Here is a 53,835-nt window from a genome sequence, read left to right as displayed (position 1 = left end):
ACGATCGTCGAGAGATCGTCGAGATACTGGTAGTTGAGATCGAACCCGATATGGCTGCCCGCACCCAGGAAATTGCTCGTCGTGCGGTACGAAATTTCCGCCAGGATACCCTTGTAGCGTAGCTGGCTGGAGTTGAAGTAGGTCGTCCCGACATTGCTCAACTGACCATAGTTCGTGTTGGTCCCCGGCGTGCCCGTGAAATCGCGCGATACCAACGCGCAGAACGGATTGCTGGGGTAGTTCGCGGCATCATAGCAAGCGGCGACGACCTGCGAGTTGGAGAACTGGCTGATCGCGTTGTTCAACTTGATATGGACGTAATCGATCGTCGCGCTGAAGCCCCGAAGGAAGCGCGGCGTGATGACCGCGCCAACGGTGAAGTTGTCGGATTTTTCGTTCTGCAGCGTGGGGTTGCCGATGACGAAGGTCGGGAACGAGCGCGCGTTCGATTGCGACGTCAGGTTGGTGGGTACGCCCGCCGCCAAACAATTGGCGGCGCGCGTTGCGGGCGCCGGGCCCGAGTTGCGCAGGCTCTTGTCGCACACGTCGGTCGCGAAGCCGTAGGCGCTCGAGCTCGGGTTGAACGCCTCAGTGATCGACGGCGCACGAACCGCCCGCGTGTACGCCGCGCGGAACGTGATATCCTTGATCGGCGCGAAACGGCCCTGGAAGGTGTAGGTCGGGTCGTTGCCGGCCTGCGAATTCCAGATGTACCGGCCGGCCGCCTGCAGCGACAATTCGTAGATGAACGGGATATTGTTCTTGGCCGAAATCAGGTTGGCGTCGAGTTCCCCGAACACTTCGTTGGTGTGGTATTTGCCGAACACCGGCCGGATCGGCACGGATCGTCCATAGAACAAGTCGTTCGGATCACCGTCGCCATCGAAATCGACGCCGGGATATTGGTCGGTCGTTGCCCCTTGATAAAAGGCGCCGGGGGTGAACCTGGAATCCTCCGCGCGGTGCTCATAGCCCAACGCGAACGAGAAATCGCCGCCGGGCAACCGGAACAATGGGCCCGATACCGACGCCACGGCATCATACTGGTTGTTGATATTTTCGGGCGTCGCGATCGTCGTGATGTACGCCTTGGCGGCATCCGACACCTGGTTGCCGAACGGATTGATCGGCGCGCAGGTCGCACTTTGCGTCGCGATCGGCGAGTTGGTGTAGCCGGCGAGACAGGGCACGCCGTTCGGATTGGCGCCGGTCACTTCGCCGATCGCATTGAGGAAATTCTGTTCGTTGAGTTCCGGGTTGCGGCTGGTAACTTTCGAGCGGCCGTAATTGAAATACGCTTCGAAGCGCCAATCGCCCGCCGGCACGACGTTCATCTTGCCATCGACGCCGCCGACGAAGCGCAGGATCTCCGACTTGCCGGTCGAAACGCCCGACGACAGATCGACATTCGCGCGCCCGAGATAGAAATAATCCTGCGGTCCGGCACCCAAATTCTGGTCGCTGAATGGTTGGCTATTGATCGAACTGATGATCGTCGCCCGCGCCGCCGGGCTGAGGAACGGGTTGTTGACCGACAGGATCAGGTTGCCGTCGCGCAACCCGCCGCCGCCGAATAGCGCGGAGTTGTAGACCGGCTGGTTGGCGAGGTTGCGACCCTGGCTGACGCTGTACCAGCCTTCGCCAAACAGCCGGATCTTGCTGGTAATTTCGAACGATGCCTCGATATTGGCGCTATAGCGCTTCACGTCGGTCAGCAGGTTCTCGACGTCGCGCAGGGTGAAGCCGTTGCCGCCCGAACTGAAGATGTTCGAGCCGTCGGCCGTGGCGCCGACGACCGTCCCAAAATCGATCGGGATCAGGTTGCCGAACTGATCGAACTTCAATTGCTGGCCGGCGCCGTTAACGACGCCCACGTTTAGGGTCGGATCACCGATATAGGCGGCTGACTGTGCGCCGGGTGCCGTATTGATGAAGTCGTAGACGAGCGGGATGCCGTACGGCGAAATCGACGGAATGCGCTCGTCGCGATAGATGACCTGTGGCCCCGATCCCGACGGCGCGACATCGAAGCGATCGTCGCTCGACGTTGCCTTGCGGTCGTTGAAGAACAACCCCTTGGACTGATTGTATTCCCCGGAAATCGTGATGTTGCCGCGGCCCCCGGCGAAGTTCTTGCCGGCAAGAAAGCGGAAGCGATAATCGGGCGCGTCGCCGCGCCGCGAGATGCCCGATTGCGCATCGAGGTCGATGCCCTCGTAATTGCGCTTGAGGATGATGTTGATGGTGCCGGCGATCGCGTCCGAGCCATAAATCGGCGCGCCGATCGCGGCAACGGTCTCGACCCGGTCGATCAATTTGGTCGGGATGACGTTCAGATCGACCTGGTTGCCACCCGATCCGGTCGGGCCGAAGATCGACGACGTGTTGCCACCGACAAAGCGCCGGCCGTTGACCAGCGTCAGCGTACGTTGCGACCCCAGCCCGAGGAAATCGACGAAGCTTTGCCCCGCGCCGAAGCCCGACTGGTTGAATCCGACCGGCGACGCGCCCGGGACGCCGAATGACGGTAGTTCGTTCAGTGCCTGCGCCACCGTCTGATAGCCGCGCGCGTCAAGATCCTGCGAGGTAATCGTCTGCAACGGCGAGGCGGTTTCATCGCCGCGGCGGCGCGCGATGCGCGATCCGGTGATGACGATGTCGCCGTCATCGCTGCTGGCTTGGGGTGCATTTGCAGGAGGTGCGGCGTCCGGCGCCGTTTGTGCGCTGGCGCTATTGGCGGTCATCGCCATGACGATCGCGATCGAAGAAACGGCCAGATTCATGGCGCGCGCACGGGAGAGGTTCATTACAGGCCCCTTTTGCCTAGCGGACCGTCCCCACGGTCCCAATATCGCCCCTCCGCGATGACGACACTAAGACACCAAAACTGACCCAATTCAATGGCATCGCCTGCAAAATCCCAAACCGTTGCAATCGGGCAACAAAAAGCCGCGCCCGGATTCCCGGACGCGGCCAATTGCAACGGCGCTGATCGTACGATCAGTAGCGATAATGGTCCGGCTTGAACGGCCCTTCGACCGGCACGCCGATATAATCGGCCTGCTTCTGGCTGAGCTTGGTCAGCTTCACGCCGAGCTTCTCCAGGTGCAACTCGGCGACCTTCTCGTCGAGGTGTTTCGGCAGCACGTACACGTCGTTCTTGTACTGTTCGGACTTGGTCCACAGCTCGATCTGCGCCAGCGTCTGGTTGGTGAAGCTGGCCGACATCACGAACGACGGGTGGCCGGTCGCATTACCCAGGTTGACCAGGCGGCCCTTCGACAGGACGATGATCTGCTTGCCGTCGGGGAATTCGACCAGATCGACCTGCGGCTTCACTTCGGTCCACTTGTAGTTCGACAGCGCCGAAATCTGGATTTCGCTGTCGAAGTGGCCGATGTTGCAGACGATGGCCATGTTCTTCATGCCCTTCATGTGCTCGGCGGTGAGCACGTCGGCGTTACCCGTCGCGGTGCAGAAGATGTCGGCGCGAGTCACCGCTTCCTCCATCGTCACGACCTCGTAGCCCTCCATCGCCGCCTGCAGCGCGCAGATCGGGTCGATTTCGGTCACCAGCACGCGCGCGCCGCCGTTACGCAGCGACGCGGCCGATCCCTTGCCGACGTCGCCGAACCCGGCGACGCAAGCGACCTTGCCGGCGAGCATCACGTCGGTGCCGCGGCGGATCGCGTCGACCAAAGATTCCTTGCAGCCGTAGAGGTTGTCGAACTTCGACTTGGTCACGCTGTCGTTGACGTTGATCGCCGGGAACGGCAGCTCGCCCTTCTTCGCGATCGCATACAGGCGGTGGACGCCGGTGGTGGTCTCTTCCGACACGCCCTTGATCGTCTTGACCGTCTCGGTGAGGTAGCCTGGGCGCTTGGCGATGAACGCCTTGAGCGCGCGCTGCATCTCGACCTCTTCGTCATTTTCCGGGTCGGGCATCGTGTGGCCGGCTTCGAGCTTGGCGCCCCACAGCGCGAACATCGTCGCGTCGCCGCCATCGTCGAGGATCAGGTTGCAGGTCTCGTCACCCCAATCGAAGATCGAGCCGACATAGTCCCAATATTCGGCCAGGCTCTCGCCCTTGATCGCGAACACCGGCACGCCCGACGCGGCGATCGCGGCGGCGGCATGGTCCTGGGTCGAGTAGATGTTGCAGGTAGCCCAACGCACCTTCGCGCCGAGCGCGGTCAGTGTTTCGATCAGCACCGCGGTCTGGATCGTCATGTGCAGCGAGCCGGTGATGCGCGCGCCCTTGAGCGGCTGGGCGCTCCCGAATTCGGAACGCAGCGCCATCAGGCCGGGCATTTCGGTCTCGGCGATGTTGATCTCGGCACGGCCGAAATCGGCGAGGGAAATGTCCTTCACGACATAATCGGTCGTACGGTCAAGCACGGTGGCCACGTCAAAATTCTCCGAAAATGGATTGATGCCGCGCGCCCTACAGGCTGGGGCGCTCGATTGCAATAACGATATAAAGATTTCTTTATATGTCTCGGACGAGCACGCTTGCCGTCAAGTTCAACCGGTGCCGGAACCCGAGTTCCTCATACAGCGTGATCGCCCCCCGATTTGCCGCGAGCGCGTGAAGGAACGGCATCTCCCCGGCGGCCAGCATCCGTCTGGCGACCGCGCGGATCAGCGTGGCGGCATGACCCCGCCCGCGATGCTCCGGATGCGTGCAGACACCGCTCACCTCGGTCATTCCCGGCATCCGCATCCGCTCGCCCGCCATCGCGACGAGAGCGCCGCCGCGCTTGACGCCGATGAACCGCCCGAGCCGGTTGGTGTGTAGCATGTACGGGCCTGGGCGAGTCAGCGTAGCAAGATCGAACATCGCCGGCGCGTCGTCCTCGGTCAACTCCACCCAATCGTCATTGTGAAAGCCGGGCGTGAGGGTATCGCACACCATCTGCACGATCGGCTCCGGTGTCTGCGCCAGCCGTGTGCCGGGCGGCAGTGGTGGCACATCACGCTCGATCAGGAGCAGACCGCCATCGTCCGGCACCAGCGTGGCGAGGACCGCCAGACTTTCGGGCGCTTCATCGGCGACGGCGCCGAACATGCCGTAGTCGGGGCGCAACCGCCACGCCCGCGCGTCGCCTTCCGCCAGCCGAGACCAGCCTGTCCTCAGCGCGGTCCAGACGGGGCGGTCGAGATTATGTGGCATTCCGCCCTGCTAGAAAGTTTGGCGGTTTTCTCCAAGGCCGATGATCTACCGACGGCTAGGCTCTCGACAAAGAGTTCAGGGGGAAATGAGATGAAGCTTCAATTGACAGTCATCGGTGTCGCGGCAATGCTAGGCGGGTGCGGATCGGGGGTTGGTGTGCCCGATCAATTCGCCGGCAGCTGGGGCGCCGATTGCAGCGCGCCCTTCGTGAAATTCGATGGCGACAGCGTTCATGTCTTCCCCGACAATATGGATTACACGATCAAATCGGCGACGCTGACCGGTAACGAACTCAAGGTCGCGTACGATACGAAGGATCGCGGCACCGTCACCGATACGTACGAAAGCCAGGGCGCGACCTTGCGGCTGACCAAGACCGAGGCGGCGGGTGGCGAAGCGACCTGGGACAAGGCGCCGATGTCGAAATGCCCGTGACGCCCGACCGCTCCGAGGCCCAAGGCGCCGTCGCCGGTGTGATTGCAGTGGTCGCGAGCGTGCCGATGCTCGGCATCGCGCTCGTGATCGCACTGGTTCTGCAACGAACCGTCGTCGCCAAAGTGCTGCATCAGGACGTCGAATTCAGCGATATGCAATCCGGCAGCACCGGCATCCTCGCCAATATCGTGCTGTCGGTGCTGGTCGGCTGGTTCGCGGCCTTCCTCGCGGGTCTTGTCGCCCTGAAGCTAGTCAAGGCGGCGGCCGTGCGCGGGTTTGTCATCGTATCGGGCGTCGGCTTCGTGGCGATCGCGTTGGGCATCTTCCGCTGGCTGGCACCGCGCGCCCACGGCCATACTTTCTCGCTCGGTTTACTGGTCGCGTTCGGCTGGATCGCCGCAATGCTGGGAGCCTATATCGCCGCGATGGTTCGCGACGAGCCGGATCTCGCGCCCTAAGCCGTCCCGGTTTCCGGCGCGAGCAGGCGCGGGTCGATGCCGGCGCCGGCGAACCCTGCCGACCAGCGTTCGTCGGCGGGCGTGTCGTAAATCAGGCCAGCGTCGGCGGTAACATTGAACCAGCCGTGGCGCAGCATCTCGCCGTCGAGTTGACCCGCTTCCCATCCAGCATAGCCGAGCGCGACGATCCAACGCGACGGCCCCTGCCCTTCGGCGATCGCACGCAGTATGTCGATGGTGCCCGACAGCGACCAGCGGCCGGCGACGTCGATCGTGTCCTGCCCGCCCCAATCGTTCGAGTGGATCACGAAGCCACGCTGCGGCTCGACCGGCCCGCCGAAATGGACCGGCGCGTCGGGCGCGACGCCATGGCCGATCTCGAACTGATCGAGCACGTCGTGCAGGCCAAGCCCCTCGATCCGCGCGCCGATGCCGATGCCGATCGCGCCCTCCTCATCGTGCCCGCACATCGCGATCACTGCCTGCTCGAAACGTGGGTCGCCGATCCCCGGCATCGCGAGGAGAAATTGTCCGACCAGAAAACGCGCCGACTCCATGACTTGGCTTGTAAGCGCCGCATGCCCGGTTCGTCACCGCTTGAAATTCGCCGCCGACGTGCCAATTGCGGCGGTGAGGCGCGCGCCTGCGCCTGGGAGAAGATTCATGACCGTTTCCGTCGGCGACAAGCTGCCCTCGACCACCATCGTCAAGGCGACCGACAACGGGCCCGAAGCGGTCAGCTCCGACGCGTTCTTCGCCGGACGCAAGGTCGCGCTGGTCGCCGTGCCGGGTGCGTTCACGCCGACCTGTTCGGCGCGGCACCTTCCCGGCTTTCTCGACAAGGCCGAAGATTTGAAGGCCAAGGGCATCGACGAAGTCGCCTTCACCTCGGTCAACGACGCGTTCGTGATGAACGCATGGGCCAAAGCCAACGAATCCGACGGGAAGGTCACGATGCTGGCCGACGGCAATGGCGAGTTCGCCAAGGCGGTCGGGCTGACGATGGACGGCAGCAAGTTCGGGCTGGGCGAGCGCAGTCAGCGTTATTCGATGATCGTCGACGATGGCGTGGTGACGGAGCTCAACGTCGAAGCACCCGGCGAGTTCAAGGTGAGCTCGGCCGAGCATTTGCTCGAACAGCTCTAAATCGTCGCGTAACCGAAACAAAAATTCCGGCCACTGGAACGCATGGCATGATCCTCGCGTTCTCGTGGCCGTAATCGTTTCACTATCGGAGATTTGACATGGCCGCTGCGAAAAAGCCGACCGCCCCCGCCCGCGCCAAGGCAAAGCCCGCCGCGAGCAAGCACTGGATCGACGCCGACAAGTTGCTCGCCCGCGCGCAAAAGGAAGCCGGCGCGCTGCTTGAGCGTGCCCAAAAGGAAGGGGGCAAACTTCTCGACAGGGCGCAGAAGGAGGCGTCGGCGCTGTTGACCAAAGCGCAGAACGCGGTCAGCGACGGCGCCAGCAAGGCGGTCAAGGCTGCAAAAGACAATCCAAAGGTTGCTGCCGGAATCGCGGCGGGCGCGGCGGCGACGATCGCCGGCGGCGCCTACGCTGCAACCAGGTTGAAATCAGGCAAGAAAGCTGCCGCGAAGCCAAAGGCAGCGACGGTCGCCCGCAAACCCGCCGCGCGTAAGCCGGCGGCGCGCAAGCCCAACAGCGCCAAGGCAACGCCCAAGAAGCCGTAACGCCCCTGACTTGCCAGCGTCATCCGACTGCTTTAGCCGCAGCGGATGACGCAGGCTTCCGATATCGTCGCCGAACTCAATCGGCTTTACACCGCATCGGTCGGCCGCCTCCAGCAGGCACTGACCGCTTATTTGAGCACCGGCGAAACCCCCGATCCTTCCGCGCGAACCGACGGTTCGTTCGCTTATCCCGAAATCCGCCTGACCTATGCCGGCGATAACGGACGCCCGGCGCCGCTGCGCTCGTTCGGGCGGCTGAGCGAGCCGGGCGATTACCGGATTAGCGTGACCAAGCCGGCAATCTTCGCCGATTACCTGACCGATCAGCTCACCTTGCTGATGGAGGATTACGACGTCACGGTCACGGCGGTGCCCGGACGCCAGGAAATCCCCTTCCCCTATGTGCTCGATCCCGGCCACGCGCTGAGCCTCGACGAAGTGTCTGCACTCGAACTGGCGCGCTGGTTTCCCGCGACCGAGCTCGCGCATATCGGCGACGAGATCGCCGACGGGCTGCCGACCCCCAACGAAGCGCGCCCGCTGGCGCTGTTCGACGGCCTGCGCACCGATTTCAGCCTGGCGCGGCTGCGGCATTACACCGGCACCCCGCCCGAGCACGTCCAGCGCTACGTGCTGTTCACCAACTATCACCGTTATGTCGACGAATTCGTCCGCTGGGCGTTCGACCAGCTCAGTCCCGACAAGGACGGCAACCCGAGCCGCTTCACAGCCTTGTCCGGCGCGGGCGGCGTACTGTTGCGCGCGGGCGACGATATCGAGGCGGCGCTGGCCGATACCGGCGCGTGGCGGCGGCACCAGATGCCGGCCTATCATTTAATGGCGGACGACCATACTGGCATCACGCTGGTCAATATCGGCGTAGGGCCGTCCAACGCCAAGACGATCTGCGATCACCTCGCCGTGCTGCGCCCCGAAGCGTGGCTGATGATCGGGCACTGCGGTGGCTTGCGCCCCAGCCAGCGCATCGGCGACTATGTTCTTGCGCACGCCTATCTGCGCGACGACCATGTCCTCGACGACGTGCTGCCCCCCGAAATCCCTGTCCCGGCGATCGCCGAAGTCCAGGTCGCGATGGCGCGCGCCGCGGAAATCATCAGCGGGCAATCGGGCGAGGATCTCAAGCGGCGACTGCGTACCGGCACGATCGTCACCACCGACGACCGCAATTGGGAGCTGCGCTACACTCAATCGGCGCTGCGCTTCTCGCTTAGCCGCGCGGTCGGGATCGACATGGAATCGGCAACGATCGCCGCGCAGGGCTATCGCTTCCGCGTGCCCTATGGAACGTTGCTGTGCGTGTCGGACAAGCCGCTCCACGGCGAGCTCAAGCTGCCTGGCCAGGCCAACCGCTTCTACGAGCGCGCGATTAACGAGCATATGCGGATCGGCATCCAGACGTGCGAGGAGCTCCGGCTTGAAGGCGCGAAGCTGCATTCGCGAAAATTGCGCGCGTTCAACGAGCCGCCATTCCGTTAAGCGCCTATGACGGCAACGAAACGATCTGTTATGCGTTGGCCCCCGAGATACTGGGCGTGACGCAAAACAGGGAATGACCGATGGCGACGACTCCGAAGAAGACGACCACCACCAAACCCAGGGCGAAGAGCACCGCGGCGAAGCCCGCCGCCAAGCCGGCCGCAGCCGCCAAGAAACCCGCCAAGCCTAAGGCCGCAGTAAAACCTGTCGCCAAGTCCGCCGGTGCCGCTGCCGCGACCACTCCCAAGACCAAAACCGCACCCAGGACAAAAGCCGCCGCGAAGCCGACCGCCGCAGTGACAAAGGCTAAAGCGCTGGCGAAACCAAAGGCTGCTGCAAAACCGAAGGCGGCAGCGAGACCAAAGGCCCCCACGCCACCGAAACCGGCGGCCGTTCCGGCCCCCGCCCCAGTGGCGGCCCCGGCGCCGACCCTTTCCCCGTCGCCCGCACCAGCTGCGGCCGCTAAGCCGGTGGGTCTGCTCGCCAGCATCGCTGCGTTCTTCTCCGGGGGCAGCAAGTAAAACGGCGCCGGGCTGCAACGCCCGGCGCCGCTACATCATTTCTTCCCGTCGAGGCGGAAGGTCACCGTCACCGCGACGTCGATCGGCACGGTATCGCCGCGCGACGGCTCGAACATGCTTTTCGGACCGCGCGCCGCCATCGACGTGGCGAACGAGAAGATCGTGCCGACATCGCCACGCTCGCTCACGCTCAACACGGTCGCACTCGAATAACCGAGCGAATCGGCATAATTCTGGGCGTCGAGCCGGGCCTTGGCGATCGCGTCGCGCTTCGCCGCGCGCGCGGCGACCGCGGTGTCGCCGATCGAACTGAGCGGCGGCTGATCGGCGCTGGCGCCCTCGGTCTTGCCAACGATGCCCTGCGCCGCGGTGATCGCTGCGCGAGTCGGCGCCTGCACCGAAAAGCTTTCCGACGCACTCGGCTTCTCGTCTTCGGTCTTCGATTTGTCGTCCCCGACGTCGAAAGCCTCCAATTTGACCGGCGCGGTCTTCACCGTGCCCGGCTCTTCCGGCACCAACGTCGCGCCTGCGGCGGAGAGTTGTTGCACCAACGCTGCCTTCTTCTTGGCCAGCGCCTCCTTGGCCTTGTCGTCGGAAGCGCCGCTCGCGGTGAGATCGATCGCCAGCACGAACTTGGTCGCGGGCGCATCGACATGCCCGACCGCGACGACTTCCACGGTTACCGGCGCGTTCGACGCTCCGGCCAGCGCGAGCGCCAGCCATATAGGTGCCATTACCATCCGCTTGGTTTCCCCTTATTCTGTTCGTCGAGCCACTTCTTCAACGGCGCGAAATAATCGACCAGCGCCTGCCCCGAAATTTCGCGGCTGCCGGTGAATGCTTCGAGCGCGTCGGGCCACGGCTTCGACTGACCCAGTTCAAGCATCTTCTGAAGGTTCGCGCCTACTTGCTTGTTTCCATAAAAGGAACACCGATGAAGTGGCCCGGTCCACCCGGCCTGCTTGCACGCCGCCTGATAGAATTGGAACTGGAGCAGCCGCGCCAGAAAATAGCGCATGTACGGCGTGTTGGCTGGAATATGGTATTTCGCCCCCGCGTCGAACCGGGTGTTGTCGCGCGCGACCGGCGGCTTGATCCCCTGATATTGCAGCCTGAGCGAATCCCACGCCGCCTGATACCCATCGGGCTTGATCGCGCCCGAAAACACACCCCAGCGCCATTTGTCGACCAGCAGGCCGAACGGCAGGAATGCGACCTTATCCATCGCCTGGCGCAGGAGAAGGCCAGTGTCCTTGTCAGCGCTCGGCACCTTCGATTGGTCGAGCAATCCGATCTGGACGAGATAGTTCGGCGTGATCGACAGCGCGACGAAATCGCCGATTGCCTCATGAAAACCGTCGTTCGCGCCGTTCGCGTACAGGAACGGCTGATTCATGTACGCGCGCTGGTAATAATTGTGCCCCAACTCGTGATGAATGGTGACGAAATCGTCGGCGTTGACCTTCATGCACATCTTCACGCGCACATCGGTCTTGTTGTCGATGTCCCAAGCCGAGGCGTGGCACACGACTTCGCGGTCCTGCGGCTTGGTGAATTGCGAGCGCGTCCAGAACGTGTCGGGCAGTTTCGCGAAGCCGAGCGAGGAATAGAAACCCTCGGCCGCCTTCACCATCCGAATCGCATCGTAGTTCTTGGCCTGAAGCAGTGCCCCGGTGTCGTATCCGATATCGCCTGCGCCCTTGGGCGCCACGATGTCGTAGATGTTGCCCCATTCCTGCGCCCACATATTGCCGAGCAGATCGGCACGGATCGGTCCGGTCTTCGCTTGGACCGAATCGCCGTATTTCTCGTTGAGCTTCCAGCGGACATAGGTGTGGAGCGAGAGGTAGAGCGGCTCGACCTGCTTCCACAGCCGGTCGGTCATCTTGGCGAATTCCTCGGGTGGCATGTCGTATCCCGAACGCCACATCGATCCGACGTCCTGATAGCCCAGCTCAGTCGCGCCCTGATTGGCGATGCCCACCATCCGCGCGTAATTGTCCTTCGACGGCGCGCCGACATTGTCGTTCCAGCTGGTCCACATCTCTTTCAGCTTGGCCGGATCGCGCGTCGTCCCCATCGCGGCTTCGATATCCGACCCGTTGATCGGCTTGCCGTCGAGCGTGCCCTTGCCCTTGCCGTAATCCGACTGGAGCTTGGTCGCGATCTGCGACAGCGTATCGGCTGCACCCGGCGTCGACGGCGCGGGAAGCGTCACGCCGTTGCGCAAGATATCGAGCTTGCGCTTGGTGTCGCGCGAGAGGCCCGCGACCGTCTGATACTTCGCCGCCTCGCTGGCATATTTGACCCCGAGCAACGTCAGTTTCGCCCCGACTTGTGCCGCCAGCGCATCGGTATCGTCGGTGATATAGGTCGCGTTGACCCAGCCGATCTGGTTGCCCTCGATCGAGGCATCGGCGAGCGTCTTTTCGGCGTCGGCGACGAACTTGTCGGCGTCGGCGGCGGTGGCGGGCGCTCCGGCGGCAGGCTTGCCGGCCAAGGCGACGGCGCCCGACAGGACCAAGGCGAACGCGAGGCTCGACGCCACGGCGGTGCGGATCATGTCACTCGACTCCCCAAAACGACGCGCCGACGATGAGGCGCGGTCGGGGGCCGGTCAAGCAGTCAAATAATCCGCGATTTCCTGGCCGAGCTCGGGGCGCAGCACCGCGCTCATATGACCGCCCGGAATCTCGCGATAGGTTGCGTGCGCCAAGGCATCGGCCAGGTCGCGCGCCGAACCGTTATCGCCGTCGTCCGACCCCTGCAGCACAAGCACCGGCATCGGCACCGCACGCACCTCCTGCTCCGGCGTATCGACGAACGTGTCGAGGATATGGAGCAGCGCGACCGGATCGCCCTTGGTGGTCTTCAGGAACGCCTCCGCCAACCATTCGGAGCTGCCTTGCTTGAAGCTGCCCAGATTGGTCAGGATGTGGCGGAAATGATTGCCGCGACCCTCGGTCCTGGTGATCCCCGTCAGCCCCATCCCCGACAGGATCGCGCGCCGCGGTGTTGCGCCGCTCGCCAGCATCCGCATCGTCGTGCGCGCGCCGAGCGAATAGCCGCCGAGGTCATAGTCGGTCAGTCCGAGATGCTCGATCAGCGCGAACTGGTCGCGCATCAGCACGTCGGGCGGATAGGCTGCCGAATCGTGCGGCTTGGCGCTCGATCCGTGCGCGCGCAGATCTGGCATGATGACGCGGAAACCCGCGGCGGCGACCGTCGCGGCGTGGCCGTAGCGGATCCAGTTGGTGTGCGCGTCGGAGAAGAAGCCGTGGATCAGGACCACCGCCCTGCCCTCCCCGACCTCGCGCCACGCCAGCCGCTCGCCGTCGAAACTGGCGAAGAAGTGCGGTTCAATCGGGGAGTTTGCCACAGGCTTTCATCCATCGTTCGACGAGGCGTCGATTGTCCTCGGTCCGCTTCGCCGGAAGCGCCGCCGTGTCAAGCCACGCCTCGTGCCAGCTTTCCTTGGCGAAGTGGCCCTTGGGCTTGAAGCGATACGGATCGTCGAAGCTGCCGATCGTCAGGTCCATGCTGTCGCTATCGTCGAACTCGAACGTCAGCGGGGTGCCGCATGCCGCGCAGAACCCGCGCTGCGCGATCGGCGAGGAGCGGTAGCGGTCGGGCTCGCGCAGCCATTTTATCGCGTTCTTGGGCAAGCCGTGAAACGCCGCCGCGACACCACCGGTCGCGCGTTGGCACATCTTGCAATGACATAGATAGCCGTCGTGATTCGCGACTTCCGCGGCGTACCGCACCGCGCCGCATTGGCATCCGCCGGTCATCGTTTCGGTCATTTCAAACCTCGTATGCTGCAACTGCGAAAAAATTTCGGTCAGGCACTAGATTATATAAGTATGCTTATTATATGTGGGATCATGAGCGATTCCCTCGGATTCCTGATTAGCGACGTTTCGCGGTTGATGCGCCGTCGTTTCGACGAGCGCGCGCGCCAACTCGGCGCAACCCGCGCGCAGTGGCGCACGCTCACCATGCTCAGCCGCAACGAGGGGCTGAACCAGGGTGCGCTTGCCGAACTGCTGGAGGTCGAGCCGATCACTCTGTGCCGCATGATCGACCGGCTCGAGGAATCGGGCCTGGTCGAACGGCGCCGCGACCCGGCCGATCGCCGCGCCTGGCGACTGTTCCTGACCGACAAGTCGAAGCCGATGCTCGACGAACTTCGCTCGACGGCCGAGGCAATGTTCGACCAAGTGCTGGTCGGCATGAACGCGCCGGCCCGCGATGCGTTGAACGACTCGCTCAACCTGATCCGCGCGAACCTGATCGCCCTTCCCGCTCCCCGTACGACTGAGACCGCTCATGGCTGATGCTGACCCAAAAATCGCAACCAAGACGCCCGACGTCGCCGCAGCCAACGTCATCGAGAGTGTCGAGGCGCCCGCCCCTGTCGCGAAGAAGCGCCGCTGGGGACGGATTGGCCTTATGGCGATCGTCCCGCTGCTGATCGCGCTGGTGGGGGGCTATTTCTACCTGACCGGCGGCCGCTACGTGTCGACCGACAACGCCTATGTCCAGCAGGACACGATATCGATCAGCCCCGACGTGTCGGGCCGGATCGTGCAGGTCAACGTCAAGGAAAACCAGCGAGTCAAAGCCGGCGATATCCTGTTCGTGATCGACCAGGAACCGTACAAGAACGCGCTGGCACAGGCCGATGCCGCGCTCGCCACCGCGCGCGTTCAGGTCGCGACACTGTCGACCGATACGGGCAGCGCCGCCGCCGATGTCGAAAGCGCCAATGCCGACATCGCGCTGGCGGTCGGCACCTACAATCGTCAGGCAGCATTGATGAAGCAGGGCTTCACCACGCGCGCCGCGTTCGATGCCGCCGCGCACGAGGTCGCCGCCGCCAAGGCGCGGCTCGCCACCGCGCGCGCCTCGGCAGCCAAAGCACAGAGTCAGCTCGGCAGCGGGGTCGTCGGGTCGGGCGTGCCCGCCGCGGTGCAGATGGCGATGGCGGAGCGCGACAAGGCCGTGCTCAACCTCAGCCGCACCGTTGTGCGCGCGCCGAAGGACGGCATCATCAGCCAAACCAGCCGCCTCCAGATCGGCAATATCACGCCGTCAGGCGTTCCTGCGCTCAGCCTCGTGACGCAATCGCCGTGGGTCACCGCCAATTTCAAGGAAACCGATCTCGCCAACATGCGCGTCGGCCAGCCGGCGCAATTGACCTTCGACGCGTATCCGGGGCTCAAGGTCTGCGGTCAGGTGCAGAGCATCGGCGCGGAAACGGGCTCGGCCTCTTCTATCCTGCCGGCGCAAAACGCGACCGGGAACTGGGTCAAAGTCACTCAGCGCGTGCCAGTCCGGATCGCGATTACATGCAAGCCCGACCGCGCGCTGATCGCGGGCCTGTCGAGCGACGTGTCGATCGACACCAAACCCAATGGCTAGTGTTGCCGCCCCCGGGCGGGGCGGACCGGCCGCAGCCGCGCCTGCTGGACCGACGCCCGGCAGGTCGATGCTGGTGACGGCCAACCGCCCACTGCTGATGATCGGCGTGATGGGTGCGATGATCATGCAGATCCTCGACACCACGATCGCCAATGTCGCGCTGCCGCACATGACGACGGCGCTGGGTGCGACGAACGACACCATCACGTGGGTGCTGACCAGCTATATCATCGCCACGGCCATCGCGCTGCCCGCGACCGGCTGGCTCAGCGACCGGCTCGGATCGCGCAACCTGTTCTTGCTGGCGGTCGGCGGGTTCATCATCGCGTCGATGCTGTGCGGCACCGCCGTTTCGCTCGACGAAATGGTCGCGTTCCGCATCATGCAGGGTGTGTTCGCCGCGTTCATCGGCCCGCTGTCACAAACCGCGATGATCGACATCAGCCCTCCCGAAGGCCAGGCCAAGGCGATGTCGATCTGGGGTATGGGGGTGATGGTCGGCCCGATTCTGGGACCCGTCATCGGCGGCTATCTGACCGACAATTTCAACTGGCGCTGGTGTTTTTACGTCAACTTACCCGTCGGTCTGCTGACCTTTGCCGTGCTGTGGTTCCTGCTGCCGTCCCGTCCGAAGGCGGCGCGTAATTTCGACTTTACCGGGTTCATCTTCCTTGGCCTCGCGGTCGCGAGCTTCCAGCTGATGCTCGACCGCGGCCAGAACCAGGATTGGTTCTGCAGCTGGGAAATCATCACCGAAGGGCTCGTCGCTATCGGTGCCCTGTGGATGGCGCTCATCCACCTGGCGACAGCGAAGAAACCCCTGTTCGACCGGCATTTGTTCAAGAACCGCAACCTTGTGATGGGCATGTTCTTCATGATCGTCATCGGGATTTCGACGATGGCGCCGATGGCGTTGCTGCCCTCGATGCTCCAGCAATTATTCGGCTATTCGGTGGTCCAGACCGGTCTGATGATGGCGCCGCGCGGCGTAGGCGTGCTGGTCACGATGGCGATCGGCCCGATGCTGATGCGGCGGATCGATACGCGGCTGGTGATTGCCGTCGGCCTGCTCGTTTTTGCATATTCGCTGCGTTTGATGGCGGGATGGTCGCTGCAAATCGACAGCTGGTTCGTCGTCAGTTCGGGCTTCATTCAGGGGCTGGGCATGGGGCTGGTGTTCATGCCGCTCAACGCGATCGCCTTCGCGACGCTCGACCAGCGCTATCGCACCGACGGGTCGAGCCTCCTCAACCTGATGCGCTCGATCGGGCAATCGGCGGGCATTTCGATGGTGACCGTGTTCCTGGCGCGCAACATCCAGCAGAGCCATTCCGACCTGGCGCAGCACATCACCGAAAAGACCCTGCCGGGCATGAATCTCGGCCAGCTCGACCAGTTCGGTGTTGGGTCGGATGCGATCTTTGGAATGGTCGACGGCATGATCAACAAACAGGCCGCGATGGTCGCCTATATCGATGATTTTTATCTGATGGCCTGGATCACGTTGCTCGTCATGCCGCTGCTCCTGCTGATCGAGAAGCCCAGGGGTAAGGTCGAAGTCGTACACTCCGAATAGGCGTCACCGCGTCAGTGCGGCGACGAATTCGTCGGTCGGCGCGGCTTCGGGCCATTGCGGCACCTCGAGTGGTAGAGTCACCCAAGCCTGTTTGTACGCAGTGAAGATATGCGCCTTGCACGCCAGTTCTTCCGACCGGTCGAGCGTGCCGCCGCGAACGACCGCAATGCCCGGCCGCACGGAGTTCGTATTGTAGACCCGCGCGTAGCATTCGCCGCAGAAGCGCTGGATCGAGACGCGATCCTCGGTCGTAATCTCACGCACGACGATGGGCCCGGTGACCGACAAGCGATCCTCGCGCACCAATGCCTGCACGCTGAACGCGCTGCCCGTCGCGCGCTGGCAGATGTGGCAATGGCAAGCGTAGATCGGGGGTAAATCGTCCTGCGCGATTTCGTAGCGCACCGCGCCGCAACGGCACCCGCCCTCGATAGTCATGCTCGTTTCTCCAGGCCCGCTTGCTCCATCCGCCACATTGCGAGGTCGATGCGATCCTGGCCGAAGAACGGCTCGCCATCGAACACTAGAGTCGGCACACCCCAATGCCCGGCCGCCTCCAGCGCGGCCTGATTGGCGGCGACTTCCAGATCGATCGCTTCGGCGTCGCGCTCCGCCTCGGCGTCGAGTTCGGCCATGTCGAGCCCCGCGCGCGCCGCCGCGCCGGCCAAATGATCGTCCTGATGCCACCCGGCGGTTCCGCCCCAGATCAGCTGCGCGACTTCGTCGGCATAGGCGAACCCCCTGCCCCGCCGCGCCGCCGCCTGACCGGTTCGCACGAGGCGGTAGATATACGGCTGGTCGTCGGCGATCTGGCGCGTCGCGACGTTCTGTACGATCGGATCGGGACGCGGCGGCGCAAACGGGATACCTTGATGCTGCGCGACGCGGAACACGTCGCGGATGGTGTAGCCCAGCCAGTTCGGATGGTTGCGCTCGAAGAAATCGGGCTGGCGGATCGCGAGCGGATAGACCGGCTTGAGATCGATCGTCAGGTGATAGTCGCGCTCGATTTCCCGCCAGCGCGGCAGCGCGAGGTACGAATAGGGGCTGCGGAAAGAGAAATAGAGGTCGGCATGCAGGCCCATCGTGTCACCTCACAAAGCGGTCAAGGTGCTGTATTACCACGGCGGGCCCGGAACATCTCCATCACCCAGCCGATCGCCGCGCCGACCATCGCGATCGCCATGTCCTTCTGGGCATCCCACACGTCGCCTTGCTGACCGTTATAGTCGTCGGCCAGCCCGGGCGCGACCATCATCGTCAGCGTCCATTCGAAGATTTCATACAGCGCACTGACCGCGCCGACGAACAGGAACGCCGTCCACAGGCTTGCTCGCACTCCGCTGCCCGCATGACGCCGCATCACTTCTGCGACCGGACGTATTGCGAGAAGGCCGAAGCTCAAATGCACGAGGCGGTCGAAACCGTTTCGCGTGGCGCCGAACAATTCGTTGATCGTGTGGCCGGTCAGCGCATGGGCCCATGCATCGTAGGGAACGTTCGAATAGGTCCATCGGCCCGCAACGGTATGCAGCAAAAAGAACGCCGCGACCGACCACACTGCCCCGTTCGACAGCGGCCAGCGCCGCAGCAAAGGCGGCGCGGCCAGGATCAGCAAGACGGTCGGAATATGCTGAAGCGGCGCGACCGCCGGATAGGGCTGGTCGACATTGGCGAGCGCGACCGCAACCGCCAGCACGGTCAACGCCGCGAACTGGCGACGGGGCAGCGCGCGCCAGGCGGCGATATACCCGCTCACGCTGCCTTCTGCAGATGCCGCCTTCCGAGCAACTCGGCGATCTGCACCGCGTTGAGCGCCGCGCCCTTGCGGAGGTTATCGCTGACGCACCACAGGCTGAGCCCGTTCTCCACCGTCGGGTCCTCGCGCACGCGGCTGATGAAGGTCGCGTATTCGCCGACGCATTCGATCGGCGTGACGTATCCGCCGTCCTCATGCTTGTCGATCAGCATAACCCCCGGTGCCTCGCGCAGGATGCGCTTGGCTTGCGCGGCGGAGATTTCGTCTTCGAACTCGATGTTGATCGCTTCCGAATGCCCGACGAACACCGGCACGCGCACGCAGGTCGCATGGACCTTGATCCTGGGGTCGAGGATCTTCTTGGTCTCGACCACCATCTTCCACTCTTCCTTGGTCGATCCGTCGTCGAGGAAGGCGTCGATGTGCGGGATCACGTTGAACGCGATCTGCTTGGTGAACTTGCTCGGCGTGGCGGGGTCGCCGACGAAGATGTTGCGCGATTGTTCGAACAGCTCGTCCATCCCCGCCTTGCCAGCGCCCGAGACCGATTGGTAGGTCGCCACCACGACGCGCTTGATCCGCGCGGCATCGTGCAGCGGCTTGAGCGCGACGACCATCTGCGCGGTCGAGCAATTGGGATTGGCGATGATGTTCTTGGCGCGATAGCCCTCGATCGCCTCGGGGTTCACCTCGGGCACGATCAGCGGCACGTCGGGGTCCATACGGTAGAGCGAGGCATTGTCGATCACTGTGCAGCCCGCCGCGGCGAAGCGCGGGGCGTGGAGCCTGGAGCCCTCCGACCCGATCGCGAACAACGCAATGTCCCAGCCCTGGGGATCGAAATGCTCGATATTCTGGACCTTGAACTGCTTCCCGGTCTCACCGAAATCGACGATATCGCCCTGGCTACGCGCCGACGCGACGACGGCGATCTCGTCCGCCGGAAACTCGCGTTCCGCCAGGATATTGAGCATCTCGCGCCCGACATTGCCCGTCGCTCCCGCGACGACGATCCGGTAACCCATCTGACTATTCCCACATTTGCGCGCCCAGTCGGCGGCGCTTGCTACTTAGGCTCGGTCGGGCAGAATGGAAGCGCGCTTTTCTTGGTGCCCCGCGAAGGTCAGATTGATGCCCGATTTCCCGATAGCAGCCGTCCGATCGCATTTCCCGGCCTTGTCGCGGCACGTATCGGGTCAACCCGCGGTCTATTTCGACGCGCCCGGCGGGACCGCGGCATGCGATCGCGCAATCGCCGGCGTCGCACAACGAATGAGCGAAGGGTCGGCGCATGCCGGCGGCCCGTTTGCGACCTCGATAGAGACGGCGGCGATGTGCGCGCAGGCGCAGGCGGCGATGGCGGACCTGCTCGGGGCCAAGCCGGCGGAGATCGCGTTCGGGCCCAACATGACATCGATCACCTTCGCGGTGTCGCGTGCGCTGGCCCGCGATTGGCGGGCGGGCGACGAACTGATTGTCACGCGGCTCGACCATGACGCCAATGTCGCGCCCTGGCTCCAGGTCGCCGAGGATCGCGGGATGAGCGTGCGCTGGCTCGATTTCGATCCCACAACCGGGCGCTGGTCGCTCGACGACCTGGCGGCACTGCTCGGGCCGAAGACCAGGCTGGTCGCGCTCGGCATGGCAAGCAACGCGCTCGGCACGCTCAACCCGGTCGCGGAAGCCTGCGTGCTGGTCCGCGCGCGGAGCGACGCGCTGACGTATATCGATGCGGTTCAGTCGGTCCCGCACGTCGTCACCGATGTCGCTACGCTCGGCTGCGACTTTCTCGCTTGCTCGCCGTACAAATTTTTCGGGCCGCACCAGGGCGTGCTGTGGATGCGTGCCGGCCTGTCCCCGCGCGCCTATAAGGTTCGCCCGGCCGGCGGCGACGGCGCGCACCGGTTCGAAACCGGCACGCCATCGTTCGAAGGCCAGGCCGGCGTGCTCGGCGCGATCGACTATCTCGAATGGCTCGGCGGCGACGCCGATCCCGCCGCCAACAGCCGCCGTGCCCGCCTGATCGCGGCGATGACTTCGATCGCCGTGTATGAGCGCGGCATCGGCGAGCATATGTTGGCCGGCCTCGCCACGATCCCCGGCCTCAAGCTGTGGGGCCCGCCGACGATGGACGGCCGCGTGCCGACCTTTTCGTTCACGCTCGCCGGCCACGACCCTCAGGCGGTATCGCAGCATCTCGCCGATCGCGGCATCTTCGCCTGGGCCGGACATTTCTACGCGGTCGAGGCGATCGACCGGCTCGGCCTGGCCGGTCCGGGCGGGCTGCTCCGCGTCGGTCTATGCCATTACAGCACGACCGAAGAAGTCGACCGGCTGATCGCGGCGCTGCGCGACCTCTAGCGCTTGTTCTTCACCGTCCGGTCGAAGAAATCCATGATCGTCCGCCACGCATGGACGCTGCCGCCCGCGGCGTGGGTCTTGCCGGGGTAGAACATCATCTCGAACGGGCGGTCTGCGGCCTGCATCTTCGCGGCGAACGCGGTCGAATTCTCGAACACGACGTTATCGTCCGACATGCCGTGGATCAGCATCAGCGGATCGGCGATCTTCGTCGAGTCGCCCATCGCATCCGAGGCAGCATAAGCCTTCGCGTCCGTCTTCGGGCTGCCCATATACCGTTCGGTGTAGTGCGTGTCGTAGAGTTCCCACTTCGTCACCGGCGCGCCCGAGACGCCCGCCGCATAGGCGCCAGGATTGGCCTCCAGCATCTTGAGCGTCATGTAGCCGCCGTACGACCAGCCATAGATGCCCACCCGGGCGGGATCGACGTACGATTGCGCCTTGATCCATTTCGCGCCCGCCAGCTGGTCGGCGACCTCGACGGTCCCCATCGCGCGATAGATCTGGTCCTCGAAAGCCTTCCCGCGATAATTCGAGCCGCGATTGTCGATCTGGAAATAGATATAGCCCTGATCGGCGATATATTGGCTGATCGGACTGGTCCACGCGCGCGTCACCTGCTGGCGCGTGCCCGGGCCGCCATAATGCTGGTAGAAAATGGGATAGCGCTTGCCCGGCTCCAGCTTGGGCGTAATCATCTCGTAATAGAGCGTCGATCCGTCGGCCGCCTTGAACGACCCGAACGTTCGCTGTTTGTGATCGGCCAGATACGGGTAATAAGGATGCCCCGGCTTCACCGCATTCTCGTTGATCCACGCGATCCGCTTGCCCGCCGGGTCGGCGAGATAGGTCTGCGGTGGCTGGTTCTGGTTGGAGCGCGTGACGATCAATCGCGTCGCCGCCGAGTCCATCACCGCGCCGCTGTTCCACCAGCCGCGCTCGGTCAGCCGCGTGATTTGGTTGGGCTTGGCGATATCGACCGAATAGAGCTGTTGCTCGAGGAAATCGTCCTTGTTGCCGAGGAAATAGAGCCGCCCGCGCGCCTGATCGACGCCGACCAGCTTGCTCACCACCCATGGCCCCTTGGTCAGTTGCATCCACTTGCCCTTGGCAAAGCGATAGAGATGCCCGTAGCCGTCGCGTTCGGACCACCAGATTAGGCTGCCGTCGTCGAGCGCGCGATAATCGTCGCTGAGGTTGATCCAACTCTTCGCCGCGGCCTTTTCGCTGAACCAGGTCTTCGCCTTGCCCGTCGCCGGATCGACCGCGAGTACGTCGAGCAGCGTCTGGTCGCGATTCTCCCGCTGAACGAGGAGCGTCTTGCCGTCGGGCGTCCAGTCGACGCGCGCCAGATAGATATCGGGATCATTGCCCAGATCGATCTTGACCTTGCGCCCACTCGCTGGGTCGATCACCCACAATTCGACGCGCACGTTCGGGGTGCCCGCCGCCGGATAGCGCTGCTCGTACACCTTGGTGCCGTCGGCGCCGATTGCCGCGCGCGTGACCACGCCGACCGGCGCTTCGTCGAACCGCTCGACCGCGACCAGCCGGTCTTTCGGCGACCACCAGTATCCGGTGCGGCGGTCCATCTCCTCCTGCGCGACGAACTCGGCTTCGCCCCAATGCACCGTGCCGGCGCCGTCGCTGGTCAGCGCCTTGGCCGCGCCGCCGCCGAGCGGCTGGGCGTAGAGGTTCTGGTCGCGCACGAAGCTGACGAACCCGCCCGCCGGGCTGATCGCCGGGTTGAGCTCGCCGCCCGGCGAATTGGTCAGCCGCGTGACCTTGCCGTCGAGCGTCGCCAAATAGAGGTCGCCATCGAGCGGCACGAGGATCGACTTGCCGTCGGGCGCCCAATCATAGGCGACGATGCCGATCTTGCCGGTCAGCGTGCGGTCGCGTTCGCGCTGCATCTTTTCGGCTTCGGTCAAATCGGCGCCGGTGCCGACCTTCTTCGAATCGACCAGCATTCGCTCTTGCCCGGTCGCGGTGTCGAGCGCCCAGAGGTCGAAGCGGTTGCGCTCATCGGCGCGCGGCTTGAGCAGCGTCACCAGTTTGCCGTCCGGCGACAGTTTCATCGATTGCGGCTGCGGCCCGGCCAGGTCGGGGCTGGCGAAGATGCGTTCGAGCGTCAGCGCCTGCGGCGTGTCGTCAGCAGCCATCGCCGCGCCACCCCATATCGCGACGGGCGCCGCCAGCGCGGCCAACCCGATCATCCATGCCCGCATATCCTCTACGACTCCGTCGATCGCCCGGCGATCCGCGAGCGTTGGTGACTTATTGCGATACACCACGCGCAGGTAAAGGCTCATCGCGCAGCACCAGCCGCGGCCCCGGCCCCTCCGCCGCCAGCCGGTCGGCGGGATTGTAGAGCGCACAGCGATCGAGCGAGAGGCACCCGCAGCCGATGCACCCGTCGAGCGTATCGCGCATCCGCTCCAGCGTCGCGATCCGTGCGTCGAGTGCCGCCTTGAATCCCCCGCTGATCCGGGTCCAATCGGCCTGGGTCGGCGCGCGACCCTGCGGCAGATGCGCCATCTCGGTCGCGATCCGCTCCAGCGTGAAGCCGAGCCGTTGAGCGATCAGCGCGAACGACAGCCGGCGGATGTCGGAGCGCAGGAAGCGCCGCTGATTGCCGCGGCTGCGGTGCGGCTGGATCAACCCCTTCTCCTCGTAAAAGCGGATCGCTGAGACCGACAATCCGGTGCGACGGGCGAGATCGCCGATCGTCAGCGTCGCGGATTCTTGATTGGGAGAAGGCATCTTGACCTCACCTTAACTTGAGGTTGTACGACTCGCAATCGCCGCACCCGGCCAACAGGAGCATGCAATGCCGAACGCCTTTATCGAACACGTAAATCTCACCGTCCGTGCTCCCGAACGCAGCGCCAAATTGCTCCACGATCTGTTCGGCTGGAACGAGCGCTGGAGCGGCCCCTCGGCGCTCGGCGGTCGAACGATCCATGTCGGCGACGATCGGTTCTACATCGCGCTCTACACGCACGACGGCGACGCCACCCCCGCCGACACGTTCCGCAAGGGCCGTCCGTTCAACCATGTCGGCATCGTCGTCGACGATCTCGACGATGTGGAGCGCCGGGTCGAAGCCGCCGGACTGATCCCGTTCAGCCATGGCGACTACGAACCGGGGCGGCGTTTCTATTTCCTCGATTTCGACGGGACCGAGTTCGAGATCGTCAGTTACCGGCAAGCCGCTTGACGGAAGCGGCCGCTTGCCGGAGCAGCGTCCGGTGCGCCGCCACCTTGCTCCATTATTCATCGGACTCGCCGCCCTAACTGGCGCAACCCTGACCGCGCTCGCCTATTGGCCCGGCTTCATGACGTGGGACGCGATCCGGCAATACGGTCAGGCGGTCAGCGGGGATTTCGACGACTGGCATCCGCCCGCGATGGAATGGCTGTGGCGCCAGTTGATCGCCATTCATAGCGGGCCAGCGCCGATGCTTGTGCTGCAGCTTGCGCTCGAATGGGGTGGACTGGCACTGCTTGCGGGCTGGGCACTCCAGCGGCACCGGCGCTGGTTGGCCGCCGCAATCCTGACGTGCGGATTGATGCCGTTCGGACTCGCGCTGACCGGCGAGGTGCTGAAGGATTGCCTGATGGCCGGCGCGCTGATCGCCGCCACCGCCACGCTGGCATGGGCTGAGCCCGAGCAACGCGCGGCGGGATGGCGGATCGCGGGAATCGCGTTGCTGATCTTCGCCGCCACGTTGCGCTTCAACGCGTTCCTCGCGACCGTCCCGCTCGCGGTCGCGTTGCTGCCCGCCGCCTGGTGGCGTGGGAGGCTTCGCCTTATCGCTGCCGTTGCCGTCACCGGTGCGGTGATGATCGCCGCGCTCCCGCTCGCCAATCGCCTGATCGGCGCGAAGCCGAGCGGCGTGGGCCTGTCGCTGGTGGTGTTCGACCTGGGCGGCATCACCCATTTCAGCGGTCACAACGCGTTCCCGCCGATCGCGGATTTCGACGACAGCGACGACCCCGCCGGCATCGTCAGCGCCTGCTACGACCCGTCGAAATGGGACCGTTATGCCTGGTGGGGCGCGAACCCGTGCGACATCGGGTTCGACAACGTCCAGGAGGCGTTCGCGGCCCGGCATATCAGCCCCTATCGCTGGTGGCTGAGCCAGGTCGCGGCGCACCCGATTGCCTATGCCGAGCACCGGCTGGCGCATTTCAGCATCAACACGCGGCTTTTCTCGCGCGATGCAACCGAGCGCGCGGTGCAGATCGACCCGCCACCCAACGAGTGGGGGTACCGAGTCACGCCCGGCCCGTTGCTGAGTGCGATCGACGCCGCGGCGATGTGGAGTGCGAGCACCCCGCTCGGCTGGCCAATCGTGTGGATCGCGCTGGCGCTCGGGTTGCTGGTGATCGCGCCGACGCTGCCCTCTCGCCGGCTGATCGTGCCGCTGGCGCTGTCGTCGTTCCTCTACGGCATGGGCTATGCCGCGTTCAGTGTCGCGTCGGAGCTGCGCTATCACTGGTGGACCATGCTGGCGGCTGCGATCGCGGCGGTCATCGCCGCGGCCAATATTTTCGGCGGGACAAAGACCGCCCGACCCACGCTGGCGCTTGCCGCAACGCCGCCGCTGATCTTACTGATCGCATGCCTCGCTTGGCGAGCATTTTCGCCGGCATGATCGGCGCGAACAAAAAAGGTTCAAATGTAGGATTTCGTGTGTCAGCCTAGCGGCATGACTGCCTATCCGGCCCGTCTTGACGCGATGCTCACGCGACATATCATCGCAGCTCTGTTGGAAATTATCGTACGCCGGGCTTTGCGATTCCTGCGCGTTTTACGGGAAATGTGTGAAGCCAAGCGCGGTCGGCAACGAAAAGGGGCGCCGGAACCGAAGTTCCGACGCCCCGGATCGTTCGGCACAAAGCCCGTCCGATTACTCGGCGGTTTCGGCCGCCCCCTTGGCGGGACGCGTGTCGCGGCGTTCGGCGATACGTGCCGACTTGCCGGTGCGGCCACGCAAATAATACAGCTTGGCGCGACGCACCGCGCCCTTGCGGACGACTTCGATGCTGTCGATGTTCGGCGAATAGAGCGGGAAGACGCGCTCGACGCCCTCACCGAACGAAATCTTCCGCACGGTGAAGTTGCTTCCCATGCCCTTGTTCGAGCGCGCGATGCACACGCCCTCGTAATTCTGCACGCGGGTGCGCTCGCCTTCGACCACCTTCACGCCGACCTTCAGCGTGTCGCCGGGGCGGAACTCGGGAATCTTCTTGGCTTCGAGAAACTTGGCAATGTTCTCCGCCTCGATCGTCTGGATGACGTTCATGTCATTCGTCCTTCTTCTGCCGCGCGCCAGAGGGAGATCGGGCCCGAGCGCCCTCATGGCGCTCCCAAAGGTCCGGCCTCCGTAGCCGTGTATCGGTCTCGGCCTGGGCTTTTCGCCAAGCGTCGATCCTCGCATGATCCCCCGATCGCAGCACTTCGGGGATCGTGCGCCCTTCCCACTCTTGAGGTCGGGTATAATGCGGGTATTCGAGCAGCCCCATCTCGAAGCTCTCGTCCACGCCGCTGGAAGGCGCGCCCATTACGCCGGGAAGCAGCCGAATGCAAGCGTCGAGCAGCACCAGCGCGCCCATCTCCCCGCCCGACAGGACATAGTCGCCGATGGAGACTTGATCGACCGCACGGCCCTCGAAGATCCGCTCGTCGAAACCTTCGAAACGGCCGCACAGGACGATCGCCCCGGGGCCGGTCGCGAGATCGCGGATTCGGGCCTGCGTCAACGGCGTACCTCGCGGTGTCATTGCCAGGATCGGGCGGTCATTAGCCACGCTGTCGATCGCCGCGGCGAGCACATCGGCACGCAACACCATCCCTGCCCCGCCGCCTGCGGGCGTGTCGTCCACCGTCCGATGCTTGTCGATCGCGAAGTCGCGGATGTTGACCGCGTCGAGCGACCATTTCCCCTCGCCCAGCGCCTTGCCCGCCAGCGACACGCCGAGCGGCCCGGGAAACATCTCCGGATACAACGTCAGGACGGTCGCAGCGAACATTGCGGCTCCATCCGCGTTGGGGCAGGAATTGGCAAGGGACAGGTATGGCCGAAATCGACGACTGCATCATCGTGGGCGCAGGCCCCGCCGGGCTGACCGCGGCGATCTATCTCGCACGGTTCCACTTGCGTATCCGGCTGTTCGACGACGGGTCGAGCCGCGCCGCGCTGATCCCGCGCACCAACAACCATGCCGGGTATCCCGACGGGATTCCAGGCGTCGAGTTGCTGCAACTCATGCGCCGCCAGGCCGAACGGTTCGGCGCGGTGCGCGAGGATGCGCATGTCGACGCGATCACGCCGGTCGATGGCAAGTTTGCCGTGCGGATCGGCGATCGCAGCGTGCAAACGCGTACCGTGCTGCTCGCGACCGGGGTGATCAACAATCCGCCCGACATGCCGAAGGACGCGCACGACGCGGCGCTCGCCAAAGGGCTGATCCGCTATTGCCCGATCTGCGACGGCTACGAAGTCACCGACAAGCGCGTCGGGGTGATCGGCACCGGCGACCATGGCATGCGCGAGGCTCTGTTCCTGCGCGGGTTCAGCAAGCATGTGACGCTGGTGGCGCCCGGTGCCGCGCACGAGCTGGACGATGCCTGTCGCGCCAAGCTGGACGCCGCGCGGATCGAGCACCTCGACGGACCCTGCACGCCGATCACGCCCGACGGCGAGACGATCCGGGTCGCGACGTCCGAGGGCGAGCGCGCATTCGATACGATCTATCCGGCGCTGGGCTCGGTAATCCGGTCGGAACTGGCGGTGGCGGCAGGCGCGCGGGCCAGTAAGGACGGATGCCTGGAGGTGGACGCGCACCAGCGCACGTCGGTCCCCGGCCTGTTCGCGGCGGGCGACGTCGTGAAGGGCCTCGACCAGATCAGCCATGCGATGGGCGAAGCCGGTGTCGCCGCGACGACCATCCGCAATCTGCTCGACGAGCAACAGCCGCTCAGGCGCTAGCGAATGCGGCGGCGACAACCAGTCGCTCGGCATTCCATTCGGGCACTGCCTCGGGACGCATCGGCACCATGAAACGCTTGCCGTCCGTCCGCTCGATCTCGATCACATCGCCCGCGCCGAAATTTTCGACCAGCACGACACGACCGAGCGGCTCACCCACATCGGAAACGGCGGGCAAACCGATCAGGTCGGCGTGATAATATTCGCCGTCCACCAGCGGCGGCAACGCGGATCGGGGAACGGTGAGTTCGGTGCCGCGCAAAGCCTCGGCGGCGTTGCGATCGGCGATCTCTGCGAAACGCGCGATCGCGCCTTGCGGAGTCGGGCGCAGCGACGTGAGCGTCAGCGCGCCATTGTTGAAAGCTTTGAACGGCTTGAGGTCGTCGGCGAACACCTTGAGCCGGACCTCCCCCGCCACGCCATGCGCGCCGATGACGGCGGCGAGCGTGACGGGGGTGTCATTCGGCATAAGGCTCAGCCCTCAGCCGGTGCCTGGGCGGACTTGCCTTCGGTCGACTCGTCGTCGCCGGCATCGGCGTCGGGGGTCGATTCGTTGGCATCGGCGGCGGGAGCTTCATCAACGGCCGGAGCTTCCTCGGCGGCAGGAGCTTCTTCAGCGGCCGCCTCGACCGGCGGAGTCTGTTCGGACACCGCCTCGGCGATGGCTTCGGCTTCCGGCGTCGGCTCTTCGGTCGCGGCTTCGATTTCGGCCGCGACGACGGCTTCGGTTTCCTCGTTCGAGCCTTCGGCTGGCGTTTCCGCCGTTACTTCCTCGACGACCGGCTCGGGCGCAGGCGCGTTCTTCGCCTCTTCGGCGGCGGCAGCGGCGGCAGTCGCCTTCTCGGCGCGCTCTTCGAGACGCTCGACGGCCTTCTCGCCCGGCTTGCCCTTGTTGGGGTTGTTCTTCGCAGGCCGCTCACGCACGCCGGCGGCGTCGAGGAAGCGGGCGACGCGGTCGGTCGGCTGCGCACCGACGCTCAGCCAATGCTTGGCCCGCTCGGTGTCGAGCTGGACGCGCTGGTCCGAATCCTTGGCGAGGAGCGGGTTGTAGTTGCCGATCTTCTCGATGAACTTGCCGTCGCGCGGGCTGCGCGCATCGGCAACGACGATACGGTAATACGGGCGCTTCTTGGAACCGCCACGCGAAAGACGAATGCTGATAGCCATTTTAGTTCTACTTCCTTCTGAGATACGTTTTAGTGACTGGATCCCGGCCTTCGCCGGGATGACGGCTGCGCCGTCATTTTTTCTTGACGTTCATGAAATTCTGAAAGCCCGGCGGCATCTTGGCGCCGGTGCCAGGCAGACCGGGCAGACCGCCCATCTGGTTTACAGCATCGCTGAGATCGAGGCCGCCCGCACCACCAAGACCGCCCATGCCGCCCCCGCCGCCGTCCGGACCACCCATGCCACCCATGCCGCCGCCGCCCTTGCCGAGCATCGCCATCATGCCCTTCAGCCCACCCATCATTATGATGCGCTTCATGGCGGAGGCCATTTCCTGATGCATCTTCATCAGCTTGTTGACGTCCTGCACGGTGGTGCCCGAGCCTTTGGCAACACGGATCTTGCGCTTGGCGTTGAGCAGTTCGGGCCGTGCCCGCTCCTTTGGCGTCATCGAGGAGATCACCGCGTCCATCCTGACCAGGATCTTCTCATCGACATTGGACGCGGCCATCGCTGCCTGCGCCTTCTTCATGCCAGGGATCATGCCGGCCAGCGCGCCGATGCCGCCCATTTTGGCCATTTGCTGGAGCTGGGCGCGCAGGTCGTTCATATCGAACTGACCCTTTTCCATCCGCCGCGCCATGCGCTCGGCGTCTTCCTGCTGGATGGACTCTGCGGCGCGCTCGACCAGCGACACGACGTCACCCATGCCGAGGATGCGGCCGGCGACGCGGCTGGGGTGGAAACCCTCCAGCGCATCGAGCTTTTCGCCGGTGCCGGCAAACTTGATCGGCTTGCCGGTGACCGCACGCATCGACAGCGCCGCACCACCACGCGCGTCGCCGTCCATCCGGGTCAGCACCACGCCGGTCAGCGGCACTTGGGCGGAGAAGCTTTGCGCGACGTTGACCGCGTCCTGGCCGGTCAAGCTATCGACGACGAGCAGGATTTCCTGTGGCTTCGAAATGTCGGCGACCGCCTTCATCTCGTCCATCAGCGCCTGATCGACGTGGAGGCGACCCGCGGTGTCGAGCATCAGGACGTCGTAGCCCTGCAGCTTCGCCGCCTGGATCGCGCGGCGCGCGATATCGACCGGTTGCTGCCCCGGCACGACCGGCAAGGTTGCGACCTCGGTCTGCTCGCCGAGCACCGCGAGTTGCTCCTGCGCATTGGGGCGATTGACGTCGAGCGACGCCATCAGCACCTTCTTGCGCTCGCGCCCGCCCTGCCCGCTCGACAACCGCTTGGCGATCTTGGCGGTGGTGGTCGTCTTGCCCGACCCCTGCAGGCCGACCATCATGATGACGGCTGGCGGCGTGACCCCCAGATTGAGCTCGCTCTCGTCGGCGCCGAGCATCTCGACCAACGCATCATGGACGATCTTGACGACTTGCTGCCCCGGCGTGACCGAACGCAATACGTTCTGACCGATCGCTTGCTCGGTGACCTTCTCGACGAAATCGCGGGCGACGGGCAGCGCAACATCGGCCTCGAGCAACGCGACCCTTACCTCGCGCATCGCCGCGCGCACGTCCGCCTCGGTCAGCGCGCCACGGCCACGCAACCGGTCGAACACACCGCCAAGGCGATCGCTCAGGCTGTCGAACATAGACCCAAAACTCCTCTGCCGGACCCCAAACGCAAAACACGCCGGCGGACGAAACCTCGTCGGCCGGCGTCACCACATGGGTGCGCTGTCTTACGTTCGCAAAGGGAACGGTTGGCGGTCCCCTAGGCGCGCGCGAGAAAAAACGCAACCGCCGCCGTCGGCTTAACCCCTTCTTGACCCTGTAGATGCGATCACTGGCGCTGGACAGGACCGTGCACGGTCGCTGGTAAAGGGATTTTGGGGCATGAGCGAACCGGCCACGGCCCGGCGTGATCTGTTGGGCGGCGCGATCACCGTCGCCGCCATCCTGATGTTCGTCGGTACCGGCAGCGCCGCGCTGTCGATGATCGTGTCCAACTATCTGGCGGGCAAGGGCGGCAACGACCAGACATTGGTCATCGCGCTGTTGCTCAACGTCGCGCTGATCCTGTTCGGCTGGCGGCGCCACCGCGACCTGACGCGCGAAGTGTCCGAACGTGCCGCAGCCGAGGAACGCGCCACGATCCTGGCGTCGAAAGACCCGCTTACCGGCTTCCTCAACCGCCGCAGTCTGGCCGAGGAAGGCGCCGCCATGGTCGTCCGTGCCGATCGCCGCCACAAGGCGGTGGCGCTGATGATGCTCGACCTAGACCATTTCAAGACGATCAACGACATGCACGGCCACACGGTCGGCGATTCGCTGCTCCGCGCCGTGGCCGAGGAGATGGAAGTCGCGTTGCCCGACATGGCGCTGGCCGCGCGGTTCGGCGGCGACGAATTCGCCTGCGCGATGCTATTCGATCCGAGCAACCCCGACAGCGTCGAACGCGTCGCCGAACGGCTGGTGTCGCGAATGAGCCAGCCGTTTCATATCGAGGGTCTTCACCTCAACATCACCGCATCGGTCGGAATCGCGCGCAGCGATGCCAATTGCCCGACGATCGACGCCTTGCTCCGTGCTGCCGATATCGCGCTTTACGCCGCCAAGAATGCCGGTCGTAATCGCCACGTTTGGTTCGACGTGTCGATGGAGCGCGAGCTGCAGGAACGCAACGAGATGGAAGGATCGCTCCGCGCCGCCATCCCGCGCGGCGAAATCGTGCCCTATTTCGACCAGCAGATCGACATGACCACCGGACGCCTGATGGGGTTCGAAGTGCTGGCGCGCTGGGAACACCCGCACCGCGGCCTGGTCGAGGCCGAGCATTTCGTGCCGATCGCGGAAGAGACGGGGATGATCGCCGAACTGTCGATGACCGTCATGCGTCAGGCGTTTGCGGCGGCGCGCGACTGGCATCCCACGCTGACGCTGGCGGTCAACGTGTCGCCGTGGCAACTCAAGGATGCGTGGCTGGCGCAGAAGATCATCAAATTGCTGACCGAGACCGGCTTCCCGCCCAACCGGCTCGAGGTCGAGATTACCGAGAGCGCCTTGTTCGAGAACATGGCGCTCGCGCAGTCGATCGTCGGCAGCCTGAAGAACCAGGGGATCAAACTGGCGCTCGACGATTTCGGAACGGGCTATTCGAGCCTCGCGCATCTCCGCGCATTGCCGTTCGACCGGATCAAGATCGACAAGAGCTTCGTCATGTCGATCAACCAGAACCCCGAAAGCGCTGCGATCGTCAACGCGATCACGCGGCTGGGCGAAAGCCTCAACCTGTCGATCACCGCCGAGGGGATCGAGGACAAAGCGACCGAGGAGCGTTTGCGCTCGCTTGGCTGCGCTCGGGGCCAGGGGCACGTGTTCGGGCGGCCACTGTCGGCGGGCAACGCCCGGCGGTTGCTGGCCGAGCGGCGGTTGCTGAATACGCCGCAAGCGGAAAAGATCGAGGAGCCGCTTACCAGCCAGCGCCTGGCTGGCTGAGATACTCTTCTTCCTCGGGCGTCGATACGCGCCCGAGTGCGGCGTTACGCGACGGGAAGCGGCCGAAGCGTTCGATGACCATCAGGTGTCGATGTGCGTAATCGATGCCAACCGCTTCCCCGGTGTCGGTGAATAACCGCACGCTTTCGCGCTGATCCTCGATTCGCTCGGAATGCTCGAACGGCAAGTAAGCGAATTGCCGTTCTAATCCCGACAAGCCAGTGTCCCAGCCGTTCGCGACCATCGATCTGGCAAGCCTGAGCGCCAGTTCATCGCTTTCGAATGCGCGCGCCGTGTCGCGATGGATGTTGCGCGAGAATTGATCGAGCAGGATGATGGCGGCGAGCAGGTCGACGGGATCGTCGGTCCAGCCCTCCGCTCTGTTCGCCAGCACGGCATCGCGCCACACGCCGAACCGCCGGGCGATCTCGGCATCCAAGGCCGGGGCCTTGGCGAAGCGTTGCCTAGCCGAGGTCTCGTCGAGCCAGAAGCGCAGCACTGTGCGCGCCTTATCGTGGACTTGGCAGCCGCCCGCCTCTAGATCACCCGCCATGTCGTCCCCTTCGCAGCCCGAGGTCATCAGCCTGGGGTGCCGCCTCAACATCGCCGAAAGCGAAACGATCCGCGCGCTGCTCGGCGACCGCGACGTCGTCGTGGTCAACAGTTGTGCCGTGACCAACAGCGCCGTCAAGCAGAGCCGCGCAGCGATCCGCAAGGCGCGGCGGTTGCGGCCGGGCGCGTTGCTGGCGGTGACGGGATGTGCGGCGCAAATCGACCCGGCGAGCTTCGCCGCGATGCCCGAGGTGGATCGGGTGATCGGCAACAGCGACAAATTGCTGCCCGATGCCTGGGCGTCGGCCGCGCCGCTGGTGATCCGCGACATGGCGCGCGTGACCGAGATCGCGCCGCATCTCGCGGTCGCGTGCGGGCAATCGCGCGCGTTCGTCGAGGTGCAGAATGGCTGCGACCATCGCTGCACCTTCTGTGCGATCCCGTTCGGCCGCGGCCCGAGCCGGTCGGCGCCTGCCGGCGCGGTGATCGAGGCGATCGAACGCGTCGTCGCGAGCGGCAAGAACGAGGTGGTGCTTACCGGGGTGGACTTGACCAGCTACGGCGCCGATCTGCCGGGCCAGCCGACGCTCGGCAGCTTGGTCGAGCGCGTCCTGACGCTCGTGCCCACCCTGCCCCGCCTGCGCCTGTCGTCGATCGACGCGCCGGAGATCGACGACCGCTTGTTCGCATTGCTGACGCAGGAAGCGCGGGTGATGCCGCATCTACATTTGTCACTCCAGGCCGGCGATGACATGATCCTCAAGCGGATGAAGCGCCGCCATTCGCGCGCCGACGCAGTGCGGCTGGTCGAGCGCCTCAAGACCGCGCGGCCAGAGATCGCGATAGGCGCCGACCTCATCGCCGGTTTCCCGACCGAGGACGCGGCGATGGCGGCGAACAGCCTGGCGCTGATCGACGATTGCGACATCGTCCACGCGCACATCTTCCCCTACTCGCCCCGCGCCGGCACCCCCGCCGCGCGGATGCCGCAAGTCGAGCCTGAAGTCGCCCGCGAGCGTGCCGCGCGACTGCGCGAGGCGGCGGCTGCGCGGAAGACGGCGTGGCTAAACAATCTCGTCGGCACCGCGCAGCAGATACTGGTCGAAGCACCCGGCGATCAGGGACACGCTCCCAATTTCGCGCATGTCCGCCTACTCAACCCCGTTCGTGCTGAGCTTGTCGAAGCACGTGCCGCCGCTACACGCCCTTCGACAGGCTCAGGGCGAGCGGTGGGAGATGTGATGCGGGTCGAAATTACCGGCACCATCGGAAACCATCTCATCGGAACACCTGCATGAGCACCACCCCATCCTGGCGCGATCGCCTGATCGGCGGGTTCAAGCGCACGTCGGACAAGCTGGTCGGCAACCTCGCCGGGCTCGGCACCGCACGGCTCGACGAGGCGACGCTCGACGAGATCGAGGAAGCGCTGATCGCCTCGGACCTCGGCCCTGCCACCGCCGCCCGCATCCGAGTGCGCCTGGCCGAGGGCAGCTTCGAGCGCGACATGGAGGAGCTCGGCATTCGGCTGGTCGTTGCCGAGGAAATCGAGAAGACGCTCGAAAAAGTCGCCAAGCCGCTCGAGATCGAGGCGTTCCCGCGCCCGCAGGTGATCCTGGTGATCGGCGTCAACGGGTCGGGCAAGACCACCACGATCGCCAAGCTCGCGCATTTGCTCAAGGAACAGGATTACGGCGTCATGCTGGCGGCGGGCGACACGTTCCGCGCGGCGGCGATCGGCCAGCTCCAGACCTGGGCCGACCGCGCCGAGGTCGAGCTGGTCAAGGGTCCCGAGGGCGGCGATGCCGCGGGGATCGTGTTCGAGGCGGTTAAGCGCGCGACCGACAAGGGGATCGATGCGCTGATCGTCGATACCGCCGGGCGTCTCCAGAACAAGCGCGAGCTGATGGACGAGCTCGCCAAGATCCGCCGGGTGCTCGGCCGGATCAACCCCGCCTCCCCGCACGACGTCGTGCTCGTGCTCGACGCCACAACCGGCCAGAACGCGCTCAGCCAGATCGAGGTGTTCAAGGAAGTCGCCGGCGTCACCGGGCTCGTCATGACCAAGCTCGACGGGACCGCGCGCGGCGGCGTGCTGGTCGCGGCGGCCGAAAAATATGGCTTGCCGATCCACGCGATCGGCGTCGGCGAAAAGATCGACGATTTGCGGCCGTTCGATCCCAAGGAAGTCGCGCGAATCATCGCCGGGGTCGAGGAGTTGCTGAAATGACAACCGCGAAGAACGGCAATTCTGGGCTGCGCCTCGCGATCGATTACGCGCCGTTGCTGGTGTTCGTCGCGATCACTTTCTTCGCGCCAGACGCACCGTTGATGAAGCTGGTTGCCGGGGTCACGCACGGCCTCGACGGCATGGAGCGGATGAAGGCGATCGTCATCGCCCGCGTGCTCGTCGCGACCACCGCGTTCATGGTCGCCACGGTGATCGCGATGGTAATATCGCAGATCAAGCTCAAGTCGATCTCACCAATGCTGTGGATTTCGGGCGCTTTGGTCGTCGTGTTCGGCGGGCTGACGGTCTATTTTCACGACCCGAGCTTCATCAAGATGAAGCCGACGTTCGTGTATTTGCTGTTTTCCGGCACGCTCGCATTCGGGCTGCTCACTGGGCGGCCGCTCCTCGAACAATTGCTCGGCACCGCTTATCCCGGGCTGGATGCCGACGGGTGGCGCAAGGTTACGCGCAACTGGGCGATCTTCTTCGTGTTCATGGCCATGCTGAACGAGGCTGTCTGGCGGGCCACAGCCCCCAACCCCGGTGACCCGATCACGTTCTGGGCCGGGTTCAAGCTATGGGGCGCGATCCCGCTGACGATGCTGTTCGCGTTCGCCAATGTGCCGATGATGATGAAACATGGACTGATGGCAGAAGGCGACGAGAAGGCCGACGCCGCGATCAGGGAATTGCCGCCGGAATAGGCGCTAAGTTGACACTAGGTTGACACTATGGCGATGTCCGGCCGGGGCGCGAACGTCGTCCGAAAAGTCGCGACCGTCGAAGCGATAGCGCGCGCCCGCGATGGTGCGCGTGCAAGGTCCGGAGCCAACGATGAAAAAGAGCGTGCGATAGGCTGACGCACGAAATCCAACATTGCAAATGTAGCAGCTATTGAGCGGTTAGCCGTCGGGCGGCTTTCGGAGAACGAGGCGCCTTATTCGGACGCGCAATCACACAGGATCTTTCGCCACCCTGGCCTTGTCCCTTGCCACACTGCGCTCAGAAAATTCGGCAAAGAGAAGCTTGGCGCGTTCCGAATCCTTCTCACGGAGCGCAGCCTTGGCGACGTCAAGAAGCTGGTGGTCACTCAATTCCGTGTTGCTCATCCCGACCTCCGGACAGCGCTGTAAACAGCTTGGCCCCGGCCATTGCCGAGGGCCTTTTGCTCACCCTACGCCGATAATCAGCCGACCGCCTCATCAAAGCGCCGCCCGGCCTCGTCCCAATTCACCACGTCCCACCACGCCTTGAGATACCCCGGCCGGTCGTTGCGATACGTCAGGTAATACGCGTGTTCCCACACGTCGTTGCCCAGGATCGGCGTGCCTTTGTCCTTGGCGTCGTCCATCAGCGGATTGTCTTGGTTCGGCGTCGAGGTGACCTTCAGCGCGCCCGATGAATCGGCGATCACCCACGCCCAGCCCGACCCGAACTGGCCGGCGCCCTTGGTGTTGAAATCGTCCTTCAGCTTGTCCAGCCCGCCATAGGCCTCGACCGCGTCCTTGAGTTTGCCCGAGGGCGACCCGCCACCCGGAGTCATGATCTTCCAGAAGAAATCGTGGTTCCAATATCCGCCGCCATTATTGCGCACGAGCGGCGGCAGCGACGAGATCATGCCGAGGATTTCCTCGATCGACTTGCCCTCCAGCTTGGGATCGGCCGCGACGCCCTCGTTCAGCTTCGCGGTATAGGCGGCGTGGTGCTTGTCGTGGTGGAACTTCATCGTCTCTTCGTTGATGGTCGGTTCCAGCGCGTCATAGGCATAAGGCAGCGGGGGGAGTTCGAAAGCCATCGGGCTTCTCCTTCAAAGAGACGGGTTCAGGGTTCGCAGTGCAAACGCCGACGCCCTGCAAATGGGTCCGTCATAGTCGTTGCGCAAGCGATTCCATCGCCTCGGCCAAAAAGAAAGGGCGCCGCCCGCCTCCCCGCGAACGACGCCTTCTTCCCCCTTCGACGCTGCGCTTAACTGACGCCCAGAGAACAAGCCTCCAGCCCGACCAACGCGTCCGACAGCGAATCGAGCTTCAGGCTTTCGACGACCTTGTCGCCGTCCATGATGCCCATCAGCTTGTTCTTGCCCATGTCGGCGAGGAAGGTCTTGCCGCTGACGGCAAACTTGTAGCCGGAGCCGAGGTCGGGATATTTCACCCCCTTCAGCTTGATCGTCCCCCACCCCTTGTCGATCGCATCGCCGTTCAGAAAATAGAGCTGAAACTGATAGTCGCCGCCATCGATCACGCCCTTCAGCGCACCGTCGATCACCGCGACGCGCGCGGTGTCTTCCTTGGGGAAATAGGCGATGCGCAGCGTGGTATCGCCGGCGTAGGAGCGCAGCAGCGCGCAATTGTCGTCGTTCTTGTAGAGGTCCCAGCCCCCGTCATATTTCTTCACCGGGCCGTCCGCGGGCATCGCGCCCATCGCCAAACCCATCAACGCGACCAAACCGATCATCATCGCCGTCACCCCACCCCGATCAAAACGGCCCTTTCAATGCGATGGGCGGACGGTCGGCGTATAGGATATTTCGGTCACCCGCCGGGCAGCAGATCGTGGCGGCGCAGCGCATGGCGGAGCTGGTCGTAGCTCAGGCCCAGCGCATCGGCGGTGTGGCGCTGGTTGAAGCGGTTGGCGGCGAGCGCCTTGGCCAGCACGTCGCGTTCGAAGCGCGCCACGCGCGACTTGAAATCGGCGGGCTCGGCGTCGCCCGGGCCGACCGATGGCGTCGGCGTGATGGGCGCCGGCGCGGGCGCTTGCGGCGCATCGCTCGCCCCTGGGCGATGCGGCGACTGGAACGGGTCGAATTCGATCAGCGCGATCGGCCCCGGTTGCTCCCAACGATACACCGCGCGTTCGACGACGTTGCGCAACTCGCGGACGTTGCCCGGCCATTGGTAATCGATCAGCGCGTCGATCGCCTCGGGCGCGAACCCTTCCCAATCGCGCGCCATCTCCGCCGCCATCCGCCGCCCGAAATGGTCGGCGAGCACCCCGACGTCGCCGGGCCGCGCGCGAAGAGGGGGCAAGGTGACCACCTCGAAGCTCAACCGGTCGAGCAGGTCGGCGCGAAACTGATTGCGCTCGACCTTGTCGGGCAGATTCTCGTTGGTCGCGGCGACGATGCGGACATCGACCCGCACCGGGTGCGACGAGCCGATCCGCGTCACCTCGCCATATTCGACCGCGCGTAGAAGCCGCTCCTGCGCCGCCATCGACAGCGTGCCGAGTTCGTCGAGGAACAGCGTCCCGCCGTCGGCTTCCTCGAACCGCCCCGGCCGCGCGCGCGTCGCGCCGGTGAACGCCCCAGCCTCGTGCCCGAACAGTTCGGCCTCGATCAGCGTCTCGGGCAGCGCCGCGCAATTCATGATGATCAGCGGGTGGTCCCAGCGCGGGCTCAGGCGGTGGAGGCGTTCGGCGACCAGTTCCTTGCCGGTACCGCGCTCGCCGATCACCAATACGGGACGGTCGAGCGCGGCGGCGCGGCTCGCGCGCTCGAGCGCATCGAGGAACGGACCCGACTGACCGATAACCTGGGACGTGCGCTCCATTACCATTCCCAACACTTGGTGTATTTTCCCAACCGTTGGCAAGCGAAAAGCCGCTGGCCAATCCGAAATTGGGCCAGGAACGGCGGATTTCCGCCGTTTTCCGCAATTGGCACGCTAGCTGCAATCACCTTGGCAACGCCGCCCGACGGCGCAACGAAATTCTAGGGAGTAAGACAATGGACAAGTTTTCGAATGGTCTGGGCCGCACGGTCGTGGTGGTCGTCAGCACCTTGGTGTGCGGGTCGTCGCTGATGATGGCGGCGCTCGGCCCCGGCCTGGCCCAAGCGCAGACTGCCGCTCAAACCCATCAGGTTGCCGCCGCCCCCCGGGCGTGATGGCCACTGCCGGGGCGGGTTTCCCCCTTGCTGCCCGCCCCGGCATCCCCACCGAGTAAAGCGTAGATTTCCGAGGAGTAACACCAACATGGGCATTTTTTCGCGAACCCGCGACATCATCGCCGCCAACTTCACCGACTTGCTCGACAAGGCTGAAGACCCGGCGAAGATGATCCGCATGATCATCCTGGAGATGGAAGAAACGCTGGTCGAGGTTCGCGCCTCCGCCGCGCGCACCATCGCCGACCAGAAGGAGATGCGGCGCCATATCGGCAAGCTCACCCAGCTCGAGGAAAGCTGGACCGAGAAGGCCGAACTGGCGCTGTCGAAGGATCGCGAGGACCTGGCCAAAGCGGCCCTGGTCGAGCGGCAGAAGGCGACCAACATGGCCGCCGAACTGACCGGCCAGATCACCGTGCTCGACGATGCGTTGCGCGCATCCGAAGAGGATATCGCCAAGCTGCAGAAGAAGCTGAACGAGGCGCGCAACCGCCAGTCGTCGATCTCAACCCGGCTCGAAACCGCGCACAACCGCTTCCGCATCCGCGAAGTCTATTCGGCCGGCCGCACGCAGGACGCCTTCTCGCGCTTCGACGTGATGGAGCGTCAGGTCGACCTGGCCGAGGGCCGCGCCGAAGCCGCCGGATTGGGCAGCATGCCCAAGACGCTGGAGGAGGAAATGGCCGAGTTGAAGGCATCCGAAAAGGTCGATGCCGAACTCGAAGCGCTCAAGGCGCGTATCAAGAAGGGATCGTAAGCCATGGACGAGTTTCTGTTGCCCGTCCTGATCGTCGGGATGCTGTTCATCGGCCTCCCTTGGCTGATCTTCCACTACGTCACGAAATGGAAGCAAGCGCCGAAGATCACGAACGAGGACGAAAAGCTGCTCGACGAGCTCTACTCGCTCGCGCGCCGCCTCGAAGATCGCGTTTCCACGGTCGAACGCATCGTTGCCGCCGACCACCCGGACTGGAAGTCGAGCATGCCGCTCGCCGCCGACCCGGCCGAATTCCCTACCACCCGGAGGAACTGAAATGTCCGCCAGCCGCACCAAATTCTACCTCGACAAGCAGAACAAGAAGTTCCTTGGGGTCTGCGCGGGGATCGCCGAGTACACCGGTATCGATGTGACGATGGTTCGCGTCGGCACCGTGGTCCTGGCGCTGATCACCTCGGGTTGGGTCATCCCCGCCTACTTCATCACCGCCTGGGTCGCCCCCCACAAGCCGTTCGGCCTGTACGAGGACGCCGAGGACGCGAAGTTCTGGCAGGGCGTGCGCACCAATCCGTCGCGCTCGACCGCCGAGGTCCGCTCCAAGTTCCGCGATCTCGATCGCCGGCTCGCCGATATCGAGACGCTCTATACCAGCCGCAACAGCCGGCTGGCCGACGAAATCGACAGCCTGCGCTGAGCGGCTGAACGGGAGGTTCACGATGAGCATGTCAGAACTTGGGATTCTTATTCCGATCGCCGCGGTGACCATTGGGCCGGTCGCCTGGGTCGCGAATACCTGGGTCCGCGCCAGGCACGGTTACCCGCTCGAAGAGCCGGAGGGCAGCGATGAAGTCGGCGCCAAGCGCCAGGTCGAATTGCTGACCAATGAGAACGAACGCCAGGCCGGCCAGATTACGCGGCTCGAAGCGCGGCTCGCGGTACTCGAACGGATCGCCACCGATCCCGCCGAGCGCACCGCCCGCGAAATCGACGCGCTGCGCTGACCGACTGGATTAGGGAGAAAATAAATGCACGACGGTCAACTTTTCGTCCTGGCGATCATCGCGATGGGCATCTTCGGTGGGATCATCAAGATGTCGATCCGCGCCAAGCACGGATTGCCGCTGGAGGACCGCTCCACGCGCCGCAATAACCGCCGCAACGGCTTCGTCGCCAGCGACATGGAAGCGGAGCGCAAGGTCGAACTGCTTTCGAGTGAAAACGAGAAGCTGGTCGGCCAGATCGGACGGCTCGAGGAGCGCCTGCGCGTGCTCGAACGGATCGCCACCGATCCCGCCGAGCGCGTCAGCCGCGAAATCGACGAACTGCGCAGCCGCGACTGAAAGGGAATTTGATGATCAACGTTCTACTCATTCCGGTTCTCGGCATCTCGTGCGGCCTGCTGGCGATTATCGGCGGCGTCTTCGTGAAGCCCTGGTTCGCCTATCGCCAGCGCCAGCTCGAGCTCCAGGCCGACAAGGTCGCCGAAAAGGCCGCGCAATATGCGGCCCAGACCGAACGGCTGGAACAACGGATGCGCGTTCTCGAACGCATCGTCACCGACCGCGGCATCGATGTCGCCGAAGAAATCGAAAAGCTGCGCGACGACCCCGCGCCGCTCAATTGAAGGACGTAACAATGGGACTGATTATCTTCATCGCCGTCATCGCGATCCCCACGGGCATCGCGGTCTGGCTGACCGAGCGGGTCGATCGTCCGCGCCGCCGCGCGATGCGCGAAGCGCAGATCCAGCCGGCCGAATAACAAACCGAAGCTGAGGGAGCCTCCCCATGAACCCCTTCGAAATGGTCATCGGCATCGTTCTGATCGTCACCGTGGGCGGCATTCTGCGCGCCAGGTACGGCGTCGGCCGCGACAAGCACGGCAACGATTACAGCCTGCGCGACGATGCGACGGCGACCGAGAACAAGCAGCTGCGCGAGGACATTCGTGGCCTCAAGGAACGCATCGCGGTGCTCGAACGCGTAATCACCGACACCAACACCAGCAGCACCCTCGACCGCGAGATCGAGCAGCTGCGCAACACCGACCGCTGACCGGTCGCCTATTAGCATGGAGACGTCTGTCATGACCGACCCCAACCTTTACTTCACCATGGCGGGCGCGAGCCTGGCCGGACTGGGCATGGTTTGCCTCGCGGGCCTCGCCGGCTGGCGCGGCTGGCTGAGCCTCAAGGAACGCGAGCTGACCACGTTCGCCGACCACGGCCACACCGACGGCCCGACGCTGCCCAACGCCAGCGCGCGGATTGAGATCGCGGATTTGAAGGAACGCATCCGCAAGCTCGAGGCGATCGCGTCGGGGGTGGATCTGTAGCATCCACCCGTCATGCTGAACTCGTTTCAGCATCCATGCGCGCGCTCAGCCTGTAGCCGTCCGCTTGGGATTGATCGGATCGCATGGATGCTGAAACAAGTTCAGCACGACGCCGGGTTACCAACCGGCGACGCCACGCTATAGCGTCGAGCATGCCCAGCCTCGCCGATCTGCAAGACGAATTCGAGTTCCTCGACGCCGACGATCGCTATCGCCTGTTGATCGACCTGGGCCGCGGGCTCGAGGACATGCCCGAGCCGCTTAAGACCGACACCACCCTTGTCCGCGGCTGCTCAGCGTCGGTGTGGGTCTATCCCACGGTGCGGGCCGACGGCACGCTCCACTTCCTCGCCGACAGCAACGCCGCGATTACAAAGGGCATTATCGCGCTGGTGCTGGCGACGGTGCAGGACCGATCGCCGACGGACATCCTGGCAACCGACGTGGACGCTGCCCTCGCGCCGTTCGATCTGAAGAACCAGCTCAGCTCGAACCGCACGCAGGGCATCCCCAACATGATCGCGCTGATCCGCGCGACGGCGCAGCGGTACGCCTAGCGCCAATCGAACGTGAGCGGCGCTTCGCGGAAAGCGAAGCGGTCTAAGTGACGGGCGACGGCGCCTTTCAGACCTTCGAGTTGGGCTTCGACGCTGGCGTCGATCCGCACGTCGAGCGCGGATGGGCCAGCATCGAACGTCACCAGTCCCTCGCCCGGCCAGTCGGCACCGCGCGCATCCTTCGGGAATATGACCGTGCCGTGATCGGTGGCGAACTCAACGGTCAGATTGTGCTGCCAATGCTTGCACAGCTGTTGGAGATATTTGCTGGCGCTCGCGGTCGGCACCCTGGCGGTCGCGGAAATGGTCATGGGAGTCTTTCGATGAGGCGCCGGCGGCCGGGTCGTCGAGACCGAGCCGCCGGCGGAGAATGGCGAGACGGCTGGTGCCGCCCACGGTTACAGCCGCTCGATCTTCTGCGCGACCTCGTCGATCAGCGCGACGACATCGTGCAGCGTGTTCTCGTCGAAATCGCCCGCGCTGAGCCGGTTGATCAGCACTTCGCGCAGATTGCCCATCGCGCGGCGCACCGACTTCACGTCGGTCTTCTGCCGCTCCGCGCCCAGCGCGGCCAGGCGGGCGAACAGCGTGTCGACCAGCTCCTTGTTGGCGTCGAGCTCGGCGGTGCCGGCGTCGGTGATCGCGAACGCCTTCTTGGCGCCCTCGCTCTGCTGCTGCGCGATCAGCCCCATGTCGTCGAGCAACGTGATGGTCGGATAGACCACGCCGGGACTCGGAGCGTAAGCGCCGCCGGTCAGTTCCTCGATCTGGCGGATCAGGTCATAGCCGTGGCGTGGTTCGTTGGCGATCAACTTGAGCAGCACGAGCCGAAGCTCGCCGCCGTCGAACATTCGCCGCGAACGGCCTTCGCCGCGCGGCCCGCGTTCACCGCGGCCGCCCCAATGGCGGGCGTGTTGGCCCCAGCCGCGATGCATGCCCTGACGCATCCCGGGATGGCAGCCACGGCCGCGGTTTTCAAAATACATAAACATTCGTGGAAGTCCTTTTCTATATCACGATGGAGCTAAGATATATCTTTATTCGAGGGTGTCAAGATATATCTTAGGATAAATTCGGCCGGGTGGGATTCGCGCGCGAGAGCGCCTATCTTGCTGCCATGGCCGACCTCTTCGCCGGTTTCGAACCCGAAGCCGCTCCCGACACGATCCACGAGAACGCCCCGCTCGCCGACAAATTGCGGCCGCAGCGGCTGGAGGACGTCGTCGGGCAGGAACATCTCACCGGCCCCGACGGCGCGATCGGGCGGATGGTCGCGGCGGGCAAATTGTCGTCGATGATCCTGTGGGGGCCGCCCGGCACCGGCAAGACGACGATCGCGCGGCTGTTGGCCGATGCGGTTGGGTTGCGCTTCGTCGCGATCAGCGCGGTATTCTCCGGCGTCGCCGACCTCAAGAAGGCGTTCGCCGAAGCGCGCGAGCATGCCAGGATCGGCAAGCGCACCTTGCTGTTCGTGGACGAGATCCACCGCTTCAACCGCGCGCAGCAGGACGGCTTCCTGCCCTATGTCGAGGACGGCACGGTGACGCTGATCGGCGCGACCACCGAAAACCCGAGCTTCGAGCTCAACGCCGCGGTGCTCAGCCGCGCGCAAGTGCTCATCCTTCACCGGCTCGATCATATCGCTTTGTGCAAATTGCTCGACCGCGGCGAGGAAATGGAAGGCCGCCCCCTCCCCCTCACCCCCGAAGCGCGCGACGCGATGGTGGCGAGCGCCGACGGCGACGGCCGCTTCCTGCTCAACCAGGCCGAGACTCTGTTCTCGGTCGACCTGCCAGAACCGCTCGACCCGGCCGGGCTGTCGTCGTTCCTGCAGCGCCGCGTCGCGGTGTACGACAAGGACCGCGAGGGGCATTACAATCTGATCTCCGCGCTGCACAAAGCGGTGCGCGGCAGCGATCCGCAGGCCTCGCTCTACTATCTCGCGCGGATGCTGACCGCCGGCGAGGAGCCGCTGTACCTGCTGCGCCGGCTGGTACGGATGGCGGTCGAGGATATCGGGCTCGCCGACCCGAACGCGCTGGTGCAATGCATCGCCGCCAAGGACACCTACGATTTCCTCGGCTCGCCCGAAGGCGAACTCGCGCTGGTGCAGGCGTGCCTCTACCTCGCAACCGCGCCCAAATCGAACGCGTCGTACAAAGCGATGGGCGCGGCCTGGAAATCGGCGAAAGACACCGGGTCGCTGATGCCGCCGCCAAACATCCTCAACGCACCGACCAAGCTGATGAAGGATATCGGTTACGGCAAAGGGTACCACTACGACCCCGATACCGAGCATGGCTTTTCGGGCGACAATTACTGGCCCGAAGAGATGATGCCGCAGACTTTCTACACACCCACCGATCGCGGGTTCGAAAAGCGCATCCAGGAGCGGCTCGATTACTGGCGGACCCTGAAGGAGGGGAAATGATCGCGAGTTGGGATGATGCCGTCGCCTATGCGCTGTCGCTGCCCGATGCCGAGTTGGGCAAAAGCTACGGCAAGCCCGCGGTCAAGGTCGCGTCGAACGGCCGCGCGTTCCTGTACACCGGCCACGAGGACCAGACCTCGTTCGGCATCGCGATCGACCTCGACACGGTCGAGATGCTCAAGGAAACCGACCCCGACACTTTCTGGCAGACGCCGCATTATGAAGGCTGGCCGGCGGTACTGATCCGCTACGACAGCGCCGATCCCGACCGCGTCAAAGCCATGATCGAACGCTCGCGCGACTGGACCGCGGCGAAGAAGCCGGTGAAGCCGCGCAAGAAGTGACGCACTTCACCCGCTTCGCCGCGATCGACTGGTCGGGCGCGAAGGGCAGCCGGCATAAGGGTATCGCGCTGGCGGTGTGCGACACGGGCAATGACGCACCCGTGCTGGTCGATCCGCCCGGTGGCGCTTGGTCGCGCGCCGCGATCCTCGACTGGCTGCTCGCGAACCGCGCGGAACCGATGCTGGTCGGGTTCGACATGAGCTTTTGCGCGCCGTTCATTGAGCGCGGCGCGTATCTGCCGGGCGAGAGCACACAGACCGATGCGAAAGCATTCTGGGCGTATGTCGATGCCAACAGCCCCGACGAAGACCTTGGCGCGGCATCCTTCATCGACAGCCGGCGCGGGACGCATTTCTATCTCGGCGCGGACGACGGTGCGAAGGCCCAATTCCTCCATTTCCGCCGCGTCGAGGCGCTGCACAACGACGCCGGCTTCGGCAAGGCGACCACGGTCTACGACGCGATCGGCGCAGCACAGGTCGCCAAGGCGAGCTTCGCCGGGATGCGCCTGCTGCATCGGTTGGATGGCCAAGTCGCGATCTGGCCGTTCGACCCGCCGCCGGCGAAGGGCATGGCGATCGTCGAAATCTATACCACGATCGCAGCGCGCGCGGCGGGTCTGCGCAAGGGATTGAGCAAATTGCGGACAGCGGCGGCATTGGACCAAGCGCTCGCCACACTGGGATCGCAATCTCACGCGCCACTGAGCCGCTACGACGACCATTCGACCGACGCGATTCTCGCCTCGGCATGGCTGCGCGCCAATGCCGATCGGCGCGAACTATGGTCCCCGGCGGGCCTCAGCCCGGAAATCGCCCGCACCGAAGGCTGGACCTTCGGCGTCTCCTGACGCATTGGGGCGACGGATGCCGGCTTAGCTCAGTTGGTAGAGCGCCAGTTTTGTAAACTGGATGTCGCGGGTTCGATTCCTGCAGCCGGCACCAGCTTTCGCAGCGATTTAGCCATGCTAAATCGTGACAAGCGAAAGCGCGGCCGGCCTCGCACCGCGAGGACCGACGACGCGGCTTTTGCCGCGGCGCTACCGATCCTGCCAATAGTCGAACGCGATCTGCTGTTGCGCGTGGACCAACTCCATCGCGCGCGGCCCCGTCCACGGCCCATCGTACCCCAGCACGAGCGCCCGCGCGCCGCCCCACCAGCCTTGCCCCGGCAATCGATCCGATTCGCGCACCACCAGCACCGCGAGCTCGGGCTCGCCTACCGCAATTGCTGCCTCATCGATCGCGTCGAGCGTTCTACACACCGCGCGCATCCTGGGCCGGGTGAACCGATGGCCGAGGTCGGAGAGCAATTCCGAATAGCTCACCGCCCGCCCCTCGCGCGCGGCCGCGATCAGCAGCCTGCGCACACGCTCAACATCGGCGATCGACGAGTCGGTCATTGCCCGCTCTCCCTTACTCGGCTTAGGTGCAACCCGCACGAGGCGGAAGGCGTTCGCTACCTCAATGATCAAGGTCGCCAGCTACAATATCCGCAAGGGCGTCGGCACCGATCGAATTCGCAGCCCCGACCGGATCCTGCACGTCCTCCATGAAATCGACGCCGACGTGATCGCGCTGCAGGAAGCCGATCGACGCTTCGGCGGGCGCGCCGCGATCCTGAGCCCGCACCATCTGGCCGATCACAGCCCATGGAAAGCCGTGCCGTTCGGTGCGCGTGCGGCGTCGAGCGGGTGGCACGGTAATGTGCTTCTGGTGCGCAAGGACGCGACGATCGTCGATTGCGAATCGATCCACCTGCCGACGCTCGAGCCGCGCGGCGCGGTGATGGCCGATCTTCGGATCAACGGCGCGATGGTGCGGATCGTGGGGATGCACCTCGACCTGTCGGGGCTGATGCGGCGGCGTCAGGCCGATGCGATCCTCGCGCATCTCGACGCCAGCACCGATCGCTTGCCGACGGTGATGATGGGCGACCTCAACGAATGGACACGGCATTCGGGCTGCCTCAAGAATTTCGCCGAGCGTTTCACCATCGCCGCGACCGGCCCGAGTTTCCACGCGCGCCGTCCGGTTGGCCGGCTCGACCGCATCATGGCCTCGCCCGAGCTCAGGATCGCCGATTGCGGGGTGCACCACACGCCCGCGTCGCGCACCGCGTCCGATCATCTGCCGATCTGGGCCAAGGTCGAGCCGGCGTGAGCCGCGAGAAGGAATTGCGCATGGCGCTGGTCTGCTACGGCGGGATCAGCCTGGCGGTCTACATGCACGGCATCACCAAGGAAATCTGGCGGCTCGCCCGCGCCAGCCGCGCGTTCCACGCCGACGGGACACCCACGCTGTCTTCGACCGAGCGCGTCTATCACCAGCTGTTCGAGGAGATCGAGAAAGAAGCCGATCTGCGGCTACGCGTGCTGCCCGACATCGTCGCGGGGGCCAGCGCGGGCGGGATCAACGGCGTGTTTCTGGCGCAGGCGATCGCGACGGGGCAGAGCCTCGAGCCGCTGACGCAATTATGGCTCGACACCGCCGATATCGAGGCGCTCATCGACCCGAAGCAGGCCGCGCGTCACCGCTGGACCAAGATCTGGGCATTGCCGATCGCATGGATGGCGCAACGCCGCGGCGCGGCGCGGATCGACGAGCTGGTCGAGGCCGGCGCGCGGCGTGAGGTCAGCGCTAAGCTGTCGCAATTCGTCCGCTCGCGCTGGTTCGAGCCGCCGTTCGGTGGCGAGCGTTTTTCCAACCTGATCCTCGACGCGCTGGAGGCGATGGCGGCGGGCGGCGGCGACGGGCGCTTGCTGCCCGACGGCCAGCCGCTCGATCTGTTCGTTACCGTGACGGATTTTCGCGGTCATCCGGAGCGGCTCGAACTGCATTCGCCCGCCGAAGTGATGGAAACCGAGCACCGGCTGGTCATCCCGTTCACCGACCACGGCACCGGCGCGTTCGCCGATCCCGCCGAGTTGACCTTTGCCGCACGCGCCACCTCGAGCTTTCCCGGCGCGTTCCCGCCGTTCTGCGTCGCTGAGCTCGATGGTGTGCTCGAGGAGCGCAGTCTGGGCTGGCCGACCCGCGAAGCATTCCTCGAGCGCGCGCTGCCGCGCCAATATGCCGCCAATGCCATCAACACCGCGGTGCTGATCGACGGATCGGTGCTGGTCAACGCACCGTTCCGCCCGGCGATGGATGCCCTGCGCGAGCGCCCGGCGCGGCGCGAGATCGACAGGCGTTTCATCTATATCGATCCCGCCCCCGGCCCGAGCTTTCAGTTCGGCGCGACCGCCGCGGCGATGCCGGGGTTCTTCCAGACGATCATCGGGGCGATTTCCGAAATTCCCCGCCAGCAACCGATCCGCGACAATCTGGAAGCGATCCAGGACCGCAGCGAGCGGATCGACCGGATGCGTGCGATTACGCGGTCGATCCGGCCCGAAGTCGAGGCGCAGATCGAATCGCTGTTCGGCTATACCCTGTTTCTCGACTCCCCCACGCCCGCGCGGCTCGCGGCGTGGCGCGCCAAGGCGCAGAACGCGGCGGCAGCGAAGTCCGGGTTCGGCTATGCCGCCTATGGCCATTTGAAGGTCGCAGGCGTCGTCGACCTGATTGCCAGCCTGCTCCACTCGGTCGGGGGCGAACTGGCGCCGGAGCGGTATCACCGCATTCGCTATGCGGTCGAGGAAGCGGTGCGCGCGATGGACGGCGGGCTGACCTTCGCAGGCAAGGCGAGCCCGTCGGCAATCCTGTTCCTGCGCTCGTTCGATCTCGGTTTCCGCATCCGCCGCCTGCGCATGGTCGCCCGCCGCCTCGCTGGGCTCGAAGTGGAACTGACCGAGGCGCAACTCGCCACCGCGCGCGAGGCGATCTACGACGCGCTGGCCGGCTATCTCGAAGCCAAACGCACCGACGCGCACGCCAAATTGCGCCGCGACGTGCGGGCGATGCGCGCCGATGCGCAGCCGGTGCTCGATCTGCTCGCGGCGTCGCTCGATTTGCGCGGGCTCGACGATGCGACCGACGCGAAGATGGCGGCGGCGTTCGAGGGCATGGCGAAAGAGGTCAAGCGGCCGCTCCTGCTCGCCTATCTCGGCTTCCCGTTTTTCGATGTCGCGACGCTGCCGCTGTTACAGGGCGAGGGGCTCGACGAATTCGACCCGATCAAGGTCGACCGCATCGCGCCCGAGGACGCCGGATCCATCCGCCAGGGCGGCGCCGAGGCGACGTTGAAGGGCATTCAGTTCAACGCGTTCGGCGCCTTCTTCAGCCGCGCGTACCGAGAGAACGACTATCTGTGGGGCCGGCTCCACGGCGCCGAGCGCATGATCGACATCGTCATCTCCGCGCTCCCGCCGCGCGCACGGATGAAACCGGGTCGGGTCGCGGCGATCAAGCGTCAGGCATTCCACGCGATCCTCGATGAGGAAGAGGAGCGGTTGAGCGCTGTACCGGGCCTCATTGACGCGTTGCGCAAGGAAGCGGGCTGAGGCTGGTCAAACACCAACCGTCCGGCTAGCCTCCCAACCATGCAATTTCTCAAGATCCTGCTGTGGTGCCTGCTCGCATTCGTCGCAGCGATCTTCACCTTCGGCAACTGGACCTGGGTGACGATCCATCTTTGGGGCGGGCTGGACGCCGAGGTGAACCTGCCCTTCATGCTCCTGCTCACCTTCCTCGCCGGGCTGCTACCGACCTGGCTCTATTTCCGCACCGCGCGTTGGCGGCTCGAACAAAGGTTGAGTACGGCGGAACGCGTGATCGCCGACCTTAAGCCGACGCCCGTCGCGATGGGCGCGGACCCGGTGCCGGTACCTGTGACCACCACCAATCCGACGCCGCCGGTGCCGCCGCCGTTGACGCTAACGCCATGACCAGCCGCATCTACGTCGCGCTCGACACGCCCGATATCGAGAAGGCCAAGGCAATCGCAACGCGCGTCCGCCACCATGTCGGCGGGATCAAGCTGGGCCTCGAATTCTTCATGGCGAACGGCCGCCACGGCGTGATGGAAATGCACGAGCTGGGTCTGCCGATTTTCCTCGACCTCAAGCTCCACGACATCCCCAACACCGTCGGCAAGGCGATCCAGTCGCTGCGCGGGCTCGATCCGGCAGTGCTGACCGTCCACGGCGCGGGCGGCCGCGCGATGCTGGAGGATGCCAAGGCGGCGGCGCCGATCGATACCAAGGTCGTCGCGGTGACGATGCTGACCAGCCTCGACGAGAACGATTTGCGCACGACGGGCATCGAGGGGTCGGCACACGATCAGGTGCTGCGGCTGACCGATCTGGCGATGGACGCGGGGCTCGACGGAATCGTCTGCTCGGGCGACGAGGTGGCGGCGGCGCACCGGCATTGGCCCAAGGGTTTCTTCGTGGTTCCCGGCGTGCGACCCGCAAACGGCACCATCGGCGACCAGAAACGCGTTGTCACGCCGCGCGCGGCGCTCGACGCAGGGGCGTCGATTCTGGTGGTTGGGCGGCCGATCACCGGGGCAGAAGATCCCGATCTGGCCGCACGGGAAATCGGCGCGACATTGTAAGGCCAGATCGCTTCGGCCATAGCGCCGCGATGCCCGTCAGCGCCAAGATCTGCGGTCTCTCGACCCCCGAAACGCTCGACGGCGCGATCGCTGGTGGGGCGAGCCACGTCGGGTTCGTGTTCTTCCCCCCCTCGCCGCGCAACCTGTCATTCGACGCGGCAGCGGGGCTGGCAGCGCGGACGCCAGAACACGTCCAGCGTGTTGGTGTGTTCGTCGATCCCGATGACGCGTTGATCGAGCGTGCAGTCGCAGCGGGACGGCTCGATGCGCTTCAACTCCACCGGACGACGGCAGCGCGGCGCGCTGCGATTGGGGCACGGACCGGGAAGCAAATCTGGGCGGTAATCGAGGTCAAGCGTGCCACCGATCTCGCGTTCGGCGGCCATATCCAGGCGGCCGACAAGATCCTCTATGACGCCAAGACGCCAGAGGCGGCGTTGCCCGGCGGGATGGGCATGCGGTTCGACTGGAACTTGCTCGACGGGTTTCGCCACCCCCTGCCATGGGTGCTGTCGGGCGGACTGACCGCTGACAACGTCGCTGAAGCTGCGACACGCACCGGCGCGACGCTGGTCGATGTTTCCTCCGGGGTCGAATCCTCACCCGGCGTCAAGGATGTGGACAAGATCGCGACGTTCCTTCAGGCGGTGGCGCGATTATGAGCACCCCCAACACCTTCCGCGCGCAGCCTGACGATCGCGGGCATTTCGGCCAGTTCGGCGGGCGCTATGTCGCCGAAACGCTGATGCCGCTGATCCTCGAGCTCGAGCGCGAATATCGCCGCGCCAAGGCCGATCCCGCGTTCCAGGCGCAGTTCGACGATTTGCTCGAACATTATGTCGGCCGCCCCAGCCCGCTTTACTTCGCCGAGCGGCTGACCGCGTCGATTCGCGCCGGGTGCGAACCCGGCAAGGGCGCGCAAGTGTGGTTCAAGCGCGACGAGCTCAACCATACCGGCGCACACAAGATCAACAATTGCGTCGGCCAGATCCTGCTGGCGATGCGGATGGGCAAGACCCGGATCATCGCCGAGACCGGCGCCGGCCAGCACGGCGTTGCGACCGCGACCGTCTGCGCACGGTTCGGCTTGCCTTGCGTGATCTACATGGGCGCCAAGGACGTCGAGCGGCAGGCACCCAACGTGTTCCGCATGAAGCTGCTCGGCGCGGAGGTGATTCCGGTGACGTCGGGGGCGAACACGCTGAAGGACGCGATGAACGAAGCCCTGAGAGATTGGGTCGCGAACGTCCACGACACCTTCTACATCATCGGCACCGCGGCCGGGCCGCATCCCTATCCCGAGTTGGTCCGCGATTTCCAGAGCGTGATCGGCACCGAGGCGCGGGCGCAGATGCTGTCGCGCATCGACCGCTTGCCCGACCTATTGGTCGCGGCGATCGGCGGCGGGTCGAACGCGATCGGGCTGTTCCACCCGTTCCTCGACGACGCGGACGTGAAGATGCTCGGCGTCGAGGCGGCTGGCGAAGGGCTCGACAAGAAGCACGCCGCTAGTCTGGCGGGCGGTTTCCCAGGCATCCTGCACGGCAACAAGACCTATCTGTTGCAGGACGAAGACGGCCAGATCGCCGAGGCGCATTCGATTTCGGCGGGACTCGACTATCCTGGGATCGGCCCCGAGCATTCGTGGCTCAAGGAGATCGGGCGCGTCGAATACACCTCGGCGACCGATGTGGAGGCGCTCGACGCGTTCCAGTTGCTGTGCCGCACCGAAGGCATCATCCCCGCGCTCGAACCTTCACACGCCATCGCAGCAGTCGTGAAGAAGGCGCGGGAAATGGACGAAAACCAGATCATCCTCGCCAATCTGTGCGGACGCGGCGACAAGGACATCTTCACCGTGGCGGATGCGCTGGGGGTCAAGATATGACGAAGCCAAGTCTTTTGGACGACCTACGTGCGCTACGAACGGACTGGCAAGATCCGAAACTTAGGCGGCCCATTATCACCGGGTTCGTATCTGGTTTTATCAAGAGCTTCCTGATTTACGCCATTATTTGTTTCGGAATTGGCTATGCCGTTTCGAGGGCGCTCGGATGACCCGCCTGTCCGCCGCGTTCGCCAGCGGCCGTCCCGCGCTCGTCGCTTTCGTCACTGCCGGCGACGGGCCAACTTCGGCGATCCTTGACGCGATCGTCGTGGGCGGTGCGGATGTGATCGAGCTCGGCATGCCGTTCACCGACCCGATGGCCGACGGGCCGGCGATCCAGGCGGGCAATCTGCGCAGCCTCGGCGCGGGGACGACCACCGCCGACATTCTGACTATCGCTAAGGGTTTCCGCGCGCGGCACGCTGATGTCCCGCTGGTCCTGATGGGTTACGCTAACCCGATGACCCGCCGCGGCGCGGATTGGTTCGCAACGGCCGCGCGCGATGCCGGGGTCGACGGCGTGATCTGCGTCGATATTCCGCCCGAGGAGGACGATTCGCTCGGCCCCGCGCTTCGGGCCGCCGGTATCGACCTGATCCGCCTCGCGACCCCGACCACCGACGCCGCGCGCTTGCCTCAAGTGCTCGATGGCGCAAGCGGATTCCTCTACTACGTCTCGGTCGCCGGGATCACCGGCAAGCAACAGGCGGCTCAAGCGTCGATCGAGGACGCCGTGGCCCGGCTCAAGGCCGCGACCGACTTGCCCGTCGCGGTCGGGTTCGGCGTTCGCACCCCCGACCAGGCCGCGGCGATCGCGCGCATCGCGGACGGCGTCGTGGTCGGCTCCGCAATCGTCGAGCTGGTCGGCCAGCACGGCGAG

General features: G+C 64.8%; 64 protein-coding genes, 1 tRNA gene and 1 pseudogene (1 of these 66 only partly in view). 38 read left to right on the top strand and 28 right to left on the bottom strand.

Annotation, left to right across the window (positions count from 1 at the left end; genetic code table 11):
- The 3 genes from JWM94_RS05605 to JWM94_RS05595 all read right to left on the bottom strand — a co-directional run.
- A protein-coding gene (locus tag JWM94_RS05605) for a TonB-dependent receptor (protein WP_299423111.1) crosses the window boundary here: on the bottom strand, positions 1-2,807 show its 5' portion. The gene continues 367 nt to the left of window position 1, outside the view; only the first 2,807 of its 3,174 coding nucleotides appear in the window; the start codon lies at positions 2,805-2,807; its stop codon lies beyond the left edge, outside the window.
- Positions 2,808-3,000: 193 nt separating this feature from the next.
- Positions 3,001-4,407: an adenosylhomocysteinase gene (gene ahcY / locus JWM94_RS05600; protein ID WP_299423108.1), complete on the bottom strand. Its 1,407-nt coding sequence runs from the start codon at positions 4,405-4,407 to the stop codon at positions 3,001-3,003.
- 82 nt (positions 4,408-4,489) lie between these two features.
- Positions 4,490-5,173: a GNAT family N-acetyltransferase gene (locus tag JWM94_RS05595; RefSeq protein WP_299423106.1), complete on the bottom strand. Its 684-nt coding sequence runs from the start codon at positions 5,171-5,173 to the stop codon at positions 4,490-4,492.
- Between the two features lie 90 nt (positions 5,174-5,263).
- Here JWM94_RS05595 and JWM94_RS05590 point away from each other — a divergent pair, with 90 nt between their 5' ends.
- Both JWM94_RS05590 and JWM94_RS05585 read left to right on the top strand, forming a co-directional pair.
- Positions 5,264-5,608: a hypothetical protein gene (locus JWM94_RS05590; RefSeq protein ID WP_299423104.1), complete on the top strand. Its 345-nt coding sequence runs from the start codon at positions 5,264-5,266 to the stop codon at positions 5,606-5,608.
- Positions 5,599-6,066 carry a hypothetical protein gene (locus JWM94_RS05585; RefSeq protein ID WP_299423099.1) on the top strand — a complete coding sequence of 156 codons (468 nt, stop codon included), beginning with the start codon at positions 5,599-5,601 and terminating at the stop codon, positions 6,064-6,066. The genes JWM94_RS05590 and JWM94_RS05585 overlap by 10 nt, the downstream gene beginning before the upstream one ends.
- On the opposite strand, the gene JWM94_RS05580 is transcribed toward JWM94_RS05585, so the two are convergent.
- Complete coding sequence (locus tag JWM94_RS05580) at positions 6,063-6,623, bottom strand: YqgE/AlgH family protein (RefSeq protein WP_299423096.1); 561 nt, start codon at positions 6,621-6,623, stop codon at positions 6,063-6,065. The two genes, JWM94_RS05585 and JWM94_RS05580, sit on opposite strands and share 4 nt — an antisense overlap.
- A gap of 106 nt (positions 6,624-6,729) precedes the next feature.
- Here JWM94_RS05580 and JWM94_RS05575 point away from each other — a divergent pair, with 106 nt between their 5' ends.
- The 3 genes from JWM94_RS05575 to JWM94_RS05565 all read left to right on the top strand — a co-directional run bounded on the left by JWM94_RS05575 (position 6,730) and on the right by JWM94_RS05565 (position 9,254).
- Entirely contained in the window at positions 6,730-7,212 is a 483-nt protein-coding gene (locus JWM94_RS05575) for a peroxiredoxin (RefSeq protein ID WP_299423092.1), read from the top strand.
- A 98-nt stretch (positions 7,213-7,310) separates the two neighbouring features.
- Positions 7,311-7,757, top strand: coding sequence for a hypothetical protein (locus JWM94_RS05570; RefSeq protein ID WP_299423089.1), 447 nt, complete (start codon positions 7,311-7,313; stop codon positions 7,755-7,757).
- 45 nt (positions 7,758-7,802) lie between these two features.
- The gene (locus tag JWM94_RS05565) at positions 7,803-9,254 is read left to right on the top strand and encodes an AMP nucleosidase (RefSeq protein ID WP_299423086.1); all 1,452 of its coding nucleotides are present in this window, start codon (positions 7,803-7,805) and stop codon (positions 9,252-9,254) included.
- Between the two features lie 28 nt (positions 9,255-9,282).
- Here the strand turns inward: JWM94_RS05565 and JWM94_RS05560 are convergent, their stop codons facing one another.
- The 5 genes from JWM94_RS05560 to JWM94_RS05540 form a co-directional block, all read right to left on the bottom strand.
- Positions 9,283-9,744 carry a hypothetical protein gene (locus JWM94_RS05560; protein WP_299423083.1) on the bottom strand — a complete coding sequence of 154 codons (462 nt, stop codon included), beginning with the start codon at positions 9,742-9,744 and terminating at the stop codon, positions 9,283-9,285.
- Between the two features lie 66 nt (positions 9,745-9,810).
- On the bottom strand, positions 9,811-10,509 hold the full coding sequence (locus tag JWM94_RS05555) for an SIMPL domain-containing protein (RefSeq protein WP_299423080.1): 699 nt from the start codon (positions 10,507-10,509) through the stop codon (positions 9,811-9,813).
- A complete protein-coding gene (locus JWM94_RS05550) occupies positions 10,509-12,338 on the bottom strand; it encodes a M2 family metallopeptidase (protein WP_299423077.1) in 1,830 nt (609 codons plus the stop codon). Before JWM94_RS05550 ends, JWM94_RS05555 begins: the two co-directional genes overlap by 1 nt.
- A 54-nt stretch (positions 12,339-12,392) precedes the next feature.
- A complete protein-coding gene (locus JWM94_RS05545; RefSeq protein WP_299423074.1) occupies positions 12,393-13,154 on the bottom strand; it encodes an alpha/beta fold hydrolase in 762 nt (253 codons plus the stop codon).
- Positions 13,135-13,578, bottom strand: a complete 444-nt coding sequence (locus JWM94_RS05540) for a GFA family protein (RefSeq protein WP_299423071.1) — start codon at positions 13,576-13,578, stop codon at positions 13,135-13,137. The genes JWM94_RS05545 and JWM94_RS05540 overlap by 20 nt, the downstream gene beginning before the upstream one ends.
- A gap of 81 nt (positions 13,579-13,659) precedes the next feature.
- On the opposite strand from JWM94_RS05540, the gene JWM94_RS05535 reads away from it, so the two are divergent.
- The 3 genes from JWM94_RS05535 (at position 13,660) to JWM94_RS05525 (ending at position 16,775) form a co-directional block, all read left to right on the top strand.
- Positions 13,660-14,112 carry a MarR family transcriptional regulator gene (locus JWM94_RS05535; RefSeq protein WP_299423068.1) on the top strand — a complete coding sequence of 151 codons (453 nt, stop codon included), beginning with the start codon at positions 13,660-13,662 and terminating at the stop codon, positions 14,110-14,112.
- On the top strand, positions 14,105-15,199 hold the full coding sequence (locus JWM94_RS05530) for an HlyD family secretion protein (protein ID WP_299423064.1): 1,095 nt from the start codon (positions 14,105-14,107) through the stop codon (positions 15,197-15,199). The genes JWM94_RS05535 and JWM94_RS05530 overlap by 8 nt, the downstream gene beginning before the upstream one ends.
- Positions 15,200-15,266: 67 nt before the next feature.
- On the top strand, positions 15,267-16,775 hold the full coding sequence (locus tag JWM94_RS05525; protein ID WP_299423060.1) for a DHA2 family efflux MFS transporter permease subunit: 1,509 nt from the start codon (positions 15,267-15,269) through the stop codon (positions 16,773-16,775).
- Positions 16,776-16,778: 3 nt separating this feature from the next.
- Here the strand turns inward: JWM94_RS05525 and JWM94_RS05520 are convergent, their stop codons facing one another.
- From JWM94_RS05520 to JWM94_RS05505, 4 genes are read right to left on the bottom strand one after another with little or no spacing between them, the layout of a single operon-like run.
- Entirely contained in the window at positions 16,779-17,213 is a 435-nt protein-coding gene (locus JWM94_RS05520; RefSeq protein WP_299423057.1) for a GFA family protein, read from the bottom strand.
- On the bottom strand, positions 17,210-17,860 hold the full coding sequence (locus tag JWM94_RS05515) for a 2-hydroxychromene-2-carboxylate isomerase (RefSeq protein WP_299423052.1): 651 nt from the start codon (positions 17,858-17,860) through the stop codon (positions 17,210-17,212). Before JWM94_RS05515 ends, JWM94_RS05520 begins: the two co-directional genes overlap by 4 nt.
- 20 nt (positions 17,861-17,880) lie before the next feature.
- Positions 17,881-18,534 (bottom strand): DUF2238 domain-containing protein, encoded by a 654-nt coding sequence (locus JWM94_RS05510; protein WP_299423048.1) that lies wholly within the window; start codon positions 18,532-18,534, stop codon positions 17,881-17,883.
- The gene (locus JWM94_RS05505; protein WP_299423043.1) at positions 18,531-19,559 is read right to left on the bottom strand and encodes an aspartate-semialdehyde dehydrogenase; all 1,029 of its coding nucleotides are present in this window, start codon (positions 19,557-19,559) and stop codon (positions 18,531-18,533) included. The genes JWM94_RS05510 and JWM94_RS05505 overlap by 4 nt, the downstream gene beginning before the upstream one ends.
- A 106-nt stretch (positions 19,560-19,665) precedes the next feature.
- Here JWM94_RS05505 and JWM94_RS05500 point away from each other — a divergent pair, with 106 nt between their 5' ends.
- Positions 19,666-20,895 carry a cysteine desulfurase-like protein gene (locus JWM94_RS05500; protein WP_299423038.1) on the top strand — a complete coding sequence of 410 codons (1,230 nt, stop codon included), beginning with the start codon at positions 19,666-19,668 and terminating at the stop codon, positions 20,893-20,895.
- On the opposite strand, the gene JWM94_RS05495 is transcribed toward JWM94_RS05500, so the two are convergent.
- The gene (locus JWM94_RS05495; protein WP_299423188.1) at positions 20,892-23,057 is read right to left on the bottom strand and encodes a DPP IV N-terminal domain-containing protein; all 2,166 of its coding nucleotides are present in this window, start codon (positions 23,055-23,057) and stop codon (positions 20,892-20,894) included. The genes JWM94_RS05500 and JWM94_RS05495 overlap by 4 nt on opposite strands.
- 115 nt (positions 23,058-23,172) lie before the next feature.
- Entirely contained in the window at positions 23,173-23,658 is a 486-nt protein-coding gene (soxR, locus tag JWM94_RS05490) for a redox-sensitive transcriptional activator SoxR (protein WP_299423033.1), read from the bottom strand.
- Positions 23,659-23,725: 67 nt separating this feature from the next.
- Between soxR and JWM94_RS05485 the strand changes: the two genes are divergently transcribed.
- Both JWM94_RS05485 and JWM94_RS05480 read left to right on the top strand, forming a co-directional pair.
- Entirely contained in the window at positions 23,726-24,115 is a 390-nt protein-coding gene (locus tag JWM94_RS05485; RefSeq protein WP_299423029.1) for a VOC family protein, read from the top strand.
- A gap of 31 nt (positions 24,116-24,146) precedes the next feature.
- On the top strand, positions 24,147-25,556 hold the full coding sequence (locus tag JWM94_RS05480) for a hypothetical protein (RefSeq protein WP_299423024.1): 1,410 nt from the start codon (positions 24,147-24,149) through the stop codon (positions 25,554-25,556).
- Between the two features lie 255 nt (positions 25,557-25,811).
- On the opposite strand, the gene rplS is transcribed toward JWM94_RS05480, so the two are convergent.
- Together rplS and trmD are read right to left on the bottom strand one after the other, a co-directional pair.
- Positions 25,812-26,207: a 50S ribosomal protein L19 gene (rplS, locus tag JWM94_RS05475; RefSeq protein WP_299423019.1), complete on the bottom strand. Its 396-nt coding sequence runs from the start codon at positions 26,205-26,207 to the stop codon at positions 25,812-25,814.
- Position 26,208: 1 nt separating this feature from the next.
- Positions 26,209-26,934 carry a tRNA (guanosine(37)-N1)-methyltransferase TrmD gene (gene trmD, locus JWM94_RS05470; protein ID WP_299423015.1) on the bottom strand — a complete coding sequence of 242 codons (726 nt, stop codon included), beginning with the start codon at positions 26,932-26,934 and terminating at the stop codon, positions 26,209-26,211.
- A gap of 44 nt (positions 26,935-26,978) precedes the next feature.
- On the opposite strand from trmD, the gene JWM94_RS05465 reads away from it, so the two are divergent.
- Positions 26,979-27,893, top strand: a complete 915-nt coding sequence (locus JWM94_RS05465; RefSeq protein ID WP_299423010.1) for an NAD(P)/FAD-dependent oxidoreductase — start codon at positions 26,979-26,981, stop codon at positions 27,891-27,893.
- Here the strand turns inward: JWM94_RS05465 and rimM are convergent.
- The 3 genes and pseudogenes from rimM to ffh all read right to left on the bottom strand — a co-directional run bounded on the left by rimM (position 27,883) and on the right by ffh (position 30,669).
- Positions 27,883-28,362, bottom strand: coding sequence for a ribosome maturation factor RimM (gene rimM / locus JWM94_RS05460; RefSeq protein WP_299423006.1), 480 nt, complete (start codon positions 28,360-28,362; stop codon positions 27,883-27,885). The genes JWM94_RS05465 and rimM overlap by 11 nt on opposite strands.
- A 251-nt stretch (positions 28,363-28,613) precedes the next feature.
- Positions 28,614-29,060: pseudogene (rpsP, locus tag JWM94_RS05455) on the bottom strand (30S ribosomal protein S16); the annotation flags it as partial.
- Positions 29,061-29,133: 73 nt separating this feature from the next.
- Positions 29,134-30,669 carry a signal recognition particle protein gene (ffh, locus tag JWM94_RS05450; RefSeq protein WP_299423001.1) on the bottom strand — a complete coding sequence of 512 codons (1,536 nt, stop codon included), beginning with the start codon at positions 30,667-30,669 and terminating at the stop codon, positions 29,134-29,136.
- Between the two features lie 244 nt (positions 30,670-30,913).
- Here ffh and JWM94_RS05445 point away from each other — a divergent pair, with 244 nt between their 5' ends.
- A complete protein-coding gene (locus JWM94_RS05445; RefSeq protein ID WP_299422998.1) occupies positions 30,914-32,515 on the top strand; it encodes an EAL domain-containing protein in 1,602 nt (533 codons plus the stop codon).
- Here the strand turns inward: JWM94_RS05445 and JWM94_RS05440 are convergent.
- Positions 32,490-33,068, bottom strand: coding sequence for a DUF924 family protein (locus JWM94_RS05440; protein ID WP_299422994.1), 579 nt, complete (start codon positions 33,066-33,068; stop codon positions 32,490-32,492). The two genes, JWM94_RS05445 and JWM94_RS05440, sit on opposite strands and share 26 nt — an antisense overlap.
- Between JWM94_RS05440 and mtaB the strand changes: the two genes are divergently transcribed.
- The 3 genes from mtaB to JWM94_RS05425 are packed head-to-tail and all read left to right on the top strand — an operon-like array spanning position 33,067 to position 36,004.
- Positions 33,067-34,365: a tRNA (N(6)-L-threonylcarbamoyladenosine(37)-C(2))-methylthiotransferase MtaB gene (gene mtaB / locus JWM94_RS05435; protein ID WP_299422989.1), complete on the top strand. Its 1,299-nt coding sequence runs from the start codon at positions 33,067-33,069 to the stop codon at positions 34,363-34,365. The two genes, JWM94_RS05440 and mtaB, sit on opposite strands and share 2 nt — an antisense overlap.
- Positions 34,362-35,297 carry a signal recognition particle-docking protein FtsY gene (gene ftsY, locus JWM94_RS05430; protein WP_299422984.1) on the top strand — a complete coding sequence of 312 codons (936 nt, stop codon included), beginning with the start codon at positions 34,362-34,364 and terminating at the stop codon, positions 35,295-35,297. Before mtaB ends, ftsY begins: the two co-directional genes overlap by 4 nt.
- Complete coding sequence (locus JWM94_RS05425; protein WP_299422979.1) at positions 35,294-36,004, top strand: inner membrane-spanning protein YciB; 711 nt, start codon at positions 35,294-35,296, stop codon at positions 36,002-36,004. Before ftsY ends, JWM94_RS05425 begins: the two co-directional genes overlap by 4 nt.
- Positions 36,005-36,253: 249 nt before the next feature.
- Here the strand turns inward: JWM94_RS05425 and JWM94_RS05420 are convergent, their stop codons facing one another.
- The 4 genes from JWM94_RS05420 to pspF form a co-directional block, all read right to left on the bottom strand.
- Entirely contained in the window at positions 36,254-36,409 is a 156-nt protein-coding gene (locus JWM94_RS05420; protein WP_299422975.1) for a hypothetical protein, read from the bottom strand.
- A gap of 77 nt (positions 36,410-36,486) precedes the next feature.
- On the bottom strand, positions 36,487-37,095 hold the full coding sequence (locus JWM94_RS05415; protein WP_299422970.1) for a superoxide dismutase: 609 nt from the start codon (positions 37,093-37,095) through the stop codon (positions 36,487-36,489).
- Between the two features lie 170 nt (positions 37,096-37,265).
- Complete coding sequence (locus JWM94_RS05410; protein WP_299422967.1) at positions 37,266-37,757, bottom strand: hypothetical protein; 492 nt, start codon at positions 37,755-37,757, stop codon at positions 37,266-37,268.
- Between the two features lie 74 nt (positions 37,758-37,831).
- Positions 37,832-38,848, bottom strand: a complete 1,017-nt coding sequence (gene pspF, locus JWM94_RS05405) for a phage shock protein operon transcriptional activator (RefSeq protein WP_299422963.1) — start codon at positions 38,846-38,848, stop codon at positions 37,832-37,834.
- 176 nt (positions 38,849-39,024) lie between these two features.
- On the opposite strand from pspF, the gene JWM94_RS05400 reads away from it, so the two are divergent.
- The 11 genes from JWM94_RS05400 (at position 39,025) to JWM94_RS05350 (ending at position 42,792) form a co-directional block, all read left to right on the top strand.
- Positions 39,025-39,183, top strand: a complete 159-nt coding sequence (locus JWM94_RS05400) for a hypothetical protein (protein WP_299422960.1) — start codon at positions 39,025-39,027, stop codon at positions 39,181-39,183.
- Between the two features lie 88 nt (positions 39,184-39,271).
- Positions 39,272-39,940, top strand: a complete 669-nt coding sequence (gene pspA / locus JWM94_RS05395; RefSeq protein ID WP_299422955.1) for a phage shock protein PspA — start codon at positions 39,272-39,274, stop codon at positions 39,938-39,940.
- Between the two features lie 3 nt (positions 39,941-39,943).
- On the top strand, positions 39,944-40,216 hold the full coding sequence (gene pspB, locus JWM94_RS05390; protein ID WP_299422950.1) for an envelope stress response membrane protein PspB: 273 nt from the start codon (positions 39,944-39,946) through the stop codon (positions 40,214-40,216).
- 1 nt (position 40,217) lies between these two features.
- On the top strand, positions 40,218-40,595 hold the full coding sequence (pspC, locus tag JWM94_RS05385) for an envelope stress response membrane protein PspC (RefSeq protein ID WP_299422945.1): 378 nt from the start codon (positions 40,218-40,220) through the stop codon (positions 40,593-40,595).
- Positions 40,596-40,617: 22 nt separating this feature from the next.
- A complete protein-coding gene (locus tag JWM94_RS05380) occupies positions 40,618-40,902 on the top strand; it encodes a hypothetical protein (RefSeq protein ID WP_299422940.1) in 285 nt (94 codons plus the stop codon).
- A 24-nt stretch (positions 40,903-40,926) separates the two neighbouring features.
- Positions 40,927-41,241 (top strand): hypothetical protein, encoded by a 315-nt coding sequence (locus JWM94_RS05375; RefSeq protein ID WP_299422935.1) that lies wholly within the window; start codon positions 40,927-40,929, stop codon positions 41,239-41,241.
- A gap of 11 nt (positions 41,242-41,252) precedes the next feature.
- Positions 41,253-41,525, top strand: coding sequence for a hypothetical protein (locus JWM94_RS05370; RefSeq protein WP_299422930.1), 273 nt, complete (start codon positions 41,253-41,255; stop codon positions 41,523-41,525).
- An 11-nt stretch (positions 41,526-41,536) separates the two neighbouring features.
- Positions 41,537-41,662: a hypothetical protein gene (locus JWM94_RS05365; protein ID WP_299422926.1), complete on the top strand. Its 126-nt coding sequence runs from the start codon at positions 41,537-41,539 to the stop codon at positions 41,660-41,662.
- A gap of 26 nt (positions 41,663-41,688) precedes the next feature.
- Positions 41,689-41,955 (top strand): hypothetical protein, encoded by a 267-nt coding sequence (locus tag JWM94_RS05360; RefSeq protein ID WP_299422921.1) that lies wholly within the window; start codon positions 41,689-41,691, stop codon positions 41,953-41,955.
- 31 nt (positions 41,956-41,986) lie between these two features.
- Entirely contained in the window at positions 41,987-42,235 is a 249-nt protein-coding gene (locus tag JWM94_RS05355) for a hypothetical protein (protein WP_299422917.1), read from the top strand.
- Between the two features lie 152 nt (positions 42,236-42,387).
- Positions 42,388-42,792 carry a SufE family protein gene (locus tag JWM94_RS05350; protein ID WP_299422913.1) on the top strand — a complete coding sequence of 135 codons (405 nt, stop codon included), beginning with the start codon at positions 42,388-42,390 and terminating at the stop codon, positions 42,790-42,792.
- Here JWM94_RS05350 and JWM94_RS05345 read toward each other — a convergent pair.
- On the bottom strand, positions 42,789-43,103 hold the full coding sequence (locus JWM94_RS05345; RefSeq protein ID WP_299422909.1) for a DUF2218 domain-containing protein: 315 nt from the start codon (positions 43,101-43,103) through the stop codon (positions 42,789-42,791). The two genes, JWM94_RS05350 and JWM94_RS05345, sit on opposite strands and share 4 nt — an antisense overlap.
- Before the next feature lie 87 nt (positions 43,104-43,190).
- A complete protein-coding gene (locus JWM94_RS05340) occupies positions 43,191-43,784 on the bottom strand; it encodes a PadR family transcriptional regulator (RefSeq protein WP_299422905.1) in 594 nt (197 codons plus the stop codon).
- Between the two features lie 125 nt (positions 43,785-43,909).
- On the opposite strand from JWM94_RS05340, the gene JWM94_RS05335 reads away from it, so the two are divergent.
- The 4 genes from JWM94_RS05335 to JWM94_RS05320 all read left to right on the top strand — a co-directional run bounded on the left by JWM94_RS05335 (position 43,910) and on the right by JWM94_RS05320 (position 46,512).
- Positions 43,910-45,223 (top strand): replication-associated recombination protein A, encoded by a 1,314-nt coding sequence (locus JWM94_RS05335; protein ID WP_299422900.1) that lies wholly within the window; start codon positions 43,910-43,912, stop codon positions 45,221-45,223.
- Positions 45,220-45,567: an MmcQ/YjbR family DNA-binding protein gene (locus tag JWM94_RS05330; protein ID WP_299422897.1), complete on the top strand. Its 348-nt coding sequence runs from the start codon at positions 45,220-45,222 to the stop codon at positions 45,565-45,567. The genes JWM94_RS05335 and JWM94_RS05330 overlap by 4 nt, the downstream gene beginning before the upstream one ends.
- Entirely contained in the window at positions 45,564-46,418 is an 855-nt protein-coding gene (locus JWM94_RS05325; RefSeq protein WP_299422892.1) for a hypothetical protein, read from the top strand. Before JWM94_RS05330 ends, JWM94_RS05325 begins: the two co-directional genes overlap by 4 nt.
- Positions 46,419-46,436: 18 nt before the next feature.
- A tRNA-Thr gene (locus tag JWM94_RS05320) sits at positions 46,437-46,512 on the top strand.
- A 95-nt stretch (positions 46,513-46,607) separates the two neighbouring features.
- Here the strand turns inward: JWM94_RS05320 and JWM94_RS05315 are convergent.
- Positions 46,608-46,970, bottom strand: a complete 363-nt coding sequence (locus tag JWM94_RS05315; RefSeq protein WP_299422888.1) for a ribose-phosphate pyrophosphokinase — start codon at positions 46,968-46,970, stop codon at positions 46,608-46,610.
- A 64-nt stretch (positions 46,971-47,034) separates the two neighbouring features.
- Between JWM94_RS05315 and JWM94_RS05310 the strand changes: the two genes are divergently transcribed.
- The 7 genes from JWM94_RS05310 to trpA form a co-directional block, all read left to right on the top strand.
- Positions 47,035-47,730, top strand: coding sequence for an endonuclease/exonuclease/phosphatase family protein (locus JWM94_RS05310; RefSeq protein WP_299422883.1), 696 nt, complete (start codon positions 47,035-47,037; stop codon positions 47,728-47,730).
- 20 nt (positions 47,731-47,750) lie between these two features.
- Positions 47,751-50,012 (top strand): patatin-like protein, encoded by a 2,262-nt coding sequence (locus JWM94_RS05305; RefSeq protein ID WP_299423185.1) that lies wholly within the window; start codon positions 47,751-47,753, stop codon positions 50,010-50,012.
- Between the two features lie 39 nt (positions 50,013-50,051).
- Positions 50,052-50,396 (top strand): hypothetical protein, encoded by a 345-nt coding sequence (locus JWM94_RS05300; protein WP_299422878.1) that lies wholly within the window; start codon positions 50,052-50,054, stop codon positions 50,394-50,396.
- Positions 50,393-51,067 carry an orotidine-5'-phosphate decarboxylase gene (gene pyrF / locus JWM94_RS05295; RefSeq protein ID WP_299422874.1) on the top strand — a complete coding sequence of 225 codons (675 nt, stop codon included), beginning with the start codon at positions 50,393-50,395 and terminating at the stop codon, positions 51,065-51,067. Before JWM94_RS05300 ends, pyrF begins: the two co-directional genes overlap by 4 nt.
- A gap of 29 nt (positions 51,068-51,096) precedes the next feature.
- Positions 51,097-51,729, top strand: coding sequence for a phosphoribosylanthranilate isomerase (locus JWM94_RS05290; protein WP_299422869.1), 633 nt, complete (start codon positions 51,097-51,099; stop codon positions 51,727-51,729).
- The gene (gene trpB, locus JWM94_RS05285; RefSeq protein WP_299422865.1) at positions 51,726-52,955 is read left to right on the top strand and encodes a tryptophan synthase subunit beta; all 1,230 of its coding nucleotides are present in this window, start codon (positions 51,726-51,728) and stop codon (positions 52,953-52,955) included. Before JWM94_RS05290 ends, trpB begins: the two co-directional genes overlap by 4 nt.
- 166 nt (positions 52,956-53,121) lie before the next feature.
- Positions 53,122-53,835, top strand: a 714-nt coding sequence (gene trpA, locus JWM94_RS05280) for a tryptophan synthase subunit alpha (protein ID WP_299422860.1), incomplete at its 3' end; no start/stop codon positions are given.

The organism is Sphingomonas bacterium, assembly GCF_028289855.1.
GTDB lineage: Bacteria > Pseudomonadota > Alphaproteobacteria > Sphingomonadales > Sphingomonadaceae > Sphingomonas.
Note: the sequence above shows the minus strand (reverse complement) of the source record. Positions and strands in the feature narration are given on the sequence as shown.

Coding starts and splice junctions, on each gene's coding strand:
- rimM (WP_299423006.1), bottom strand. CDS start 28,362: ATGCCGAATGACACCCCCGTCACGCTCGCCGCCGTCATCGGCGCGCAT.
- JWM94_RS05310 (WP_299422883.1), top strand. CDS start 47,035: ATGATCAAGGTCGCCAGCTACAATATCCGCAAGGGCGTCGGCACCGAT.
- pspB (WP_299422950.1), top strand. CDS start 39,944: ATGGACGAGTTTCTGTTGCCCGTCCTGATCGTCGGGATGCTGTTCATC.
- JWM94_RS05305 (WP_299423185.1), top strand. CDS start 47,751: ATGGCGCTGGTCTGCTACGGCGGGATCAGCCTGGCGGTCTACATGCAC.
- JWM94_RS05290 (WP_299422869.1), top strand. CDS start 51,097: ATGCCCGTCAGCGCCAAGATCTGCGGTCTCTCGACCCCCGAAACGCTC.
- pspC (WP_299422945.1), top strand. CDS start 40,218: ATGTCCGCCAGCCGCACCAAATTCTACCTCGACAAGCAGAACAAGAAG.
- JWM94_RS05340 (WP_299422905.1), bottom strand. CDS start 43,784: ATGTTTATGTATTTTGAAAACCGCGGCCGTGGCTGCCATCCCGGGATG.
- JWM94_RS05300 (WP_299422878.1), top strand. CDS start 50,052: ATGCAATTTCTCAAGATCCTGCTGTGGTGCCTGCTCGCATTCGTCGCA.
- pspA (WP_299422955.1), top strand. CDS start 39,272: ATGGGCATTTTTTCGCGAACCCGCGACATCATCGCCGCCAACTTCACC.
- JWM94_RS05420 (WP_299422975.1), bottom strand. CDS start 36,409: ATGAGCAACACGGAATTGAGTGACCACCAGCTTCTTGACGTCGCCAAG.
- JWM94_RS05595 (WP_299423106.1), bottom strand. CDS start 5,173: ATGCCACATAATCTCGACCGCCCCGTCTGGACCGCGCTGAGGACAGGC.
- JWM94_RS05410 (WP_299422967.1), bottom strand. CDS start 37,757: ATGATGATCGGTTTGGTCGCGTTGATGGGTTTGGCGATGGGCGCGATG.
- JWM94_RS05375 (WP_299422935.1), top strand. CDS start 40,927: ATGCACGACGGTCAACTTTTCGTCCTGGCGATCATCGCGATGGGCATC.
- JWM94_RS05370 (WP_299422930.1), top strand. CDS start 41,253: ATGATCAACGTTCTACTCATTCCGGTTCTCGGCATCTCGTGCGGCCTG.
- JWM94_RS05500 (WP_299423038.1), top strand. CDS start 19,666: ATGCCCGATTTCCCGATAGCAGCCGTCCGATCGCATTTCCCGGCCTTG.
- JWM94_RS05345 (WP_299422909.1), bottom strand. CDS start 43,103: ATGACCATTTCCGCGACCGCCAGGGTGCCGACCGCGAGCGCCAGCAAA.
- JWM94_RS05380 (WP_299422940.1), top strand. CDS start 40,618: ATGAGCATGTCAGAACTTGGGATTCTTATTCCGATCGCCGCGGTGACC.
- JWM94_RS05525 (WP_299423060.1), top strand. CDS start 15,267: ATGCTGGTGACGGCCAACCGCCCACTGCTGATGATCGGCGTGATGGGT.
- JWM94_RS05585 (WP_299423099.1), top strand. CDS start 5,599: ATGCCCGTGACGCCCGACCGCTCCGAGGCCCAAGGCGCCGTCGCCGGT.
- soxR (WP_299423033.1), bottom strand. CDS start 23,658: ATGCCTTCTCCCAATCAAGAATCCGCGACGCTGACGATCGGCGATCTC.
- JWM94_RS05570 (WP_299423089.1), top strand. CDS start 7,311: ATGGCCGCTGCGAAAAAGCCGACCGCCCCCGCCCGCGCCAAGGCAAAG.
- JWM94_RS05550 (WP_299423077.1), bottom strand. CDS start 12,338: ATGATCCGCACCGCCGTGGCGTCGAGCCTCGCGTTCGCCTTGGTCCTG.
- ffh (WP_299423001.1), bottom strand. CDS start 30,669: ATGTTCGACAGCCTGAGCGATCGCCTTGGCGGTGTGTTCGACCGGTTG.
- JWM94_RS05350 (WP_299422913.1), top strand. CDS start 42,388: ATGCCCAGCCTCGCCGATCTGCAAGACGAATTCGAGTTCCTCGACGCC.
- JWM94_RS05590 (WP_299423104.1), top strand. CDS start 5,264: ATGAAGCTTCAATTGACAGTCATCGGTGTCGCGGCAATGCTAGGCGGG.
- JWM94_RS05315 (WP_299422888.1), bottom strand. CDS start 46,970: ATGACCGACTCGTCGATCGCCGATGTTGAGCGTGTGCGCAGGCTGCTG.
- pyrF (WP_299422874.1), top strand. CDS start 50,393: ATGACCAGCCGCATCTACGTCGCGCTCGACACGCCCGATATCGAGAAG.
- trpB (WP_299422865.1), top strand. CDS start 51,726: ATGAGCACCCCCAACACCTTCCGCGCGCAGCCTGACGATCGCGGGCAT.
- JWM94_RS05440 (WP_299422994.1), bottom strand. CDS start 33,068: ATGGCGGGTGATCTAGAGGCGGGCGGCTGCCAAGTCCACGATAAGGCG.
- pspF (WP_299422963.1), bottom strand. CDS start 38,848: ATGGAGCGCACGTCCCAGGTTATCGGTCAGTCGGGTCCGTTCCTCGAT.
- JWM94_RS05425 (WP_299422979.1), top strand. CDS start 35,294: ATGACAACCGCGAAGAACGGCAATTCTGGGCTGCGCCTCGCGATCGAT.
- JWM94_RS05505 (WP_299423043.1), bottom strand. CDS start 19,559: ATGGGTTACCGGATCGTCGTCGCGGGAGCGACGGGCAATGTCGGGCGC.
- JWM94_RS05330 (WP_299422897.1), top strand. CDS start 45,220: ATGATCGCGAGTTGGGATGATGCCGTCGCCTATGCGCTGTCGCTGCCC.
- rplS (WP_299423019.1), bottom strand. CDS start 26,207: ATGAACGTCATCCAGACGATCGAGGCGGAGAACATTGCCAAGTTTCTC.
- JWM94_RS05415 (WP_299422970.1), bottom strand. CDS start 37,095: ATGGCTTTCGAACTCCCCCCGCTGCCTTATGCCTATGACGCGCTGGAA.
- JWM94_RS05335 (WP_299422900.1), top strand. CDS start 43,910: ATGGCCGACCTCTTCGCCGGTTTCGAACCCGAAGCCGCTCCCGACACG.
- JWM94_RS05355 (WP_299422917.1), top strand. CDS start 41,987: ATGACCGACCCCAACCTTTACTTCACCATGGCGGGCGCGAGCCTGGCC.
- mtaB (WP_299422989.1), top strand. CDS start 33,067: ATGTCGTCCCCTTCGCAGCCCGAGGTCATCAGCCTGGGGTGCCGCCTC.
- JWM94_RS05575 (WP_299423092.1), top strand. CDS start 6,730: ATGACCGTTTCCGTCGGCGACAAGCTGCCCTCGACCACCATCGTCAAG.
- JWM94_RS05520 (WP_299423057.1), bottom strand. CDS start 17,213: ATGACTATCGAGGGCGGGTGCCGTTGCGGCGCGGTGCGCTACGAAATC.
- JWM94_RS05535 (WP_299423068.1), top strand. CDS start 13,660: ATGAGCGATTCCCTCGGATTCCTGATTAGCGACGTTTCGCGGTTGATG.
- JWM94_RS05580 (WP_299423096.1), bottom strand. CDS start 6,623: ATGGAGTCGGCGCGTTTTCTGGTCGGACAATTTCTCCTCGCGATGCCG.
- JWM94_RS05515 (WP_299423052.1), bottom strand. CDS start 17,860: ATGGGCCTGCATGCCGACCTCTATTTCTCTTTCCGCAGCCCCTATTCG.
- JWM94_RS05530 (WP_299423064.1), top strand. CDS start 14,105: ATGGCTGATGCTGACCCAAAAATCGCAACCAAGACGCCCGACGTCGCC.
- JWM94_RS05555 (WP_299423080.1), bottom strand. CDS start 10,509: ATGGCACCTATATGGCTGGCGCTCGCGCTGGCCGGAGCGTCGAACGCG.
- JWM94_RS05465 (WP_299423010.1), top strand. CDS start 26,979: ATGGCCGAAATCGACGACTGCATCATCGTGGGCGCAGGCCCCGCCGGG.
- JWM94_RS05560 (WP_299423083.1), bottom strand. CDS start 9,744: ATGCTGGCGAGCAGACCCACCGGCTTAGCGGCCGCAGCTGGTGCGGGC.
- JWM94_RS05365 (WP_299422926.1), top strand. CDS start 41,537: ATGGGACTGATTATCTTCATCGCCGTCATCGCGATCCCCACGGGCATC.
- JWM94_RS05360 (WP_299422921.1), top strand. CDS start 41,689: ATGAACCCCTTCGAAATGGTCATCGGCATCGTTCTGATCGTCACCGTG.
- ftsY (WP_299422984.1), top strand. CDS start 34,362: ATGAGCACCACCCCATCCTGGCGCGATCGCCTGATCGGCGGGTTCAAG.
- JWM94_RS05485 (WP_299423029.1), top strand. CDS start 23,726: ATGCCGAACGCCTTTATCGAACACGTAAATCTCACCGTCCGTGCTCCC.
- JWM94_RS05495 (WP_299423188.1), bottom strand. CDS start 23,057: ATGGCTGCTGACGACACGCCGCAGGCGCTGACGCTCGAACGCATCTTC.
- JWM94_RS05565 (WP_299423086.1), top strand. CDS start 7,803: ATGACGCAGGCTTCCGATATCGTCGCCGAACTCAATCGGCTTTACACC.
- JWM94_RS05445 (WP_299422998.1), top strand. CDS start 30,914: ATGAGCGAACCGGCCACGGCCCGGCGTGATCTGTTGGGCGGCGCGATC.
- JWM94_RS05400 (WP_299422960.1), top strand. CDS start 39,025: ATGGACAAGTTTTCGAATGGTCTGGGCCGCACGGTCGTGGTGGTCGTC.
- JWM94_RS05540 (WP_299423071.1), bottom strand. CDS start 13,578: ATGACCGAAACGATGACCGGCGGATGCCAATGCGGCGCGGTGCGGTAC.
- trmD (WP_299423015.1), bottom strand. CDS start 26,934: ATGTTCGCTGCGACCGTCCTGACGTTGTATCCGGAGATGTTTCCCGGG.